50 protein-coding genes (2 of these 50 only partly in view) are annotated in these 57,671 nt (G+C 40.7%); 26 read left to right on the top strand and 24 right to left on the bottom strand.

All coding sequences use genetic code 11. The features are described 5' to 3' along the window. The 4 genes in view from AAGD16_RS13510 to AAGD16_RS13495 are tightly spaced (at most 35 nt apart) and all read left to right on the top strand, a layout consistent with a single transcriptional unit that may run on beyond the window. On the top strand, positions 1-356 hold the end of the coding sequence (locus AAGD16_RS13510) for a Fic family protein (protein ID WP_377112392.1). 724 nt of this gene lie to the left of the window's left edge; only the last 356 of its 1,080 coding nucleotides appear in the window; its start codon lies off the left edge, out of view; the stop codon is at positions 354-356. A 27-nt stretch (positions 357-383) separates the two neighbouring features. After that, positions 384-1,988: an N-6 DNA methylase gene (locus AAGD16_RS13505; protein ID WP_377112389.1), complete on the top strand. Its 1,605-nt coding sequence runs from the start codon at positions 384-386 to the stop codon at positions 1,986-1,988. After that, positions 1,985-3,427, top strand: coding sequence for a restriction endonuclease subunit S (locus AAGD16_RS13500; RefSeq protein WP_377112386.1), 1,443 nt, complete (start codon positions 1,985-1,987; stop codon positions 3,425-3,427). Before AAGD16_RS13505 ends, AAGD16_RS13500 begins: the two co-directional genes overlap by 4 nt. A 35-nt stretch (positions 3,428-3,462) precedes the next feature. Next, positions 3,463-4,152, top strand: a complete 690-nt coding sequence (locus tag AAGD16_RS13495) for a DUF6977 family protein (RefSeq protein WP_377112383.1) — start codon at positions 3,463-3,465, stop codon at positions 4,150-4,152. Here the strand turns inward: AAGD16_RS13495 and AAGD16_RS13490 are convergent. Both AAGD16_RS13490 and AAGD16_RS13485 read right to left on the bottom strand, forming a co-directional pair. Continuing rightward, the gene (locus tag AAGD16_RS13490; protein WP_377112380.1) at positions 4,145-4,804 is read right to left on the bottom strand and encodes a DarT ssDNA thymidine ADP-ribosyltransferase family protein; all 660 of its coding nucleotides are present in this window, start codon (positions 4,802-4,804) and stop codon (positions 4,145-4,147) included. The genes AAGD16_RS13495 and AAGD16_RS13490 overlap by 8 nt on opposite strands. Positions 4,805-4,807: 3 nt before the next feature. Then, entirely contained in the window at positions 4,808-6,238 is a 1,431-nt protein-coding gene (locus tag AAGD16_RS13485) for a UvrD-helicase domain-containing protein (protein WP_377112377.1), read from the bottom strand. A gap of 209 nt (positions 6,239-6,447) precedes the next feature. Here AAGD16_RS13485 and AAGD16_RS13480 point away from each other — a divergent pair, with 209 nt between their 5' ends. From AAGD16_RS13480 to AAGD16_RS13470, 3 genes are all read left to right on the top strand, one after another. Beyond that, positions 6,448-6,732 carry a type II toxin-antitoxin system HigB family toxin gene (locus AAGD16_RS13480; protein WP_182769423.1) on the top strand — a complete coding sequence of 95 codons (285 nt, stop codon included), beginning with the start codon at positions 6,448-6,450 and terminating at the stop codon, positions 6,730-6,732. Between the two features lie 9 nt (positions 6,733-6,741). Next, a complete protein-coding gene (locus AAGD16_RS13475; RefSeq protein ID WP_377112373.1) occupies positions 6,742-7,944 on the top strand; it encodes an ImmA/IrrE family metallo-endopeptidase in 1,203 nt (400 codons plus the stop codon). A gap of 389 nt (positions 7,945-8,333) precedes the next feature. Then, positions 8,334-9,083 (top strand): hypothetical protein, encoded by a 750-nt coding sequence (locus AAGD16_RS13470; RefSeq protein WP_377112370.1) that lies wholly within the window; start codon positions 8,334-8,336, stop codon positions 9,081-9,083. A gap of 108 nt (positions 9,084-9,191) precedes the next feature. Here AAGD16_RS13470 and AAGD16_RS13465 read toward each other — a convergent pair whose 3' ends face one another. After that, positions 9,192-10,358, bottom strand: a complete 1,167-nt coding sequence (locus AAGD16_RS13465) for a tyrosine-type recombinase/integrase (RefSeq protein WP_377112367.1) — start codon at positions 10,356-10,358, stop codon at positions 9,192-9,194. A 385-nt stretch (positions 10,359-10,743) separates the two neighbouring features. Here AAGD16_RS13465 and AAGD16_RS13460 point away from each other — a divergent pair, with 385 nt between their 5' ends. Beyond that, positions 10,744-12,621, top strand: coding sequence for a methyl-accepting chemotaxis protein (locus AAGD16_RS13460; protein WP_377112364.1), 1,878 nt, complete (start codon positions 10,744-10,746; stop codon positions 12,619-12,621). An 86-nt stretch (positions 12,622-12,707) separates the two neighbouring features. On the opposite strand, the gene AAGD16_RS13455 is transcribed toward AAGD16_RS13460, so the two are convergent. After that, entirely contained in the window at positions 12,708-13,037 is a 330-nt protein-coding gene (locus AAGD16_RS13455; RefSeq protein ID WP_013465979.1) for a 5-carboxymethyl-2-hydroxymuconate Delta-isomerase, read from the bottom strand. 161 nt (positions 13,038-13,198) lie between these two features. Further along, complete coding sequence (locus AAGD16_RS13450) at positions 13,199-15,319, bottom strand: winged helix-turn-helix domain-containing protein (RefSeq protein WP_368485092.1); 2,121 nt, start codon at positions 15,317-15,319, stop codon at positions 13,199-13,201. Between the two features lie 315 nt (positions 15,320-15,634). On the opposite strand from AAGD16_RS13450, the gene AAGD16_RS13445 reads away from it, so the two are divergent. From AAGD16_RS13445 to AAGD16_RS13415, 7 genes are all read left to right on the top strand, one after another. Continuing rightward, positions 15,635-18,655: a TonB-dependent receptor domain-containing protein gene (locus AAGD16_RS13445; protein WP_377112360.1), complete on the top strand. Its 3,021-nt coding sequence runs from the start codon at positions 15,635-15,637 to the stop codon at positions 18,653-18,655. A 185-nt stretch (positions 18,656-18,840) separates the two neighbouring features. Next, a complete protein-coding gene (locus AAGD16_RS13440) occupies positions 18,841-19,311 on the top strand; it encodes a CreA family protein (protein WP_013465976.1) in 471 nt (156 codons plus the stop codon). Positions 19,312-19,314: 3 nt separating this feature from the next. Beyond that, entirely contained in the window at positions 19,315-20,097 is a 783-nt protein-coding gene (locus AAGD16_RS13435; RefSeq protein WP_290172787.1) for a hypothetical protein, read from the top strand. Between the two features lie 2 nt (positions 20,098-20,099). Continuing rightward, on the top strand, positions 20,100-20,726 hold the full coding sequence (locus AAGD16_RS13430; protein ID WP_024601704.1) for a LysE family translocator: 627 nt from the start codon (positions 20,100-20,102) through the stop codon (positions 20,724-20,726). 12 nt (positions 20,727-20,738) lie between these two features. Beyond that, positions 20,739-21,233 (top strand): gamma-glutamylcyclotransferase family protein, encoded by a 495-nt coding sequence (locus tag AAGD16_RS13425; protein WP_013465973.1) that lies wholly within the window; start codon positions 20,739-20,741, stop codon positions 21,231-21,233. Positions 21,234-21,260: 27 nt separating this feature from the next. Continuing rightward, positions 21,261-22,802, top strand: coding sequence for a serine hydrolase (locus AAGD16_RS13420; protein WP_377112355.1), 1,542 nt, complete (start codon positions 21,261-21,263; stop codon positions 22,800-22,802). Between the two features lie 103 nt (positions 22,803-22,905). Beyond that, a complete protein-coding gene (locus AAGD16_RS13415; RefSeq protein WP_033103750.1) occupies positions 22,906-23,829 on the top strand; it encodes a histone deacetylase family protein in 924 nt (307 codons plus the stop codon). Here AAGD16_RS13415 and AAGD16_RS13410 read toward each other — a convergent pair. Next, positions 23,809-24,108: a DUF4144 family protein gene (locus AAGD16_RS13410; protein ID WP_028835587.1), complete on the bottom strand. Its 300-nt coding sequence runs from the start codon at positions 24,106-24,108 to the stop codon at positions 23,809-23,811. The genes AAGD16_RS13415 and AAGD16_RS13410 overlap by 21 nt on opposite strands. A gap of 77 nt (positions 24,109-24,185) precedes the next feature. Here AAGD16_RS13410 and AAGD16_RS13405 point away from each other — a divergent pair, with 77 nt between their 5' ends. After that, a complete protein-coding gene (locus tag AAGD16_RS13405; protein WP_033103749.1) occupies positions 24,186-26,714 on the top strand; it encodes an EAL domain-containing protein in 2,529 nt (842 codons plus the stop codon). Here AAGD16_RS13405 and AAGD16_RS13400 read toward each other — a convergent pair. From AAGD16_RS13400 to rsmD, 13 genes are all read right to left on the bottom strand, one after another. Then, positions 26,687-27,502 (bottom strand): DUF2797 domain-containing protein, encoded by an 816-nt coding sequence (locus tag AAGD16_RS13400; RefSeq protein ID WP_033103716.1) that lies wholly within the window; start codon positions 27,500-27,502, stop codon positions 26,687-26,689. The genes AAGD16_RS13405 and AAGD16_RS13400 overlap by 28 nt on opposite strands. Before the next feature lie 21 nt (positions 27,503-27,523). Next, positions 27,524-30,064 carry an EAL domain-containing protein gene (locus tag AAGD16_RS13395; RefSeq protein WP_377112350.1) on the bottom strand — a complete coding sequence of 847 codons (2,541 nt, stop codon included), beginning with the start codon at positions 30,062-30,064 and terminating at the stop codon, positions 27,524-27,526. Between the two features lie 97 nt (positions 30,065-30,161). After that, positions 30,162-31,448, bottom strand: a complete 1,287-nt coding sequence (gene purD / locus AAGD16_RS13390; RefSeq protein WP_024601711.1) for a phosphoribosylamine--glycine ligase — start codon at positions 31,446-31,448, stop codon at positions 30,162-30,164. Between the two features lie 14 nt (positions 31,449-31,462). Beyond that, positions 31,463-32,281 (bottom strand): class I SAM-dependent methyltransferase, encoded by an 819-nt coding sequence (locus AAGD16_RS13385; protein WP_013465965.1) that lies wholly within the window; start codon positions 32,279-32,281, stop codon positions 31,463-31,465. Between the two features lie 109 nt (positions 32,282-32,390). Beyond that, positions 32,391-33,977 carry a bifunctional phosphoribosylaminoimidazolecarboxamide formyltransferase/IMP cyclohydrolase gene (gene purH / locus AAGD16_RS13380; RefSeq protein WP_058155289.1) on the bottom strand — a complete coding sequence of 529 codons (1,587 nt, stop codon included), beginning with the start codon at positions 33,975-33,977 and terminating at the stop codon, positions 32,391-32,393. A gap of 332 nt (positions 33,978-34,309) precedes the next feature. Then, complete coding sequence (gene fis, locus AAGD16_RS13375) at positions 34,310-34,600, bottom strand: DNA-binding transcriptional regulator Fis (RefSeq protein ID WP_002957804.1); 291 nt, start codon at positions 34,598-34,600, stop codon at positions 34,310-34,312. Positions 34,601-34,619: 19 nt separating this feature from the next. Next, positions 34,620-35,591 carry a tRNA dihydrouridine synthase DusB gene (gene dusB, locus AAGD16_RS13370; protein WP_024601713.1) on the bottom strand — a complete coding sequence of 324 codons (972 nt, stop codon included), beginning with the start codon at positions 35,589-35,591 and terminating at the stop codon, positions 34,620-34,622. Positions 35,592-35,873: 282 nt separating this feature from the next. Further along, positions 35,874-36,755: a 50S ribosomal protein L11 methyltransferase gene (gene prmA, locus AAGD16_RS13365; protein WP_377112345.1), complete on the bottom strand. Its 882-nt coding sequence runs from the start codon at positions 36,753-36,755 to the stop codon at positions 35,874-35,876. Between the two features lie 71 nt (positions 36,756-36,826). After that, positions 36,827-38,671: an RNA polymerase sigma factor RpoD gene (rpoD, locus tag AAGD16_RS13360; RefSeq protein WP_028835594.1), complete on the bottom strand. Its 1,845-nt coding sequence runs from the start codon at positions 38,669-38,671 to the stop codon at positions 36,827-36,829. A gap of 124 nt (positions 38,672-38,795) precedes the next feature. Further along, entirely contained in the window at positions 38,796-40,547 is a 1,752-nt protein-coding gene (gene dnaG, locus AAGD16_RS13355) for a DNA primase (RefSeq protein ID WP_058155287.1), read from the bottom strand. Positions 40,548-40,713: 166 nt separating this feature from the next. After that, positions 40,714-41,160 (bottom strand): GatB/YqeY domain-containing protein, encoded by a 447-nt coding sequence (locus tag AAGD16_RS13350; protein ID WP_016899740.1) that lies wholly within the window; start codon positions 41,158-41,160, stop codon positions 40,714-40,716. Between the two features lie 19 nt (positions 41,161-41,179). Beyond that, entirely contained in the window at positions 41,180-41,395 is a 216-nt protein-coding gene (rpsU, locus tag AAGD16_RS13345; protein WP_002957797.1) for a 30S ribosomal protein S21, read from the bottom strand. A 145-nt stretch (positions 41,396-41,540) separates the two neighbouring features. Then, on the bottom strand, positions 41,541-42,146 hold the full coding sequence (gene rsmD / locus AAGD16_RS13340; RefSeq protein WP_013465959.1) for a 16S rRNA (guanine(966)-N(2))-methyltransferase RsmD: 606 nt from the start codon (positions 42,144-42,146) through the stop codon (positions 41,541-41,543). Positions 42,147-42,350: 204 nt separating this feature from the next. On the opposite strand from rsmD, the gene ftsY reads away from it, so the two are divergent. The 5 genes from ftsY to AAGD16_RS13315 all read left to right on the top strand — a co-directional run bounded on the left by ftsY (position 42,351) and on the right by AAGD16_RS13315 (position 49,321). Then, on the top strand, positions 42,351-44,270 hold the full coding sequence (gene ftsY / locus AAGD16_RS13335; protein ID WP_377112340.1) for a signal recognition particle-docking protein FtsY: 1,920 nt from the start codon (positions 42,351-42,353) through the stop codon (positions 44,268-44,270). An 85-nt stretch (positions 44,271-44,355) separates the two neighbouring features. After that, complete coding sequence (ftsE, locus tag AAGD16_RS13330; RefSeq protein ID WP_013465956.1) at positions 44,356-45,033, top strand: cell division ATP-binding protein FtsE; 678 nt, start codon at positions 44,356-44,358, stop codon at positions 45,031-45,033. Next, on the top strand, positions 45,030-46,016 hold the full coding sequence (gene ftsX / locus AAGD16_RS13325; RefSeq protein WP_013465955.1) for a permease-like cell division protein FtsX: 987 nt from the start codon (positions 45,030-45,032) through the stop codon (positions 46,014-46,016). The genes ftsE and ftsX overlap by 4 nt, the downstream gene beginning before the upstream one ends. A 242-nt stretch (positions 46,017-46,258) precedes the next feature. Beyond that, positions 46,259-47,122 carry an RNA polymerase sigma factor RpoH gene (gene rpoH, locus AAGD16_RS13320; protein ID WP_377112335.1) on the top strand — a complete coding sequence of 288 codons (864 nt, stop codon included), beginning with the start codon at positions 46,259-46,261 and terminating at the stop codon, positions 47,120-47,122. Between the two features lie 327 nt (positions 47,123-47,449). Beyond that, positions 47,450-49,321: a methyl-accepting chemotaxis protein gene (locus AAGD16_RS13315; RefSeq protein ID WP_377112332.1), complete on the top strand. Its 1,872-nt coding sequence runs from the start codon at positions 47,450-47,452 to the stop codon at positions 49,319-49,321. 58 nt (positions 49,322-49,379) lie between these two features. Here AAGD16_RS13315 and AAGD16_RS13310 read toward each other — a convergent pair whose 3' ends face one another. The 4 genes from AAGD16_RS13310 to gpmM form a co-directional block, all read right to left on the bottom strand. Continuing rightward, positions 49,380-50,132, bottom strand: a complete 753-nt coding sequence (locus AAGD16_RS13310; protein WP_013465952.1) for a divergent polysaccharide deacetylase family protein — start codon at positions 50,130-50,132, stop codon at positions 49,380-49,382. Between the two features lie 67 nt (positions 50,133-50,199). After that, positions 50,200-51,465, bottom strand: coding sequence for a S41 family peptidase (locus tag AAGD16_RS13305; RefSeq protein WP_013465951.1), 1,266 nt, complete (start codon positions 51,463-51,465; stop codon positions 50,200-50,202). 33 nt (positions 51,466-51,498) lie between these two features. Then, complete coding sequence (locus AAGD16_RS13300) at positions 51,499-52,638, bottom strand: murein hydrolase activator EnvC family protein (protein WP_377112329.1); 1,140 nt, start codon at positions 52,636-52,638, stop codon at positions 51,499-51,501. Positions 52,639-52,641: 3 nt separating this feature from the next. Beyond that, positions 52,642-54,186: a 2,3-bisphosphoglycerate-independent phosphoglycerate mutase gene (gene gpmM / locus AAGD16_RS13295; RefSeq protein WP_377112326.1), complete on the bottom strand. Its 1,545-nt coding sequence runs from the start codon at positions 54,184-54,186 to the stop codon at positions 52,642-52,644. Between the two features lie 447 nt (positions 54,187-54,633). Between gpmM and AAGD16_RS13290 the strand changes: the two genes are divergently transcribed. From AAGD16_RS13290 to gpsA, 4 genes are read left to right on the top strand one after another with little or no spacing between them, the layout of a single operon-like run. Continuing rightward, a complete protein-coding gene (locus AAGD16_RS13290) occupies positions 54,634-55,065 on the top strand; it encodes a rhodanese-like domain-containing protein (RefSeq protein ID WP_013465947.1) in 432 nt (143 codons plus the stop codon). Positions 55,066-55,097: 32 nt separating this feature from the next. Continuing rightward, positions 55,098-55,355, top strand: coding sequence for a glutaredoxin 3 (gene grxC / locus AAGD16_RS13285; RefSeq protein ID WP_016899746.1), 258 nt, complete (start codon positions 55,098-55,100; stop codon positions 55,353-55,355). Between the two features lie 38 nt (positions 55,356-55,393). Further along, complete coding sequence (gene secB, locus AAGD16_RS13280; protein WP_013465945.1) at positions 55,394-55,882, top strand: protein-export chaperone SecB; 489 nt, start codon at positions 55,394-55,396, stop codon at positions 55,880-55,882. A gap of 3 nt (positions 55,883-55,885) precedes the next feature. After that, the gene (gene gpsA, locus AAGD16_RS13275; protein WP_013465944.1) at positions 55,886-56,893 is read left to right on the top strand and encodes an NAD(P)H-dependent glycerol-3-phosphate dehydrogenase; all 1,008 of its coding nucleotides are present in this window, start codon (positions 55,886-55,888) and stop codon (positions 56,891-56,893) included. Between the two features lie 66 nt (positions 56,894-56,959). On the opposite strand, the gene trmL is transcribed toward gpsA, so the two are convergent. Further along, positions 56,960-57,424, bottom strand: a complete 465-nt coding sequence (trmL, locus tag AAGD16_RS13270) for a tRNA (uridine(34)/cytosine(34)/5-carboxymethylaminomethyluridine(34)-2'-O)-methyltransferase TrmL (RefSeq protein WP_013465943.1) — start codon at positions 57,422-57,424, stop codon at positions 56,960-56,962. A 175-nt stretch (positions 57,425-57,599) separates the two neighbouring features. Here trmL and AAGD16_RS13265 point away from each other — a divergent pair, with 175 nt between their 5' ends. Beyond that, positions 57,600-57,671, top strand: partial view of a cation diffusion facilitator family transporter gene (locus AAGD16_RS13265; protein WP_013465942.1) — the beginning only. The gene runs 741 nt beyond the window's last position; only the first 72 of its 813 coding nucleotides appear in the window; its start codon is at positions 57,600-57,602; its stop codon lies beyond the right edge, outside the window.

The following is a 57,671-nucleotide window of genomic DNA, read 5'->3' as shown; positions in this document are numbered from 1 at the left end:
TGCGCGACACGGGTAATTGGGTACCTTGGTTAGAGTTTATGCTTGATGGTGTTATTGATACCGCCCGAGACACCATTTCACTTATCACCGCCATGAAAACTCTTATGGCAGAAGTAAAACACGGTATACGAGAGCAGCTCCCTAAAATTTACAGCCAAGATTTACTTAACAACTTATTTAACCACCCTTACACCAAAATAGACTTTATTGTGGAAGACCTAGGTGTAACCCGGATTACAGCCACCAAGTATTTAGAACAACTGGTGGAGCACGGCTTTTTGACCAAACAAAAAGTAGGCCGTGTTAATTACTACATAAATCAACCCTTGTGCTCCTTACTCGTTGCACACGGCTAATCCCTAATTACTAATTTTGAGAACATCATGACGAATAACGACATTGTACAAAAACTTTGGAACCTGTGTGACGTACTACGTGACGACGGCATTAACTACAGCGACTACGTTACCGAACTGGTACTACTGCTGTTTATTAAAATGGTGCACGAAAACACCGAAGCCGGTACGTTAAAAAAACATCCGCTACCAATCGGCTGCCGCTGGCAGGATATCAGTGATAAATCGGGCATTAACCTACTTAACGATTACAAGGCCATTTTATTTGCCCTTTCAACCGGTAAACGTCTAGAGGTCGACCCAGAAAATCCAGGCCAAACTAAAGAAGTACAAGTACACGAAGATCCATTAATCAGCGCTATTTATGCCGATGCACAAACGCGCCTGCGTGAACCACGCCACTTAGAGCAAATGATTAAAACGCTGGATCAAATTGACTGGTTTAGTGCCGCTAAAGACGGCCTAGGCGATTTATACGAAGGCTTATTAGAAAAAAACGCCAGTGAGACTAAATCGGGGGCTGGCCAATACTTTACCCCGCGAGCGTTAATTAACTCCATGGTACGTTGCATGAAGCCGCAAGTTGGAGAAGTAATACAAGATCCTGCTGCGGGCACAGCAGGCTTTTTGGTCGCAGCCGATCAATACATGCGTGAGCAAACCGATGACTATTTTGACTTAAACAGCAAGCAATCTGAATTTCAAAAAAACGACGCATTTGTGGGTGTAGAGCTTGTACCTAACACGCGCCGTTTAGCATTAATGAACTGTTTGTTACACGGTATGGAAGGCAACGACGAGGGCGTAATACATTTAGGGAACGCACTGGGCGATGCGGGTAAAGCATTAAAAAGCGCCGATATAATTTTGGCTAACCCACCGTTTGGCACTAGCAAAGGGGGCGAGGCTAGCAATACCCGTGACGATTTAACCTATAAAACAGGCAACAAGCAACTGGCGTTTTTACAGCATATTTATCGCAACTTAAAACCCGGAGGCCGCGCCGCCGTAGTATTGCCCGACAATGTATTGTTTGAAGCCGGCGTGGGCACAGACGTACGCCGCGACTTAATGAACAAGTGTAACTTACACACCATTTTACGTTTGCCAACCGGAATTTTTTACGCCCAAGGGGTAAAAACCAATGTGTTGTTCTTTACCAAAGGCAGCACGACCGACAAGCATCAGCAAGAAAACTGCACCGAAAATGTATGGGTATACGACCTGCGTAGCAATATGCCTAACTTTGGCAAACGCACCCCGTTTGGTGATAGCCACTTAGCGCCGTTTGAAACTGCTTATGGTGATAATGCTGACGGTATCAGCCCTCGTACCCAAGGTGAATATAGCTTTGGTGCCGAACAAATCGCGGTAGACAAACAAGCCGCAGTTGAAAACGAGAACGTTGACGATAAGTTATTACATAGCCGCTGGCGCTGCTTTAGCCGCGACTGGATAGCCAACACTAAAGGCGACTCGCTAGATATTAGCTGGCTAAAAGACAAAAATAGTGTTGATGCGGCTGATTTACCCGAACCTGATATTTTGGCACGCGAAGCGAAAGACGAATTGCAAGCGGCGTTAAGTGAAATTGATGAGCTGCTAGCAGCGCTGCAAGGGGCGAATAGATGAGCGAGGTTAATTTGCCTGAAGGTTGGTGTCAGACTAAGCTGGCGGAAATTGCAGAATGGGGCTCTGGTGGCACTCCATCGCGTAAAGAAGCATCCTATTATGAAGGGGATATCCCTTGGGTCAAAACTGGTGATTTAGGGCCTAGAGTGCTTCATAACTCAAATGAGTTTATTTCTGAGATAGCAGTAAAAAATTCTAGTGCAAAGTATTTCCCTAAAGGCTCTGTCGCTATAGCCATGTATGGCGCGACTATCGGTAAAACTTCTATTTTAGGTATTGATGCTACAACTAACCAAGCATGTGGCGTAGGTAACCCAATAGAGGGATTAACTTTTAGTGAATTTTTGTATTATTTTCTTCTAAATGAAAAAATGAATTTTATCGCAAAGGGGAAAGGTGGTGCTCAGCCAAACATTTCTCAAACTTTGATTAAAGAGCATGGAATAGCACTCCCCTCTTTAGCCGAACAAAAAGTCATTGCCGATAAACTCGACCACCTGTTGGCACAGGTGGAAACCACTAAAGCCCGCCTCGACCGCATCCCCCAAATCCTAAAAACCTTCCGCCAATCCGTCCTCGCCGCCGCCATGAGTGGCAAATTGACGGAAGCGTGGCGAGAGAAAAATATTTATTCAGCTGAAGAACAATATGATGCCTTGACTAGAAATGAGGAAGAATACCTTGCGCTGAAGCTGAAAGATGATAAATCTAAAATATTTAAGGAAAAGGTAAAATTTCGAATTCAAAAAACTGATAATTCAAATATAGAATTACCGCAAAATTGGATTCAAAAGCCGTTCTTTGAGTTGTGCTTATTAAATCGAGGATTCGATTTACCAAATGCAAAGAGAGTTGCTGGCGATTATCCTATTTTATCAGCAGGGGGAGAAATAGGCACTCACAATGAATTCAAAGTAGATGGACCATGTTTAACAGTTGGGAGATCGGGTTCTGTTGGGCAAGTATTTTACACTGAAAGCAATGCTTGGCCTTTGAATACTGCGCTTTATGCTAAGGATATGGGATTCTCATATCCAAGATTTGTTTACTACAAATTGTTAACTATGAATCTTGCTAAATTTGCATCTAGTACATCAGTACCTACTTTAAATAGAAATGAGTTTACACACGAAGTGGTTGAAATTCCTCCGTTAGAAGAACAAATCCAAATCGTCCGCTGTGTTGAAGAGCTGTTCGCCTTTGCCGATCGCATCGAACAAAAAGCCAATGCCGCCCTTGAGCGCGTAAATAACCTGACGCAATCCATTTTAGCCAAAGCCTTTCGTGGTGAACTCACTGCTGATTGGCGCGCGCAAAACCCTGATTTAATCAGTGGCGACAATAGCGCCGAAGCGTTATTAGAAAAGATTAAAGCCGAGCGTGAGGCGCTTTCAAGTAAAAAGAAACCCAAGAAGAAAGCAGTGAAAAAGGCAAAATAAAAACAATATGAGAATATTAAAGGGAACAACACACAATGGCCAGTAGACCTGTTTTTATCCCGTCAAAGGACTTCCCATTTGTTAAAGAAGTTATGGTTGAATTTAAGTGGCATGCTGGCTTTGCCGTTTCGCAGAAACAAAAGTCAATTGTGGAGTTTCATGACGCTATTGATGCACTAGGGCTAGGGAAGTCGTCATTAGAGATTTCTTCGAAAAGTAGTTTGGAAATAGGTACTGCCCTTAGTGCATTTAATTTAAAAGTTGAATTAGGCAATGGCCAAAACGTGGCTGTAGAAAACATTTTTCAAGCAGCAAAGATATTTGAACAGGGCGGTCCATTTAAAGATTTGTTAAAAACAACACCACTAGAGGCGAAACGTGATATTCGATTAAAAGAATCAGGTGATATGGTTGGTTTTAGAGGGAAAGAAGGTGTGTGGCCTTTAGAGCCTAAAACCTTATTTTATGATTGGATATACATAAACGCATTATATCGTCAAAGTGAATTAGCCTCAGCCGTTTTAGCGTTTGATAGTTTTACCGATATAGAATTCAATCCGGCTAAAAGCTTTAACTGTCAGGCTCGCTCTGTTGCGCTGTATATTGCTCTATTTAACTCAGGTCAACTACAATCCGTTCTAGAGGACTCGAATAAATATAAGCAACTAATGATGCAAGATGCAGAGGGAACTATACAGAAGCCTGTACAAAAGAATCTTATCTAAGAATAGGCGCAGTAAATAATGGTTCGTTTACTGCGAATAAGTCAGACCTTAAAGAAAGTAAATTAAATGCTGCTTGGTACTGCTTTAATTTTTTTTCGCTTGGGAGATGAGCAGTTTTAATGTTTTGAATCGAAATTTGATCTTTGACTAACACTTCAGCTTGAATATCAGTGGTGAAATGCGACGGTAGGTTTTGTCTACTATATGTTTTTGATGGCGTTTTAACTTGCTCTTTGAACATGTTGTCGAACGCATTTAACCCCGGATTAATACCATAATTTTTTGCTGCATTTGAAGCGGCATTACAGACTGAAAACAAAGTGTCTGGCCGCAATAAAGGCTCAGTATTTAATTGCAAAATACACCAATCAAAATGTTTTAATTCTGGGCGTTTAGAATACTTATTTAACAAATACCAATGAGGGCGAGATAAGCTTAAGTTAATGTAGTTTCTTAAGCCATCAAGCCGTTCAGGGTCCATATGATCAACGTAGTCCCCAGTGTAAAACCCATCATTTGTTAGTTTAAGTTGATCGATTAAAGTTCGGGAATAAATAAATTCCCGCTCTAAAATACTAAATAGATTTTCAATAGTAGTGAAATGGTAGAGACTATCGATTTTTCTTTCGTTAATACGTTGTGCGATTGTCATTGACTATTGCAACTCAATCAAACTAGGGTCTATCTCAGCGATATATCGAGAGGGTTTGCCGGAATAGGTAATGAGTAATGATTTCATTGCTCGTGTCATACAAGTATATAGTAAGCGCCTTTCAGTCGTTAAGTGAAGGTCGTCGTCAGGCTCGCTAAAGCCTGACAGAATAGGCAAATTGTCGTCATTTAAATCTAAAATAATGACATGGTCAAATTGTAGCCCTTTGACTCCCTGCATAGTTAACGCTTTAACTACGGAACTATTGTTATCATTAGTTTTTACTTTTACTGCATTAATGTTAAACCCAGCTAATTGTCTAACTGCATTATCTACACCTCTATTGGTGCGATGTAATATACAAACTGTTTCATTCGGTGAGTTACGTGTTATTTTTTGGATGCTTGCAGCAATAAATGCGTACTCTTCAAATAAGCTATTACATTTTTTAATAACCGGTTTATCACCCTCGGTCGTATTAACTTCTACACTCGTAAACTCTTCAGAGTCATTGTCTTTGGCTAATAATGATAATGCCGCTTTGGCTATTGGTTGGGGATTACGGTAATTTATTTTAAATTCGACTGTTCTACCACCTGCCACGTTTAAACCGACTTCTTTCCAACTAAAACCACTTTTATAAATACGCTGGGCTGCATCAGCAATTATTGTGATGCTATTAGTAGTTTTAGATACAATTTTAACTAATACTGCCATTTGAGCTTTATTTAAATCTTGCGCTTCGTCTATCACTAAATGAGTGAAAGGAGGATCAAAGGCATTGCCTTTTTCCTTGATAATATTAAGAGTTAGCAAGGCATAATCATCAAAATCAACCTTACCTTGCGCTAGCAACGCTTGATTATATTTTGTAAAAACTTCCCATATAGTTTCTCTATCTTTAGCTGTTACCCTATCCTTTGTGCCTCTTCCAGAGCGAACTGTTGATATATATTCATCTTTAGAATTAATAAGCTTACCTTTCAACCATGAAATTTCATCCGTGAAAAAATCTAGGGATTTACTCAGAATTCGTGAATTTTCGGTAGTTTTAGGAATCGAACGGATTATTTGAGCCAATATTGACTGTATTTGATTATCGAAAAGTGTTTTCCCAAACAAATTTTTACCATTTTGGAGGATAAAAGCAAAAGCCCATTTATGAAAGTTTATTATTTTCATACTAGAGTAATCATTTTCGTTAAGGCTATGGGTTAGCGTAGATAGATAATTTGATAGAGTTGTACCGAAAGTGAAAATAGCGACTTTACTAGGTTCAAACATATCAGCATGGGTATCCATTAAATGGCATGCACGGTAAACAGCCACGGTAGTCTTTCCACTACCGGCAGCCCCCTTAATTTGTATTGGGCCTTCATGATTTAATGTGAGAACTTTTCTTTGTTCACCAACCAACGTAATACGCTTTAACAATTGAAATTCCTTTTTCTTAACTTACTGATTATTAGTAAATATACCCTTTTGATAATTAATAGTACTCTTAATTAACTTAGTGATAAACTAATTTTGAAGCAAGCATACTCTAAATGTTATAGCTGTTAAGTATTTGAAGTAAGAAAAAACTTAACTTCCCTTTTTGGTAATAATAACTATAATTCCCTTGTTGGGAACTTTGAGGCAAGATGAAGGTCTTAGGAAGAGACAAACTTACAGAGTTTAGTCAAAAGCATGCTAACGCAAAAAAAGCACTTGAAGTTTGGTTTTCAGAAGCCAATGAAGCTGAGTGGAAAACACCCCAAGATATAAAGAGCCGATATCGAAGCGCAGATTTTTTAGCTGATAATAGGGTGATCTTTAATGTAAAAGGTAACCATTACAGGTTAGTTGTGAAAGTGAGATATCAAAATGGCATTGCTGTGATTGAATGGGTTGGAACCCATTCGGAGTATGACAAACAACGCTTTTAAGGAGGTATTATGGGCCACATTAAGTTAATTAAATCGTCTCAAGATCATGAGCAAGCTTTAGCGCGTGTCATGATATTAATGGATTTTGATCCCGCTCCAGATTCAGCAGAAAGTGATGAGCTGGACTTACTGGCATTTTTAATTGAAAAGTACGAGGAAGAAGCGTTTCCTATTGACTCCCCTGATCCAATTGAAGCAATAAAATTTCGTATGGAGCAACAGGGCTTGATTAAAAAAGATTTAGTGCCTTATTTTGGATCTGCTTCAAAAGTAACAGAGGTACTAAATGGCACGCGAAGTTTAAGCCTGAATATGATTCGTAAGCTAAGCGCGGGCTTAGGAATATCTGCTGATGTGTTGATTAAAGAACCTTGCGCTAAAAGCGCTATCTCAAAAGATATTAATTGGGATGCCTTTCCTATAACTGAAATGCGATCTCGAGGATATTTTGAAGGATTCAAAGGCTCAATAAATGAATTGAAAGAGTATTCAATTGAGAAGCTTAATCAGTTTTTAACGTCTGTACCTAATGGGCTTTGTTTAAAACCAGCATTATTAAGAACCACAGCTCATTTACGCTCTAATGACAAAGAGACTGATAGCTATGCTTTATGGGCTTGGCAAGTTAGGGTTTTACAAAAAGCGCAATTGGAGCAGCTCCCAGTAAAATATGTAAAAGGGACTGTTGATGCTAATTGGATGAAAAAATTAGCGCAATTGTCGTGGTCTGATCAGGGTCCTAAATTAGCTAAAGAGTTTTTAAACCGCCATGGTCTTCATTTAATTATTGAAGGTCACTTACCAAAAACGTATTTGGACGGTGCTGTATGTATTTGTGCAAGCGGGAACCCTGTTGTTGCACTTACATTACGCCACGATAAGTTAGATAACTTTTGGTTTTCTTTAATGCATGAATTAGCGCATATCGCGTTGCATTTAGATGGAACCGAGACTTGGTACTTGGATAATTTAGATGCAGAAGGTGGCGATAAAGTTGAACAAGAAGCCGATGCATTGGCCCAAGAAAGCTTAATACCATCAGGTGATTTGAACCCTTTAGAAATGCAAGATACTAGTTCAGTCCGTAAATTTGCGAGTAGCCTTAGTATCTCCCCTTGTATTGTTGCCGGCAGAGTTCGCCATGAGCTCAATGATCATTCTAAATTTGGTAAAGCATTTAGAGATAAAGTAAGAAGCCATTTTAAAAAATAAACTTCTTATCTTTACGGTTAACTTTAAAGTAAGTGCTAGAAATTTATGGTCAATAATATACAGGCAATGTTGAAGACTCTAGTCGATTAAGTGTATATCGAAGCTAGTAGGTAAAACATGGTTATCAGGCATACTCAGTCCTTTTTGATTTTAAGTATTGGGTAGAGAAACACAGTGCTAAATTGCGGACTGTTCAGCGCAGTATGTAAAAGGTGAACTTTTCAAATTAAGGAAATTAAAAGTTCAGTTTAATATTAGCTTGGTTATATATGAGTATATTTTTTAACAAGCACATGAGCGAGATAAATATTTTAAACGCAATCCGTCGATATGCTTTTAATGTGATAGCATATTAATTCACATAAAAGGATTTCCTAAAAGAGGTTAGCATGGAAGCAATTGATATAATAAAGCTATCGACAAGTCAGTCGGATGAAGCAGCTTTAAATGAAAGCGTATACTTGGATAACAACCTAGGGCTGATGTCATTCACTGATGTAGATGCATGGACATCTAAGACAGCAGACGTGAGTGCTGGAAACGTCATGGTTCTGAATCGAGGTGATTTTTGGAGACGTGGTGAAAATTGGCGCCAAGTACTTCAAAAAATACATGGAAAAGACTGGTCTGATGATATCTTCAACTATTACTTATCTGATTTAGCAGGTAAAGAGTTTCCTGCTCCAAAGGCTTTAGGGGAGCTAAAGTTTAGCCAGTATGGAAGCTCAATTTACGAATGTACAAACGGGAACCACAGAGTAGTTGCTGGTAAATGCTGGCTACTGAGCAAGTACCCGGATAATGCTACTTTCAAGAACGTAAATATAATTTGTTACCCGGTTTACGACGAGTTAAAGCCTCTGATATCTGAATTAGTTTCAAGTAATACAGATTGTTTTGTGGCGCACATACCTGCTAATTACCGAAACTCACGCAATAGCAAAGGAGAAATAATACAATGTTATTTCATGCCTAATGATAGTAGTTTTAAAGTGTACTCTTGGTCTGGAAAAACATTAACTTTGACTAGGCACTCCAAGTTAACTATTGATAAATGGTTTCTCAATAGAGGTATAAGGCCTTTCTTTCAATCATGGGTACTATGCCCAGCCTCTGTACTTAGTCGTTTAATAGCCTGACGTAGTTTTCCGATATTTACTACTAAGTTTGGCAACGCCTCGATAGACGAGTCTTAACAGTAAAGGAGGGCAATTCCCCCCTCCTTACTAATAATTATTAAATTTAAATTACTTGAACATTCTAAATGCCTCTTCTATTGAATTACGTACCTGTTCAACGTTAGTGTGTGCGTAAATCATTGTATGCTTAAGTGATGTATGACAGAGCGCTTTTGACACCACACTAATGTCAGCTCCAGATTGAATTTGCCACGTTGCAAACGTCCTTCGCAAGTCATGTGGCCTCGGCCTGATGTTTGGATTTTCGTGATATAAGCCAGCTCTCTTAATCGCTGACTTCCACACCTTGTCTCCACCTGTGATGTAGCCATATTTAGAACGCTCAGATGCAAATACAAAAGGGGAGTCGGATGCTTGCTCTCTACGTTGTTTTAGTAAATTTATTACAAAGCTATGTAATGGTATTTGATAAACTTTACTCGTTTTAGTATTGGTTGCAGGTATTAACCATTGACAGCTAGAGAAGTCTATTTCATGCCACTTCATCATTTTAACATTCGATAGCCTTGCACCTGTAAAAAGTGCGACTCTGTAGATATCAGCCATATCCTGATTACTCTCATGATCCAAAGATTTTAAAAGTCGTTTGGCTTCGTCTTCGGTTAGGTAGCGATTTCGTTGGACTTCGCGCATCTTCTTAATACCAATAAAAGGGTTAAGTCCGATGTTTAGATCATCTTCAAAGTCAATAACATAAGTAAATGCAGACTTAATTGAAGTTAAACACCTATTGTGTACTGAGTAACCTAGTTTCTCCATCTCACAAAATAAGTTTCTTGCTTCTTTTCTGGTAATTTCTTCAATGGGTGTCTTGCCAATTTTCGGCTTCAAGTGAGTTCGATATGATACCTCTAGTGCATGCGTTCTTCCTGCCAAAGTCTTTCTTGCTGAAAGCTCATTTTCTTTATAAATTTTAAAGATGTCATTGATTATTAATCCTGAATTATGTTCGAGCTTTTGTGCTGACTTTAAGTTCATAAAGCTTATTGCTCTACTCTTAGCATCATCTACAGTAATTTTTTCTGCATTACCCAACTTATGATTAATATCTTGTGCACTCACTTTAAAGCGCACATAAAATGTTTTTGTACCTGATGGTGTTAACGTTAACTTTAGATTAACTAGAGATAAGTCCGAGTATGTTCTCGTTTTACTTTCTGGTAATAACACCTTTATACGTCGGTCAGTAAATTTGAATTTTGTTGGTTGAGTCATTTTTTTACACCTTTTTTTACATTGAGAAAAGGTGTAAAAAAAGATGCTTTTTCTTTAAAAAACAGTGCTAAAACCAACCTGAAAACGCTGAAAAACAGCTGTATTTATACTGGGAGGGGCCACCACTTTTAAATGCTTTCCAAGTAAATAGAAATTCACCTTCCTAGTTTATAAAACTTCATTTCTATTACTTCTATTGTATTTTTATCAGCGCACTGATTTTTTTATTAATTTTATTGAATACATTGCAATAAACACAGTTGAATCTACTATTAAAGTGTTATGAGATTTTATTATAAAAATCTTTATTTTATGACCTTTAATGTCGCTACTGTTAATTGTGTGCAGTATATAAAATACCGCTTTGTTACCCCTTAGGTGCTCTATGTTATTAAAACGAAAAGTATACCTCAGTCTTATTTTGGCTGTTGTTGCTCCTTTAGCAATATCTACTCTAATATTTTCAAATAGTATTCGCTCAAATACAGAAGACAAACTAGCCAAAGTAGATTTACCAACAGCGCTTAGTGAGGTGAAAAGCCAAATAGAGCTGGAACTTTCTACACCTATTGTTGTAGGCAAAGAAATAGCGCAAAACTTATTTGTGCAGCAATGGATGAATAATAATGAAGATGCGCAAAGCCGAGGTAAATTCATTGATTACCTCAAACATATAAAAAATAAAAACCAAGCCAGTAACGCATACATTATTTCTAAAAACTCCCGCAATTATTACACCGATGAAGGTATTTCTAGGCAAATAGACAGTAGTGATACTTGGTTTGATGCTTTTTTAGCATCGGATAGACCATTTGAAGTAGCACTCGACATAGATAAAGGTAGCTCTGAGGTGATGGTATTTATTAATTATGCCATTGAGCTTGATGGGCAACGACAAGGAATTGCCGGAATAGGCCGTTCGCTCGATTCTATGGTGGATCTCATAAGTGAATATAGAATAGGAGAGGGCGGCATTGTTTATTTGGTCTCTGGTAGTGGCGAGATTATGTTGCATGGTAATAAAACTAAAATTGGGCAATCTGTTGACTTGGCGCCGATTAAAAATGGGGCAATTCAAAGTAAAGTAATTGATGGTGATGACTATGTTGTCTCAAGTACGCCAGTAAATTCATTAGGTTGGCATCTAGTCGCTGAAATTCCCCAAGAGCAATTATATGGCGCAATTAATACTGCTATTAATACTAATATCATTTTTGGTGTAATTATTGCGCTTGTAGGTTTAGCGTTAGCACGCGTGTTAGTAGGGCAAATATTTAGGCCAATCGAAAACATTACTGCAGCGGTGAATGCGTTAACAGAAAAAGATGGTGATTTAACGGCACGACTCCCTACTGATGATAATAATGAAATTTCAGACTTAGCGGTTAAGTTTAATCTGTTTTTAGAGCAGTTACATTATATGTTCAAACAGGTTTCTGAGTCGGCAATTCATGTTAAAGGTATTTCCCAAGATGTGCTTGAGCAAGTGCAAGGTGCGGCAAATTTAGCTGAAGTGCAATCATCGAGTACGCAAACGGTGGCGGCAGCCGTTAATGAGATGGAGGTTACGGTTCAGGATATTTCTGGTAGTGCCAGTAATGCAGCAGATATTGCTACTAAAACCGAAGAAACGACGCACAAAGGGGTTGAGTTTGTGCAAAGCACGATTAAACAAATGGAACAACTAGAAGCGTCAATGGCCAACTCTGTGGCCTCGGTGTTAGAGCTTTCGACAGAGATTAAATCAATTTCTCATGTATTAGATGTAATTAAAGGGATTTCTGAGCAAACTAATTTATTGGCGTTAAATGCGGCTATTGAGGCTGCTAGAGCGGGTGAGCAGGGCCGTGGCTTTGCGGTAGTTGCTGACGAAGTAAGAACGCTTGCGCAACGTACCGCGGAGTCTACGGAGCAAATTAATGAGATGATTGATTCGTTAAATGCTAAAGCGTCAAGCACGGTAACAGCGATTGAATTGGGCAGCAAAAACACCCTAGAAAATGCCGAGCGCTTAAAAGAAACCGGCCATACATTAAATGGTATTTCACAGGAAATTGTACTACTAAGCGAGTTAAACAACTCAGTGGCTACTGCAACGCGAGAGCAAACACTAGCAACCTCAGAAATTAGCCAAAATATTGTAATGATTTCCGATTCGGCAGAGCAAACCAAAGAAAATATGAAAAAGTCAGAGCAGCTTTGTAACGGTTTAAATAAAGAATCGAATATTTTAAGGGATTTACTAGGTAAGTTTACGCTTTAAACACGATTTAATTAAAAAATCAGTTGAGCGAGGAAACCATCATAGTTATAGAGCTCTCGCCTATAACTATGATGCTGTAATGGCGGTTAGTTTTTACGGTAAATCTCGTGATCCATTTCGTAAATATTTACGCTTAAACTGTCAGAGGCTCTGCAATACGTTTGCAAGCAGGCTAGTAATTGCTCACTTAGTAGTTGCTTTTGCTCAATGGAACGCCCAGCCATAATATGCACCGCAATATGAATAAACCCTTCTTTACCCACACCTAACTGATAATGCTGATAAGCAATAGCGCGAGTTTTTATTGTTTCTAAATCAAATAAGCCACTTTCAAACGTTGTTGTATGGATTTTTTCCACAAGAACTTGAGGTAGTAAAGGCAGATCTTCTGAGTGTTCAATAATAATGTGTGGCATTTAACGTATCCTCTTTAGATTGGTTTATTTAATTATACCAAACGGGTTTGTACACGCTAACCCCATAACGCTTAATTTTTAAAAATGTGGCTTGAACATATTTTTAGCAATAAACTATTTAAGCAATTACAAGACCTGTAGCGTGTTTAATTTTAGATTTATTATGGCAAATATTTTTGGTTGATACGTTTTATGTCAATTTGTGGTGACTTATACGAAGAGTACACAAGCCAGTTGGTATTTGTAATAAAGGTTAAGCCAGAGGTGCGACTAAATGCGCGTTCGGGAAGGCGTATTACGTCATGATGGCTGTTGGTTGAGAAGTCGTAATAACTCAAACGGTAATCACCTTGTTTTACATTAAAATAGTAAATACGCGATTGCGCTAAGGTGTCGCCTTCAAAAAAATACCACGAATTATGATTCGATAAATTAATTTCGCTAATAAGTGGTTGCTCAGTTTGGCTATCTGGGTCTTTTATCCATAGTTGATTAGTTGCTTGGTTGGCAAAAATTAAAGCGCCTTGCTTGTTTTCATAAGCGTATAGTGTTGGTGAATCTATGGCCTTTGCGAGTTTATTACCCTTTAAGTCGAAGCGATAAACGTGTTGATCATTCGCTACCAATAGGCTTTTACTATCTGCAGCCCAACTCGGTTTTCCATGGTAACTAAAGCCTGTGGGTAATGACTGACTTGATTGGGTGTTAAAGTCATAAAGGTATAGCGCATGCTCACCAAGATGAGAAGCGACAAAGGCAATGTAATTACCATCAGGTGACCACACCGGGTTGTAAATATTTGCACTGAGATTAGTAAGCTGTTTTCGTGAGGTACCGTCTTGATTTGCAGTCCATAATTCCATTGAGCCCGATTCGTTAGATACAAAAACTAATTTTTTTCTGGCTTTACTGTAATCAGGAAAGCGCGTATTAAAGTCGCTTGATAATACCGGAAAAGGCGAACTTGCAACCGCATTACTGGTTTCTACACGCATTAATGTAGAGTCGATATTCCATTGATGAAAATACAAACTGCCATCATGTGCATATTCTGGGTAACTTAAGCCATCAATGTGCGCATTGATCATTTGTTGTGTTTTGAGGTTATAAAAATAACCTTGGCGCTTGCCTTTTTTAACACCCGAAAAGACGAGTTGTGGCTTATTGGGATGCCAATCAACGCCTCTCATATCAACAAAACCTGAAGTTAATTGCTTAGCATGAGCTGTTTTTATGTCGATTAAAAATAGTTCTTCAAAACCCGTTGGTAAATTACGCGATACCACCAGCTGTGTCGCATCTGGTGAAAACACAACCGACTCATCGGTATATTGGCATGCTGACGTACAAGGGACTTGAGTAACTGTGTATGGTGATGAGGTTAAATCGACAAGGTTAAGCTGAGTAAAATTATTATTTTTTTCATCTTCACTTATATAAACCAGCTTAGTGCCTGTGGCATTAATGTCTATATCGGTACTGGTTTTACTTCCGCACAGCCCTATAACAGTGATATTGCCCGAGGCGATATTTTGCTGAATGACTTCACAACCTTGAGCTGCTATACGGCGGTAATAATAAATAAACGTTAAATCAGGACTAAATACCGCTCTGCCCTCAATGAATGGGGTGTCGGTAAGTGCTATTGCAGCTTGCTCTGGTAAATGAAGATCACGTAAGTATAAATTGGCTTTATGACCAGGGCGGCGCCACGAATACGCTAAAAAATGACTGTCATTAGAAATAGCCGGAAACAACTCTCTTCCTGGGCTGGTGGTAATTGTTTCAATGTAATCGTACAAACGTGCTGCATGTTGCGATTGAGCAAGTGGCTGCTTTGCGTTTTCAAAAAGGGCGCTATAACCCCAATAGCTACCTAATAATATAACAATAGCAAGTACGGTAGCGTAAATATACCCAGAGCGAAGCGGCGTATTGTTAATGCTATTAACAGGCTCTGGCGTTGTTGGTTTTTGTACTAAGCGGTAACCCGTTTTACGCAGTGTTTCTATATAGGTATTGTCGGGGTCGAGTTCTTTAAAGCTTTTACGAAGATGCCATATGGCATTAGTCAGTGCTTTTTCGCCCACATATTGATTACCACTCCACACATTCTCTATTAGTTGCTCACGCGTTACTGCGTTTGGATAACACTCTACCAAGTAAACAAGTAGTTCTATAAATTTAGGTTGTAATACACAGGTTTTATCGGCACAAAACAGCTTATTTTCAAACACCGATATTTGGCATTTTCCAATTGAAAATGTCTGTTGAGTATTCATAGTTTGTGTATTTAAACCTCTTGATTAATTACGTTACTAGGCAGTGTTTAATGCAAAATAAAGCGATAGTTGGTTAACATTCGATTTTACATCATTCTAACACGAAAACCTTAAGTGTATGATTATAAATAAATAGATATTAAATAGATATAAAATAGGGATATAAACGAGACACCTCTCATTGTGCTTTTATTCACGATTACTTACAACATGTTATTAGTAAAATAAACCAATTGGTACAAAACAAATTTAATAACTAAAAAGTTAATCAAAAACGATTTGTACTAATGGAATAATAAATAATAAGGGAAGTTTGTGAGTAATATATCAACAAAAAAATGCGCTTTAGCATTGGCTATAACAGCCAGTTTATCTGGGCATGCAATAGCAAATGACGAGGCTATTGCTCGTCAATCAACGGCTAAAGCAAGCGAAGAAGTGGTACAAGAAGCACCAGAAAAAATAACCGTAACGGGTTCGCGTTTAAAGCGTGATAGTTTTTCGGTAACAACCCCGCTGGTAACCATGGACAGAGCGTCAATTCAGGATACAGGTTTAGGCAATCTTTCAGATGTATTAATCGATAACATGCCTGCACTGAGCGAAAGTATTGGTAACACAACCAGCCAATCAAGTATTTCGGGTACGGGTTTATCAACGGTGCAGCTTCGCGACTTAGGCGCTAATAGAACGCTTACATTGATTGATGGTCGTCGTGTAGTATCAAATAGTTACGGTGGTAATTATGTGAGTTTAAATACCATTCCTAGTGGCATGGTGGAGCGCGTTGAAATTATTAGTGGTGGTGCGTCGGCCACTTATGGAGCTGATGCGGTAGCCGGTGTAGTGAATATTATTACCCAGTCAAAAAAAGAAGGCTTTGAATTTCAAGCCCGTGGCGGTGAAACAACAGATGGTGGCGGTCGTGAGTTTACGCTTGATTTAAACTACGGAACGTCATTTGCTGATGATCGCGGTTATGTATTTGTCAGCTCAAACTGGGATCGTGATTTTGGCATGACCTTTTACGACCGTGACCGCGCCAAAATAGAAGCCGCGCATAGTTACGATGATGAGTTGATGTGTAATCAAATGTACACTGCCGATGGTTATCAGTGTATGAGTGGTATTACACAAGCTGATTGGGCAAGCAAAAGCGATGGTACCTTAGGCGGTGTATTTTTAGAAAGCAGCCGAAACGACACTCAGTTTTGGTACGACGGGCAAACGCTGCGTGATGACTGGAAAGGTAATGAAGAAATTTATGGTATAAATTCGTCACAATACGTCATGCTTGATGTACCTAGCGATAACTTTTCGACCGCGATAAAAGTAGATTATGATGTAACAGACGACATTATGAGTTACTTCCAAATTCAATATAGTAAGAGTGGCTCGTTCAACGATAAGTCACCAGAAGATGAATACGAAGGGGCTTACGTACCTCGCTACGACCCAGTGACTGGCGACCCTATCGATGATATTGCGCCAGGTTACATTCCTATTGATAACCCATACGTGCCACAAGAAATTATTGACAGCAACCCATACAAAGACCGCATTTATTGGGATCGTCGTTTTGGTGAAGTAGGTAATATCAGCACTGATAACGACCGTACGACCATCCGAACTTGGGCAGGCCTGCAAGGTATGATGTTTGATGATACATGGGATTGGGATATCTCTGCTGGATACGGGCAATTCAAACAACATCAAATCCGTAGTAACGAGTTAAACACGGTACGTGTCAATCAAGCACTGCAAGCTGAAAAGCTAGCCGATGGCACTATTCAATGTAAAGACGCCGAAGCGCGAGCGCAAGGATGTGTCCCGCTTAATCTATTTGGTGAAGGTTCTATTACCTCTGAAATGGCTGACTGGATCCGTACAAACCCAATTATTGATACTGAGATTCAACAGTACACGGTAATGGGTTATATCACCGGCGACCTATACGAATTACCAGCAGGTAATGTGTCTGCAGTATTTGGTGCAGAGTATCGTAAAGATTCACAAAGCCTAGATACCAGTGATGATATGAAAGCGGGCGGTATTACGTTTAACGTTGTGCCTTCTTTTTACGGTGAAGTAGAAGTGTATGAGGCATTTGCTGAACTTGCGGTGCCACTACTTAAAGATGCGCCATTTGCTAAAAGTTTGTCGGCAGAAACGTCGCTGCGTTTAGCAAATTACAGCATTGATAATATCAGCACTGTTGCCAGCTATAAGCTAGGCCTTTTATGGCAACCAATTGATGGATACATGCTACGTGCCAATTATGCACGAGCACAGCGTGCGCCGACTATCACGGAATTATTATCACCCCCTCGCGGCGATTTTGATTCATTTGATGATATTTGTGATGGTCTAACAGCAACATCAACAAACCCAGGACACGATAACTGTCGTTTAGAGCCAACCTTGGCACAAAAGCTAGCTGATGATCCTAACTTTGAATTTGAAAGTGAAGACAATAACTACTCGCCAAATACAGGTAATCCAAACTTAAAAGAAGAAACAGCCGATACCTATACCTTTGGTATTACTGTATCTCCTGAGTTTTTAGATGGCTTTAACTTAGCGGTGGATTACTACGATATTGCTATTGTTGATGCAATTGATGAAATAAGTAACGAAAACATCATGCGCGAATGTTATGACTCAGAGGCTGCGTGGGGCAGTGATAACGAATACTGTAACGATATTACCCGTAACGACGAAGGTAACATTGTAAAAATTCTACAGCGTGAATATAACTTGGATGAGTTAACTGCGCGCGGTTACGATGTCGTTGCAACTTACAAATATGACATCGGCAGCTATGGCAACTTGTCATTTAAGCTTGATTACAATCACATTATTGAAAACTCGCAAACCTATGAAGGCTTAGATGGTAACAGTGTTACTTCACAGTATGCAGGTTATGGGCGCTCAAAAGATAAAGCCGCTATGTCGATTGTATGGAAAATGGATGATTTACGTATCCGCTGGCGTACAAATTACGTAGGCGCGTTTAAAGCAAGCCAAGAAGATGAGAAAGACTACCTTGAGTATGTTGCTGCAAACGATGAGCGCTGTGCTGCGGGCGATGCCGGTTGTATTACAAACCCAGAGCCACTTGCGTATCAAGATTATGGCTCATTTTTAAAGCACAGTTTATCAGCGTCTTACACTCTGGCACTGACTGATAAGAGTGACTTACGTGTATTTGGCGGTATTAACAATGTATTTGACGACAAAGGGGCATTTTACCCAAGTGGTCGTGGTAACTTTTATAGTGGTTACGGCGGCGGTGCTGGTCGTTATGTTTATCTAGGTGCACAATATAGCTTTTAATAACCTTTAGCTGTATTTGTTTGCAAAGGCACTCCCTCGGGCGTGCCTTTTTTATTGTGTATCTTGCTGCGAAATACCCTTTAAACCATTACAGTATTGAGTTGGTGGATAAAATTTGTTTTATCGCGGTGAAAGCGTTTAGTATAAGGCGTAACTTAATTTTTAATATGAACGAAGGACTTGCTATGAAGTATCTCAAAATGGGTGGTTTAATTGTATGCTTAGCAGGGCTTGCAGGGTGTTCTGATGATGTTGCCTCAGTGAGTCTTGGGCTATTTACCACTAAAGATGTGGTGGTTAATTCACAGCAAGACCCGCTAGTGACCGGTGTAACCTGTCATATTAGCCATATTGAGGCGAATTTAGATTTTTCAGACCCCTCAGATATGTCGATTGCCTGTCGTCAAACCGGGCCAATAACGCCAGACCAATTACAGTCTATCGACCGCAGTAAATCCGGTGAAGTCGTGTTTAAATCATCTAAGAGTATTTTGTTTAAGTCATTAAAAGTGCGCCGTATTTATGATGCTAAAACCCATACATTATTATATTTATCATACTCAACGAAAGAGTCTACGGGCAGTCATCATCATGCGCTCTCTACGGTGCCTTTATACAATACACAAGCATGGCAATGGGCGAAGGGGCAAGAGTAGTTTATGTTAACTCTATTTAAATCAAAGCCCTTATTGGCAGAACAAGAACAACAATGGCTGGTTGATACCTTTATATGGGCAGCAGAAAACTTTGATTTGGATTTTTTTACCAAACACAGCCAAGTTATTTTGCCAACGGTTGAGTTTTTTCCTGACTCGGTTTCAAGTATTGAGGAAATGGCCAGCAAAGTGTTTGCACGTGTTAAGCAATACGCTGGTATGAATGAATGGCCAGTAACCTTGGTTGCACCGCAACAATTACAACCACAGGTGTTTCCACACTTTGAATTTAGTCAGCATTTACGTGGCGAAGAGTGTCATTTAATAGTGCCAGCCAGTCATACTATTAATGTGTCGTTTAACCCTAATCAAATTAATCAACCGCAAGATTTAGTGGCGAGTTTTGCCGGTACGCTTGCCACCATATTAATTCATCACGTAGGGGTATTACCCCCAGGTGGTAAAGAGTATTTACCGCAAGCCACTGATGCTTTAGCGTGTTTTTTAGGCTTTGGGGTAATGATGAGCAATACCGTGTACCAGTTTAAAGGTGGCTGTGGCTCATGTTATAACCCGTATGCAAATCGCGAAGCGACGCTCAGTGAAACGCATACCGTATTTATGCATGCGTTAGTGAGCTACTTTAAGCAAGATAAACACTCCAAAAAACATTTAAAACCGCATTTACGAGGCCAATTTAAAAAAGCGCAAAAAGAAATAAAAGCCTTGGTTAATCAATCGGCTAACCCATTATTATTGGCTTTTTCGCCAGAGCAAGCCAGTTAAGTATGAACTATATCGATGAATTTTTATTAATTGCGGTGGCTCATTTTTTTGCGGTAGCAAGCCCTGGGCCCGACTTTGCGGTAGTCCTTAAACAAAGTGTACAACACGGCAGGCGCAATGCCTTATGGACAAGTGCAGGTGTTGGTGCGGCTATTTTATTACACATAGCCTATTGTGTATTGGGAGTTGCGCTGGTGTTAACTCAATCACCTGCGTTGTTTATGGCGCTTAAATATATAGCGGGCGCGTATTTAGCGTATTTAGGCGTGCAGGCACTGCGCGCTGCTAAACCTACAAATACCTCATCAGAACCGACTGCAAAACCCAGCCTTGCAGCTGAGTCATCATGGCGTGCGTTTCGACGTGGCTTTTTTACCAATGCACTTAACCCTAAGGCAACACTGTTTTTTATGTCGTTGTTTACCTTGGTGATTAGCCCAACTACACCGGTAATAATACAAATGGGATACGGCGTTTATATGGCGCTTGCTACCTGGGCTTGGTTTTCTATTTTATCGCTATTGTTATCAAAAGCGCGTGTACGTGATTTTTTTCAGCAAAGTGGTTATTGGTTCGACCGCGGCATTGGCATTATTTTAATCGCACTGGCTGTGCGAGTTGTTATTTAAAGAAGGAATAGTATGGCGTTATATAATTTTTCGTTTGGCTCTAATATGTCATCTAATCGTTTATTGGCACGTTTACCTAATGCAAAACGTGTGGGTACGGCACTTTTAAAGGGCTATAAGTTAACCTTTAATATGGCCTTTTCAGATGGTTCAGGTAAATGCACTATTGTGCCCACCAATGAACCCGATGCTGTGGTATATGGGGTGGTGTATCAGCTTAATGAAGCCGAAAAAGAGATCTTAGATAAAATTGAAGGCCCTAATTACGACTGTGTTGATTTAACCGTGAGCCTTCTAGATGACGATGACATTAATGTACACTGCTACATAGCAAACACACATGACGACACACTGCTACCTTATGATTGGTACGTGCAGCATGTATACCGCGGCGCACTTGAGGCGGGCGTACCCGAACACTACAGTCAACGCATTTTAGCTTACCCGAGTAAGCAAGATACTAATAAAGCGCGCGCCGAAATAGAATTTGCGGTTCATCAAGACTAAACAAAAATAATAACCTAAGGTAACACTATGAAACTAAAAAAATTAGCCACAGCCGCATTATTGGCTGGCTGGGCGTTTACGAGCTCTGCAGCGGTTGATACCGATAAAATTTCAGAGGTGATCAACGCCTCAATGACACGTTTTGATGTACCCGGAATGGCCGTTGCCATTGTTGAAAATGACAAAGTTGTATTCGCTAAAGGCTTTGGTGTTGCCAACCTTGATACGAATAGCAAGGTGAATAAAGACACTTTATTTGGTATTGCTTCAAATACCAAGGCATTTACCAGTGCAGCATTGGCTAAGCTGGTGGATGAAGGCAAGTTAAGCTGGGATGACCGCGTAATTGACCATCTTCCTGAGTTTAGATTGTACGACCCTTACGTTACTCGTGAAATGCGCATACGCGATCTACTTAGTCATCGTAGCGGTTTAGGGCTTGGTCAAGGCGATTTAATGATTTGGCCAAGTACAGATAAATCGGTAGCCGATATTTTATCTGGGCTGAAATATTTAAAACCTGCGAGCAGTTTTCGTAGTCAATATGCTTACAACAACCTAATGTTTGTTACCGCTGGTGAAGTTGTTGCGCGTATATCGGGGATGAGCTGGAACGACTACATTGAAAAAAATATTCTACAGCCACTAAATATGACCAACTCGCGCGCTGGCTTTTCGCGTATCGCAAAAAACAACAAAAACTGGGCGATCGGACACATCCCAATGGATGGCAAATTGCATCCTTTTTTTGTTAATTACCTTGAAGACTTTCGAGGGGCAGGCGCCATTGCATCAAGCGTAAATGATATGAGCCAATGGCTCCGTACTCAACTTGCTGGTGGCAAAATGCCTAATGGCGAGCAGCTATTTAGTGAAAAGCAGCAAGCACAAATGTGGCATCCACATATTACATCAATGGCATCTAAAAGTGCCTATGAAGCGTATCATCAACAATTTAGAGGCTACGGATTAGGTTGGAGTATAGAAGATTACCACGGCGTTAAAAAGCTGGCACATGGTGGCGGCATTTTAGGTATGGTCTCGCAGGTGACTTTATTACCAGAAAAAAACGTGGGGATTGTGATATTAAGCAACCAACAAGCATTTTCTGCATTATCGGCAGTGACTCATGAAGTACTTGAAGATGTACTCGAGCTTGAAGATAAAGATTGGGTTGAAGAGTTAGCTAAAAAGCATTTTGCAGGTAAAGAAAAAGCCTATGCTAACGCCGCTCCAAAAGCGCCAACAGATATTCAACCGCAATTGCCTAATATAAACTACACCGGTACATTACATGATGATTGGTATGGCGATGTAATCGTTGAAGAACTAGATGGTAAATTACGCATTGATTTTACCCATACAAAACGCCTTAAAGGTGAGCTAAAGCATTACACAGGTAATACTTTTATTGTGAAGTGGGATGAAAAGTTATTAGAGGCAGATGCCTTTATTCGCTTTTCTATGAGCGCCGATAACCGCGTAGAATCAGCGAAAATGAATGCAGTTTCAACGCAGGTAACCGACTTTAGCTTTGATTTTAGAAACCTCGACTTAAAAGCTAAATAACCATAACTTTGGTTAAAGAGTCGTTTAGTATCAACCAAAGTCGCAAAGCCACCACAAGGTGGCTTTGTTATACTTGATGAGCAACTTATTTTTGGAGTTAGCTATGCGCACTGCGATTATTTCTCATCCTCACTGTCGTAAACATAAAATGATTGAAGATCATCCAGAATGCCCTGAGCGTTTAGATGCGATTAATGACCGTTTACTTGCTAGTGGACTGGATGTGGCTATAGAGCAAAAACAAGCCCCTAAAGCACTGCGCGAACATTATTTATTGGCGCACAGTGAGCAGCATATTAAGCATGTAGAAGACATGATCCCCTCTGAGGGGCTCAGCGATCTAGATGGAGATACGTGGTTATGCCCCGACTCTTTAAAGGCCATTGAGCGTGCAGTCGGAGCAGGCTTACTCGCTGTTGATGAGATTTTAGAGGGTAAGTTAGACGCTGCGTTTTGTTCAGTACGCCCGCCAGGGCATCACGCTAACCGAGATAGCTCTTCTGGTTTTTGTGTGTTTAATAACCTTGCGATTGCGGTTAAATATGCACAAAGCAAAGGGGTAAAGCGCATTGCCATTGTTGATTTTGACGTACACCATGGCAATGGGACTCAAGATATTTTTATGGATGATGAAAATGTGTTGCTGTGCTCGTTATTTCAATATCCATTTTATCCTAATACCGCCATTAAAAATAACGCCACACTGGTAAATTCACCTTTACCGATAGCTAGTGATGGTGCTGATTTAAAAGCACTTTATGAGCAGCAATGGCTACCAAAATTAACAGAATTTAAGCCTGAGCTACTTTTTATAAGCGCGGGATTTGACGCACATTTAGAAGATGACATGGCCAGTCTTAAGTTTGTTGAAAGTGATTATATATGGCTTACTGAGCAGTTAGCGCAATTTAGCCAACAGCATCATTGTTTAGGTATTATTTCTTATTTAGAGGGAGGATACTCACTGTCGGCCCTCGGGCGCAGCGCGATTGCACACGTTAAAGCGCTAGTTGATTTCGGCGAGTAACCTGAATGCCTGATCTGGAGTTAGCTGCTCTATTTTACTTAAGCAGCATTGCCCTTCTTTTGCTAAATATTCTTTTACTAGCTCTGCTAATTGGCTTGCACTGAGCGCCGTGAGCGAATGGCCGCTTAAGCTTTGATAGCCACTAACCTTATCTAAAATAATGACTTTTTGCTGTTCACTTGCTTCCATAGTGTAAATAAAGTCGTGTAAATCATTGGCGTGCTCTATTAGCTCAATTTCATTATTATAAATAATAATTTGTGGGTAACTGATGCTCATCTATTGTCCTAAATCAAATTGTTTTTTTACTGAATAATTTATAATCATTAATTGGTTTAATTTTGGAAGTAGAAGCAATGCCTCACACTAGCCGCTATCAAAAAGTATGCGATGTTTTTACCAATAAGGTGATCGCCTGCGCTAAGGATACCCCTTTAATTGAAGCGGTGAAACTAATGCGAGCGCACAATGTTAGCGCTATTTTTGTAAAACAACAGCAACAAATAATAGGCGTATGGACTGAAACCGATTGTTTAACACTTAACTTTTCTAATCGCTCACTTAGGCAGTTAGCGATTGAAAGCGTTATGTCGAGCCCTGTATTGAGTGTGCCCAGCCAACAATTATTAACCGAGACGGCCATGGTGTTTAATAAGCAGGGTGTAAGGCATTTGTTAGTAACCGATACAAATGACATTCCCAGCGGCGTGATCAGCATTACGGATATTGTAAACAATCAAGGGCTAGAGCATTACTTACAATTTAGACCTATTAATGATCAATATAATAAAAACATACGGATAGTACCGAGTTCATTGGCAATCAATGACGCGGTGAGCATGATGCGTGAATATGCAGAGAAAGTGATTTTGGTGTTTAATGAGGATGAAAATGCCCATGGCATTATTACCCAGCGCGACTTACTTAAGCTCATCACCGAGCAGCACAATCATCTTGTTTGTTGGGATTTAGCCAGTCGCCCCCTTTATCAGATAAGCCCCCAAGACAGCCTTTTTGATGCTTACAGGTTGATGTCTGAAAGTAACATTCGACATTTAGTAGTAAGCGAAAATAATCAAATTAACGGTGTATTATCGCTTGAAAACTTAATTAATGAAATTGAAACGGCTTATTGTTGTGAGCTTGAAAAAGTACTTCAGCAGCGTGATATTGCATTGCAGCATTCGCAGCGTAACTTATTTTTAGCCAATAAAATTATCGACTCCTCTTTGGATGGCATCATGATCACTGATGCTAACGGCGTCATTATGCAAGTAAACCCCGCATTTACCCATTTAACCGGTTACAAAGAATATGAGGTGATAGGTAAGCGACCCAATATGTTGAGTTCAGGGCGTCATGATAAAAACTTTTATATAAAAATGTGGGATTCGCTTGCCAAAACAGGGGTATGGCAGGGGGAAATTCATAATCGTAAAAAATCTGGCGATATTTATATTGAGTGGCTCAGTATTATAGAAATAAAAGAGCCAAGTCATAGTGATGTGATTTACGCCGCTATTTTTAGTGACATAACTGAGCGAAAAAGCGCAGAAGAAAAAGTGGTGCAGTTAGCGTATTTTGATGAGCTAACTGGCTTACCTAACCGGCGTTTATTTAACGATAGACTCTCTATGGCACTGGCCTCAGCGCACAGAGATAAACAGATGCTAGCGGTAATGTTTATTGACCTTGACCGTTTTAAAGAGGTGAATGACAGCTTAGGCCATAATGCCGGTGATACCTTATTAAAATTAGTCTCTGAGCGCATTATTAACACCCTCAATGAGGGAGATACACTGGCGCGATTAGGGGGGGACGAGTTTATTGTATTGTGCGAAATAAACAATGTCGAAGGCGCTATCACCCTTGCTGAGAGTATTTTAAATCACTTAAATACACCGTTTAAGCTTGAAGGCTTTGAGGTTGGTGTTACCGCGTCTATAGGGGCGGCTGTTTACCCTGATGATGGCTTGGACAGTGAAACATTATTAAAGCATGCTGATATTGCCATGTACCGCTCAAAAGATGTCGGTCGCAATTCGTTTCAGTTGTTTCAACCCTCAATGAATGCACGATCTTTAGAGCGTTTAGCGATGATGAGTCGCTTTCAACATGCGCTAGAAAATAATGAGTTTGAGCTTTATTTTCAGCCTAAGCAATGTTTAAAAACAGGGTTGATTATGGGAGCTGAAGCACTACTGCGTTGGCATGACCCTGATTTAGGCACTATTTCACCAGCGCAGTTTATTCCGCTTGCTGAAGAGCTAGGTTTAGTGGTGCGTTTAGATTTATGGGTTATAAACCAAGCAGGTAAAGAGTTAACCCTTTGGCAAGCGCAGGGGATTGATGCCGGACGTTTAGCGATTAATGTCTCTGCGTGTCATTTAAGCCAAGGTAAGTTGGCTGATAATATTAAAGCGATGCTTACTCGTTACCAATTACCTGGCAGCTTACTTGAAATTGAGCTGACCGAAAGCAGCTTTATTAGCTCGTTTTCACAGGCAAAAGAGCAACTACAACAGCTCAAAGCGCTGGGCGTGCATATTGCGCTGGATGATTTTGGTACGGGGTATTCTGCACTCAGTTATTTAACCAAATTACCGTTTAACACATTAAAAATTGATGCGAGCTTTATTGCTAAGATTCCTGATGAGTATGGCAATAGCCAAATTGTGGCGGCCATTATAGCCATGGCGACAAGTTTAGGATTGGATGTGGTTGCTGAGGGCGTTGAGCATGCCTCGCAAGAGGCACACTTAGTCGAAATAGGCTGCAATGTTATTCAGGGCTATTATTATTGCCATCCATTAACGCAGCAGCAATGGATAGCATTTTATAACCAAGCTACTAACGGTTACTCTGTACCTACACTCACTTCATAAGAGGTGAACTTACGAATATTAATAACGCCGCTATCAAAAATTAAATATTGGCCTTTAATGCCTTGTAAAATACCGCTAACAACGGGGTTTTTATCAAAGTTAAATGAGCTAATTTTACTTGGGTATTCGCTTACAGGAAAATCAAGATTCACAACGTCTTGGTCAAGCTGTTCAATAGCGGTTGCGCCAAATAATTCACTCAGCTCTGTTAGTTTTTCGCTAATTTGTGGAATAAGCTCAGCAGCCGCTGCTTTTAAATCAAGAACGTCGTTTTGTCCTTTGAGCATATTGCGCCAATTGGTTTTATCAGCAATAAACTGAGCGAGCGCCACTTCCACTAAGCCCGACTGTAAACGAGTTTGTACTTTAAAAATAGGTAATGCTTGGGTTGCCCCTTGGTCAATCCAACGGGTAGGTATTTGGGTGTGGCGAGTAATGCCTACTTTTAAACCTGATGTATTAGCTAGATACACATAATGCGGGATCATGCAGTTTTCTTCGCCCCACTGTGGCTCGCGGCAGGTGCCTTGATCGTAATGGCAGGTTTCAGGTTTCATGATACACATGTCGCAACTTGCAAGCTTGCGCATACATACAAAGCAATGCCCTTGAGAATAGCTTTTTTTAGTTTTTTTACCACAGTTAGAACACAAAATTGTGCCACTAAAAGTGAGAGTCAATTGTTTACCTATTAAAGCATTTAAATCAACCAGTTCATCACCTACAGGTAAATGATATTGAACGGGTTCTGTTAAGCTCGACTTTAATTTACGCAGTGTACCTTGCATCTTTACTTGGCCCCAAAGATGTTAAAAAGGGGAGCTTAACATTTTTAGACGGTATTGGCTGTTCAAGAAGTCTAAATAATTATCATAAGAGAGTGCTTTTGCGTACAAGTAGCCTTGGGTACGGTCGGCTTTCATGGTGTTGAGCAGCTGGTGAACTTCTTGAGTTTCTACGCCCTCAATCGTGATAGTAAGGCCCAAGTTATGCGCCATATCTATAGCTGTTTGCACAATGACCTGATGAGCCCGGTTATCGGTTAAATCATACACAAACGACTTATCTACTTTAAGTTCACTAAAGTGATAGTTAACTAAGTAGCTAAGCGATGAATAACCAGTACCAAAATCGTCTAACACCACCTTAACGCCCAGTGTGGCAAGTTCACCAACTAAGGTGACTAACGCATCTTGATTTTCGACAAACGCTGATTCAGTCAGCTCAAACTTCAATAAATGAGGGGCAACCTGATACTTTATTAAAAGGTTTTCTACTTTTTCGGTTAAATTGGCAATGGCTAGGTTTTTTGCACTTAAATTAACGCTAATACTATGTTCAGTTATGCCCTCATTTGCCAGTTTTGCAATGTCTTTGCAGGCTTGCTCTATCACCCAAAGTGTTAATTCATTAATAATACCGGTGTGTTCGGCAAGTAGAATTAGTTTTTCTATGGAAATGTTTTTAAACTCAGTATTAGGCCAGCGTAGTAGAGCTTCGGCACCATTGACACTGTTATCTTTTAAACTAATTTGTGGTTGATAAAACAGAGCGAGCTGATCCGTTCTTATCGCTTGTTGAAGCTTAGCAGCAAGCGCAACGTCCATAGCTAAACTGCTGTCCGCAGATGATGAGCTTACCTTACTTAGACTATGTTTAGCGTTATGTAATGCCAAGTAGCCTCGTTTCAACCAAAATTCAAAGTCATCACGTTTACCAAAGGCACTAATCCCCACGCTGTAATTGAGTTGTAAGTCTAGCCCTTTGATTTGATAGGTTTTTGGTAACTTATTTACTACCCTTTTTAATAACTCTTCGAGCGTGTGTGGGCTTTGGTTTTTAGTTGAGATACAGGCAAAAACACCGCTACCTAAATCAGCAATTTTAGCGGGTTGATTAATGCCATTACTTAAGTTAAAAAATTCTCTCTCAAAGCTCAATTGGCATTCTAATTCGTGCGCAACATGCTTAATTAATTCATATCCTTGGGAGGGCGTAATAATGGTATTTAGCGAGTTAAAATGACGTATTTTAACCAAACATAAAGTGGTGGAACGTTGCTGGGCTTTGAGTGCCATAAAGGCATACTTTAACTTTGCGCTATTGAGCAGTTTTGTTTGCTGGGTATGCGTGGCATGATATAAAGCGCGCTCACGCTGATAACGAACCCGATCGGCAAGTGCCATGGCCATTAAGACAATTTCACACAAAATGGCCATTAAAAAAGCATGACGTATTGAAAAGCTATAAGTAATAACGCCTGTAAGCTCTAAAGGCTGAATGGCTGCACCAATAATCAATGGCACCCATGAAAATACGTAAAACTTAGCCCATCTAAAGCCACTTTTTAATTTGTTATAAATTAAAATAAAGCAGACGATATAAAGTAATCCCAAAATTACAAAAAATATGGGGGCAGCTATATTTTCGGGAATAAAAAAGCTTAATGTACCGAGCACTAGCATTAGCCAGAGTAAACCAACACTTAATTTATAATGCCAGCAACGGTCTTTATGATATCGCAAAAACATGGTGCAAAAAGCGAGAGTGAAAAACGCAATAGTGTAATTAACGACAATTATTTTTTCGTGAATAAACAACTGCCATTCTAGCGGCCATAAATAAAAACCAAACCCCAGAACGGTGCCCATTAATGCTATAGCACTAATAATGTAGCCAATATAAACTAAGTACACGCGGTCTTTAATGCCAAAATAGAGTAATAGGTTATATAGTGAGGCCATTAATAAGACACCCGCGAAAATTCCCCAAATGCCTGTTTGTGAGCGAACTAAGTCAACAAATACATTATGGCGATACAAGTGAATTGGGGTTTTACTGATCCCCACGGTATCTATTTTTATAATTAGTCGTTGTGTAGATTGGCCATCGAGGTTAAAGCGAATGTGGGGCACGCTGTACTTAAATAAAGTAAGACGTGGCTCTTTATCGCCAAGCTTATAAGTGTCGAGTAGTTGGTTGTTACTATTGAGCCTATATATGGTGAGATGATCTACCATCGGGTTATCAAAGTGGGCAACCACATCTTCTTGTTGGCTGCTTTTGTTTTCTAAATCGAGGCGTAACCAATAATTTTGCTGTTCAAAGCTCCAAGGTATATCGTTAAATTCTTGCTGTGTAAATAGCGCCTGCTTGGTCATTACTTCTGCAAAACTTTGTGTTTTGCTTTTGTCTATATAATAAGCATGATCGAGGTAAACAGGGGTTATTTTATCTATGGTATAGCGTGATGGCATCACAAAGTTTGTTGCCAATGTGCTGATAATAAAAAAGATAAAAATAAGTATTACAACTGCCACCGCATGGTAGCGCAAGGTTTTAAATTCCAATATTAATCTATGTCCAGATTACTTTTTTTTATAGTGTAGCAGTAAAAAGCGCAGATAATCTGCGCTTTTATAAAATTTACTCGTTAGTTATCAATCGTTATGATTGTTCACGAGCAATTGCGCGATAAGCAATGTCAGTACGGTATTCCATGCCATCCCAGTTGATTTCATCAACCAGTTTATAGGCACGCTGCTGCGCTTGTGTAACTGTATTACCCAGTGCAGTAGCACACAGTACACGACCACCGGCAGTCACTATGCTATCGCCGTCTTGCTTAGTCCCTGCATGGAAGACTTTTTCGCCTTCAGGGTAAGTTACTTTCAAGCCACTAATAGCATCGCCTTTCGGGTAACTATCAGGGTAGCCTTTAGCGGCTAAAACAACACCTACTGCAGCGCGTGAATCAAACTCAATGGTGGTTTTATCAAGCTCTACACGGTTAGCAGCTTCAATCAATTCAACTAAGTCTGATTGTAAGCGTAGCATCATAGGTTGTGTTTCAGGGTCGCCAAAACGACAGTTATATTCAATAACCTTTGGTGTGCCTGTCTCATCTATCATCAAGCCTGCATACAAAAAGCCAGTGTACGGATGGCCTTCGCTAGCCATACCTTCTACCGTTGGGTAGATCACTTCGTTCATAATGCGCTGATGAATTTCATCGGTTACTACAGGCGCTGGTGAGTATGCACCCATACCGCCAGTGTTAGGACCTTGATCGCCATTGTAAGCGCGTTTATGGTCTTGGCTGGTTGCAAACGGCAGTACGTTTTTACCATCAACCATGACAATAAACGACGCTTCTTCACCTTCTAAAAACTCTTCAATGACCACACGGCTACCGGCGTCACCAAAGGCATTACCCGCAAGCATATCGCGAATAGCCTCTTCAGCCTCGCGTTCGTCCATAGCAACAATCACGCCTTTACCAGCCGCTAAACCATCGGCTTTAATAACAATCGGTGCGCCTTTTTCTTTTAAATAGGCAAGCGCAGGGTCGATTTGTTCAAACGTTTGGTAATCAGCGGTTGGAATAGCATGACGTGCTAAAAAGTCTTTAGTGAACGATTTAGAACCTTCAAGCTGTGCCGCTCCCGCGGTTGGGCCAAAAATAGCTAAGCCGTGTTCACGGAACTTATCAACAACCCCTAATACTAGCGGTACTTCAGGGCCAACAATGGTTAGCTCAACATTATTTTGTTGTGCAAAGCTTAGCAGTCCATCAAGGTCTTCAACGTTAATTGCTACGTTCTCAAGTTTTGGCTCAAGAGCTGTGCCCGCATTACCTGGAGCAACATAAACAGTGTTAACTTTTGTATTTTGAGCGGCCTTAAACGCAAGTGCGTGTTCGCGGCCGCCGCTGCCAATGACTAATACATTCATGGCGAATATCCTATTTAAAGCGGTTTTTTAAATTTCAGCGTCATACGGTCGCTTTCACCTATGGCTTTATATTTAGCGGCATCTTGCTCGCCAAGTCTAAGGCTCGGTGGAAGGGTCCATACCCCTTTAGGGTGATCGGCTGTATCAAGAGGGTTTGCATTAATATCGCTTTTTGCTTCAAGTTCAAAACCAGCTTGTTCAGCAAGTGCAATAACCACACTTTGCTTCATATAACCTGATGATTTTTGCATCTCATCATCTTGCTCTTCTGGTAGGCGGTGTTCAACCACACCTAAAGTGCCGCCTGGTTTAAGTGCTTTGTAAAAAGACTTAAACGCATTGCTTGCAGCTTCTTTATCTTTGCTCATGTACCAGTTATGGACATTACGAAAAGTCAGTACCATATCGGCGCTAGCCGCAGGAGCAATATCTAAATGTGTAGATGGGGCAAACTCAGTGAGTTTAACGTGACTAAAGCGGGCATCTTCAGCGATTTTAGCCTTAAAGCCAGCAAGAGAACGTTGGTAATAACCAACCGATGAATCAGCAGGGAAGTGCGCAGCATAATAGGTGCCTTGCTCTTTCAGCGCTGGCGCTAAAATTTCACTGTACCAACCACCACCTGGGGCAATTTCTACCACGGTCATAGATGGTTTAAAGCCAAAAAATTCGAGTGTTTCTACAGGGTTGCGGTATTGATCGCGCTCACTGCTACGCTCGCTTGCTTTAACTGCATTTGTTAATGCTGAGTCGTGGCCATGGTTATGTGCCAACGCCATTGTTGAGCTTAATGACAGTGTGGCAACCAGTAGAGATTTTAGTGCAAATTTCATCGTCTAATCCTTCACATTATAATTGTTAGTCATGGTTATAGAATAAGCAGAATACGTGAATTTGGTGCAAACAAAAAGAGCTAACTGAACCCGTTAGCTCTTTATGCGATTAATGACGGAAGTGGCGCATACCGGTAAACACCATTGCCATTCCAGCTTCGTCAGCGGCCGCAATCACTTCTTCATCGCGCATTGAACCACCTGGTTGGATAACAGCAGTAATGCCAGCCTCTGCAGCTGCATCAATACCATCGCGGAATGGGAAGAATGCATCTGATGCCATCACTGAGCCTTTTACTTCAAGGCTTTCATCAGCGGCTTTAATACCGGCAATTTTAGCTGAGTAAACGCGACTCATTTGGCCCGCACCTACACCTATAGTCATACCGTCGCGGGCATAAACAATGGCGTTTGATTTAACAAATTTAGCCACTTTCCAGCAGAATAATAAATCTTTAAGCTCTTGCTCAGAAGGTTGGCGCTTAGAGACAACCGTTAAGTCGCCTTGCGTTACCATGCCTAAATCACGGTCTTGAATAAGTACACCGCCATTTACACGCTTAATGTCGTGACCTGTGCCTTTAGCAGAGAATTCACCACACTCTAATAAGCGAACGTTTTGCTTAGCCGAGACTATTTGAGCCGCTTCAGGGCTTACGCTTGGTGCAATAATAACTTCAACAAATTGGCGTTCAACAATCGCTTGTGCAGTCTTAGCATCAAGCTCTTGGTTAAAAGCAATAATGCCGCCAAATGCTGACGTTGGGTCTGTTTTAAAGGCGCGCTCGTACGCTTCTAAGATATTATCACCAATTGAAACACCACATGGGTTAGCGTGTTTTACAATTACGCACGCAGGTACATCAAATTCTTTTACACACTCAAGTGCAGCATCGGTGTCGGCAATATTGTTAAACGATAATGCTTTACCTTGCAGTTGAGTGGCTGTTGCCACTGACGCTTCAGTGATGTCGTTTTCAACATAAAACGCGGCATCTTGATGCGAATTTTCACCGTAGCGCATATCTTGCTTTTTAGTGAATTGCATATTAATAGTACGCGGGAACTTAGTATCGATAGCGGCTTCTTCTGTGTAATCAGGAACCATTTTACCGAAGTAGTTAGCAATCATGCCATCGTACTGCGCTGTATGCTCATACGCTGCAATAGCTAAGTCAAAGCGTGTTTTGTAGGTTGTTGAGCCGTTGTTATTTTGCATTTCGCTAATAACACGGTCGTAGTCGCTTGCGTTAACAACGATCGTCACATCTTTGTGATTTTTAGCTGCCGCACGTACCATCGTTGGGCCACCAATATCGATGTTTTCAATAGCATCTTCAAGGCTGCAGTTTTCTTGAGCGACAGTATTCGCAAAGGGGTATAAGTTAACTACAACGATGTCGATAGCAGAGATATTGTTATCTGCCATTACGTCTTCATCTTGGCCACGACGAGCAAGAATGCCGCCATGAATTTTTGGATGTAGGGTTTTTACGCGACCATCCATGATCTCAGGGTGACCGGTGTGATCTGATACTTCAGTTACTTTAATTGCATTGTCAGCAAGTAGTTTACACGTGCCGCCAGTTGAAAGTATTTCAACACCTTGTGCTTCTAGTGCACGGGCAAATTCAACAATACCGGTTTTGTCTGACACACTCAAAAGTGCGCGACGTATAGGACGATGTGTATCCATTGTAGTTTGATTTCCTCAGTTAATGAGCTAGCTTAGAAGCGCGTATTTTAACTGATTACGACTCAAAAAACGACTTATAACGACCCATAAAGCGTGAGCATTTTGCAATTTCGTTAATAAATTTTACAAATAAAAAAAGCACCCTAAGGTGCTTTTTACTCAAAATACTTTATACCAGCTGTATTGGATTAGTAAGCAATTATAACGACAGAGAAATAAGTCAATAACAAGGCAAAAATTTTGCTGTGTAGTTATTCTACATAAAAAATTTTTAACGCAGTTAGGGGCTTATTTAGCTCGTTAGAATGATTACGGTTTCAATATAGCTGGTATTAGTTCATACCGTATTTTTTAAGCTTTTTACGTAAAGTACCACGGTTGATACCTAGTAAAATTGCCGCACGAGTTTGATTGCCACGTGTGTAAGTCATTACTTCTTCAAGCAATGGCGCTTCTAGCTCAGAAAGAACAAGGTCGTAAACGTCTTGCACATCTTGACCGTTAAGCTGCTTTAAGTAGTGGTGAACAGCTTTTTTCACTGCATCACGCAATGGCTGCGGTTTCTCGTGTGACTGAACATGAGGGTTAGTGATAAATGGAGAAGTCACGTTTTGTTCGAACATTATAAAGTCTCTTTCTTTCTTAGTTAGCTGCTAGTGTTTTAAAGTATTGCTCTAATGCGACGACCTGTGCCTCTGAATTGTCGAGCGCATTAAATACTCGCCTAAACTGACCGTCACTGTCATGGGTTTGCAAATACCAAGATACATGTTTGCGAGCGATTCGTGCTCCCATTGGCTCACCGTAAAACACATGGAGGTTGGTTAAATGCTCCATTAAAATACTGCGCACCTCTGCTATAGCAGGTGGCTGCATATGTTCACCAGTTCGCAAATAGTGGTCTATCTCCCTAAATATCCAAGGGCGACCTTGGGCGGCTCGACCAATCATAATGGCATCTGCACCCGTATAGTCCAAAACCTGCTTTGCTTTTTCAGGTGATGTAATATCACCATTAGCAACGACAGGTATCGACACTGAACGTTTTATATCCCTAATTGTGGCGTACTCAGCATCACCTTTATACATACATGCGCGCGTGCGCCCATGTACAGCCAGTGATGCAATGCCATAACGTTCAGCTATTCTTGCAATCTCTACACCATTACGGTTGTCCTGATCCCATCCGGTACGGATTTTAAGTGTCACAGGTATATCAACCGCATTTACTACGGCATCAATAATCTCTTCCACGAGTTCTGGAAACTGTAATAAGGCTGAGCCTGCAAGTTTCTTGTTCACTTTTTTTGCTGGGCACCCCATATTGATATCTATGATCTGTGCACCGTTTGCAACATTGAATTGTGCGGCCTGTGCCATAAGCTCAGGGTCTGCTCCTGCAATTTGCACCGCACGTATACCCGACTCACCAGAATGATCCATTCGGTTCATCGACTTTTCGGTTTTCCAAACCTTCGGATTAGACGACAGCATTTCAGACACAGCAAGGCCAGCGCCTAAACGACGACATAACTGTCTAAATGGTCTGTCCGTTATGCCCGCCATAGGCGCGACAATGACATTATTCTCAAGTTGGTATGAACCGATACGCACGATATTCAATAGGCCTCTTTTCAAGGGGCGCTAAGTTTACGGCTTTTTACGCAAAAATCAAAGGCTATAAATTGAACAAAAGTGACTTTTTTTTGCTCTTTTCGTATTGACATTTGATAACCGTATGACGAAGCGGTTTATTTGTGTGAATTTTGAACGGCTGTTACTTTTATAATAAAAAATCTTTATTTTTTATTATGTAAAAAAATAGTAAAGCCTGTTAAATACAGGCTTTAGATACGACTTTTGAGTTAATACTCTAAATTTTTTAATAACGCACTATTACGCTCTTTTAGTGCCACTTACTCGGGTCCAATCGCCTTCAATGGCAATTTCATCGAGCTCAACAAAGGGCGCGTATATGTCAGCAACCGATTGTGCTTGTTCTTCTAAAATGCCAGACATCGCAATTTTACCGCCTGGCTTTAATAAGCCTAAAATAACACTATGAAGCTCACGCAATGGTTGCGCTAAAATATTTGCCACTACAATGTCAGCAGTAAACTCAGGTTGATTTTCTGGCAGGTACACTTCAAGCTTGTCAGCAACACCATTGCGATTAGCGTTATCTAGGCTTGCTTCAAGCGCTTGTGGGTCAATGTCTATCCCTATCATGCGCTCAGCACCCAATTTTATTGCTGCAATGCCTAATATGCCTGAGCCACAGCCAAAATCGACCACGGTTTTACCAGTTAAGTCTTGGCTTTCTAACCATTTTAAACACAGTGCTGTAGTGGCGTGTGTGCCAGTACCAAAAGCAAGACCTGGATCAAGTAGTACATTGACTGCGTCTGGGTCTGGAATGTCGCGCCAGCTAGGGCAAATCCAGAGTTTTTCGCCAAATTGAATAGGGTGAAAATTATCCATCCACTCACGTTCCCAGTCTTTATCTTCGAGTTGCTCAATTTTGTAAACTAAATTGTCTTTTAGCTCATCATGGCGTTTTAATAACGCAACCACTGCGTTCATATCGTGATTAGCTTCGAACAAGCCAATTACTGTGGTGTCAGCCCAAAATACAACAGTGCCAATTTTAGGCTCATAGATAGGCGTGTCTTTAGCATCAATAAAAGTAACAGAAGCACTGCCTGCTTCCATTAATAGGTCACTTACTGCATCAGCGGTTGCAGCATTGGCATTGATACGGATTTGGATCCAAGCCATGTTTATTTCCTTGAAATAGAAAAAAGGCCGCTACAGCGGCCTTTTAAATTAACTTATAATGTAACGCTAGATTATTTAGCGTCTAAAAAGCTTTTCAGTAAATCAGAGCGAGAAGGGTGACGTAATTTACGCAGTGCCTTCGCCTCAATTTGACGAATACGTTCACGTGTTACGTCAAACTGTTTACCTACTTCTTCTAACGTGTGGTCGGTATTCATATCAATACCAAAACGCATACGTAGTACTTTCGCTTCACGGGCTGTTAAGCCAGCGAGCACGTCGTTAGTTGCGCCACGAAGAGACTCCATTGTTGCCGAATCGATTGGCGAATCAATAGTGGTATCTTCGATGAAGTCGCCTAAGTGCGAATCTTCATCATCACCAATAGGTGTTTCCATTGAAATTGGCTCTTTTGCAATCTTAAGTACCTTACGGATTTTATCCTCAGGCATCATCATGCGTTCAGCTAATTCTTCTGGATTTGGCTCACGACCCATTTCTTGTAACATTTGACGTGAAATACGGTTCAATTTATTGATCGTTTCAATCATATGTACTGGAATACGGATGGTTCTTGCTTGGTCAGCAATAGAGCGCGTAATTGCTTGACGGATCCACCACGTAGCATAAGTTGAAAACTTATAACCACGACGGTATTCAAACTTATCAACCGCTTTCATCAGACCAATGTTACCTTCTTGGATTAAATCTAAGAACTGTAAACCACGGTTGGTGTATTTTTTAGCGATTGAAATTACAAGACGTAAGTTTGCTTCTACCATCTCTTTTTTAGCACGGCGCGCTTTCGCTTCACCAATACTCATGCGACGGTTTATATCTTTAATACGTTCAATGCTTAAGCCTGTGCTTTCTTCCATTGAAGTAAGTTTGCTAATACAGCGAAGTATTTCAGGCTTCACTTCTTCAAGTTTAGCTGAATGCTTTTCGTTTGCTGCAATTTCAATATCAAGCCATGCTGTGTCAGTTTCGTTGTTTGCAAAATGCTTAACAAAGGTTTTCTTTGGCAGCTTTGAAACTTGAACTGCATGCTTCATGATAAGACGTTCTTGAACGCGAACTCTGTCCATCATTTCACGCATGTTATTAACCATGCGATCAAACTGTTTAGGCACGAGTTTAAAGGTTCTGAACAGCTCACCGATTTCTAAAATAGCGGCTTGAGACTCTGGATGAGAGCGACCTTTCTTATCGAATGTTTCACGTGCTTTGGTGTATAAATCACGTAAATTTTCGAAATGGATGCGCGCTTCTTCAGGATCTGGACCTGTATCTACTTCTTCTTCGTCTTCATCATCGCTGTCATCGTCATCATCGTCGCTGTCATCAAGTTGTTTTTCACTTAATTCAGAACCAATGTTGGTGGCAGCAATAGGTGGTGCTTCTTCTGCATCAGGATCGAAAAAGCCAGAGATAATATCGCTAAGACGCATCTCTTCTGCTTCAAACTTATCCCACTGTTCAAGTAGGTAAGTGATCGCTTCTGGGTATTCAGCAACCGAAATTTGAACTTGGTTAATGCCTTCTTCAATACGCTTAGCGATAACAATTTCGCCTTCACGGGTAAGAAGTTCAACAGTACCCATTTCACGCATATACATGCGAACAGGGTCAGTTGTACGGCCAATTTCTTTTTCTACAGTAGCAAGGGCTGCAGCGGCAGCTTCCGCTGCGTCTTCGTCTGTCGTGGTTTCTTGCATCATTAATTCATCGGCATCAGGCGCGTTTTCGCTAACCTTGATACCCATGTCATTAATCATGCTAATGATATCTTCTACTTGATCTGAGTCGATAATATCTTGTGGAAGGTGATCATTAACTTCTGCAAAAGTTAAGTAACCTTGCTCTTTACCTTTTTGAATCAGAAGTTTTAATTGTGACTGAGGAGTTGGATCCATAGAGATTGTTTCTTCCACTCTGATAAGTTGATACAACAGGCGCCATCATGGAGTTTGCTCAAAGGCTAACCAGAATAATGTGACGCAGTGAATAGCACAGTATAACAGCCTAAATCAAATCTGACTAGCTGTTCGTTGCTTTTAACGCTGTCATTAGTAAATGACATTCTAGTCGTTCGTCGCTATTTAGGCCCTGTGTCTTGTCTTTTATTAATAGGGTCTCTAGTCGATAATTTAAACACTGATCTTCAATAAATTTGAAAGTATTTTGGAAAACAGTCTCTAAACGCTCTTCATTTATTTGATGTTGCCATGTCGCTAACTTAGTTAATGGCTCGTAGTCATCGGTGTCCCGAAATGATTCAAGAATTTGTGCGGTGGTAATGCCATCTTTTTGTAATGCTTGATGTTGTAGTCGCAATAATAAGCCAATACCCGCAATATTCATTTGAGCTAAATCGGGTAAATAGGGCACACTTTTAGCCAAGTTAGGGTGCTGAATTAAAATCCCTATTGCTTGGCGCATGGGTGTAATTTTAAATTTTCGTTCAATTGCTTGCTGCTGTTTTGGCGTTTTTAAGTGATTATTGAGTTGCTCACGGGTGCGGCCAATCAATCGCCCAAGTTGCTCTAGGATATTTTCTTGGTAAAACTCACTTGGGATCTTTTCAATCAGGGGCAGTGCCGCACTGAGTAACTTAGCCTTACCGGAATCTAGTGTTAAATCAATCTCTTTACTTAGTTTATTAAACAGCACTTTAGTGAAGTCATCTGCGTTTTCAAGGCGTTGCTCAAAAGCTGCTTTACCTTCTTGTTGTACGAGTGAATCAGGGTCTTCACCATCGGGTAAAAATACAAAATGCAGTGCTTTGCCATCGTTTAAGTAAGGCAACGCATTTTCGAGTGCGCGCCACGCAGCATCTTTACCTGCACGGTCACCATCGTAACAACAAATAACTTTATCTGTGGTTCTAAATAAAGTGTGCATGTGCTCGCTGGTTGTCGCTGTACCAAGGGCTGCTACGGCATATTCAATACCTTGTTCTGCCAGCGCTACTACGTCCATGTAGCCTTCAACAATCAGTACATGGTCAAGCTTCTTGTGTGCTTGTTTAGCTTCATAAAGCCCATAGAGTTCAAAGCCCTTATGAAATATGCGCGTCTCCGGAGAGTTTAAATATTTAGGCCCTTGATCGGCTTGCATTACTCGCCCACCAAAAGCAATAACGCGGCCGCGTTTATCACGAATTGGAAACATTAAGCGATCACGGAAAAAGTCGAACTGTTTGCCTGGGGTTTTCTCAGATGCGAGTTTAAGCTCAACTAATTGTTCTTTTTGTTCTTGGTTTCGCCCAAGTTGTTGGCAGAGCCCTTCCCATTCGCTGGGCGCATAACCTATCATAAACTTTTTAACGGTTGCACCGCTTAAGCCGCGACCTTTAACGTAATCGATTACCGCTTCAGAGTTACTGTGATGTTTTAACTGATGTTGATAAAAGCGTGCTGCATGCAGCATTAGATCATAGTCTGAACGTTTTTGTGCCGCTGTGCGCTCTGGTCCATTACTGCTACCTTGTTCGCGAGGAACATCAAGGTTAAGTAAACTGGCTAGTTCCTCAATTGCATCAACAAACTCGAGTTTGTCATACTCCATTACAAAAGAAATAGCATTGCCGTTAGCGCCACAGCCAAAGCAATGATAAAACTGTTTATCTTGCGATACGGTAAATGAAGGCGACTTCTCATTATGAAAAGGACAGCAAGCTTGATAGTCTTTGCCCGCTTTTTTCAACCCTACCTTTGAGTCAATCAGGTCGACAATATCGGTTCGTGCCAATAAATCATCGATAAAGTTGCGTGGGATCTTTCCAGCCATTGTTTAAAGTACAGCCCTAAGATAAATAGAAAAGTGATGAAAACGAATTATAATACGCAAAGATTTGAACACAAATGCATAATTTTTTGAAGTACTAAATATCTAAACGAAGAAACCGAGCTCAAGGCTCGGTTTACTTCAATCATACTAAATGTATGTGGGGGTATTAGGCAGTTAATCGTTGCTTAATTAAACCTGAGATTTTGCCCATATCGGCACGACCTTCGGCTTTGCTTTTGATTATACCCATTACTTTACCCATGTCTTGCATACCTGCTGCGTTAGTATCAGCAATAGCCGCGTCAATGAGAGCAATAATTTCTTCTTCACTCAATTGTTGAGGTAAAAAAGCTTCAAGTGCTGTAATTTCATTGGCTTCAATATCAGCTAAATCATCACGCCCAGCATCTTTGTACTGAGTGTAAGAGTCGCGACGTTGTTTAACAAGCTTCACTATAACGGAGGTAATACCTGCGTCGTCTAGTGTTATTTGCTCGTCAATTTCACGTTGCTTGATTGCAGCAAGTACCATACGAATAGGGTTAAGACGTTGTTTGTCTTTGGCTCTCATCGCATCTTTTTGCGCATCTTTTAGCGTTATTAAAAGGCTCATTTATACAAGACCTAATATATTAGTATAATTTAACGCGACGAGCGTTATCACGAGAAAGTTTTTTCATGTGACGTTTAACAGCAGCTGCTTTTTTACGCTTACGCTCAGCTGTTGGTTTTTCATAGTGCTCGCGACGACGAACTTCTGAAAGGATACCTGCTTTTTCACATGAACGCTTGAAGCGACGAAGTGCTACGTCAAACGGTTCGTTCTCTCTTACTTTAATTACTGGCATTAAAAATTCACCTACCTAAATTATGAGCGTTGCTCAAGTTGATCAAACATTGATCAAGTGGTTCAAAAATGGTGCGGTATTGTAATCCGAAGCAACACCACATGTAAAGGATAATATTAACAGAAACACAGCAGCTAAAACAGTGTTAATTTATATGGCGTTGGTACAGTCTACAAAAAACCTGACCTGCCTTTTTCTCTTTAATTAACAACCAGTTATTTGGTGCTTTAAACGAGGTTAGCTCAGTTTCTACCTCAACATATATCAATGCTTCGGGGTCGAGCCATTGATTATTTTCCAATAAATCACAGCATGATTGAGCTAAATTTTTGCGAAATGGCGGGTCAATAAAAACCAAATTAAATGTGTCACTGGTGTTTTTTCTCTCTAAAAACGTCAGTGTATTGGTATTAACGACTTGCGCGTTTTGTGCATCAAGCGTCGCAATGTTTTGCTCTAATTGTTTTGCTGCTTGTGAATCAAGCTCTATGAATGTGGTGTGTTTTGCAAAACGCGACAATGCTTCAAATCCCAATCCACCGGAACCGGCAAAGCAATCGAGAGTGTGCGCATCGCGGGTATCGTGCATCAACCAATTAAACACCGTTTCTTTAATTCGGTCGGTTGTAGGACGCAGACCTTGAACATCTTTTACTGGCAGTTTTCGACCGCGAAATTGGCCGCTAATGATTCTAATAACCCCATCAGCTGATTTATGAGTGGTGTTATTTTGTGTGGTTTTTTTTCTCATTTAACTCACTAAAAATTGGTATCTATGATCTAGCTCAGATAATATTGCAATCATATCACGGCGTGTCATTTTTCAACTGCGCTAAAAGTGTTACTATTATGCACCCTCGAGGATAACGTGTTGCTAAAAGCAATTATTTAGACTTAAAAGCACGCTATCATTATCGTTAGTTTATCAGATTTTTATAAGTGGTTATTAGCAAGTATGGCAAAAAAAAGTAAATTCATGTCGTGGCTCGGTTTTGGCAAGTCAGATAAAAAACAAGCAGAAGCTGATAAACAACAAGCATTCGCAAAAGAGCAGGCAGAAAAAGCCGAACAAGAGCGTTTAGCCGCAGAGCAAGCTGAGGCAGAGCGCTTACAAGCTGAAGCAGAAGCCGAGCGTATAGAACAAGCACGAATTGCAGCTGAACAAGATCGTTTAGCACAAGAGCAAGCTGAAAAAGCTGAGCAAGAACGTTTAGCTGCAGAGCAAGCTGCGGTAGAGCGTTTACAAGTTGAAGCAGAGGCCGAGCGTTTAGAGCAAGAGAAACAGGCGCAAGCACAGCGCGCAGCGGCAGAAGAAAAACAAGCGATTGAACACGCTAATGCAGAGCTATTAGCTAAACAGCTGGCAGATGCAGAGCAACAAAGACAAGAGCAAGCCAAGCGTTTAGTAGAACAAGAAGCGCAAATGCAGTTAGAGCAAGAGCGCATTGCAGCAGAAAAAGCTGAGAACGAGCGTTTAGAACAACAGCGTATTGCAGCAGAACAAGCTGAGAACGAGCGTTTAGAACAACAGCGTATTGCAGCAGAGCAAGCTGAGAACGAGCGTTTAGAACAACAGCGCATTGCAGCAGAGAAAGCTGAGAACGAGCGTTTAGAACAACAGCGCATTGCAGCAGAGCAAGCTGAAAATGAGCGTTTAGAACAACAGCGCATTGCAGCAGAACAAGCTGAGAACGAGCGTTTAGAACAACAGCGCATTGCAGCAGAGCAAGCTGAAAATGAGCGTTTAGAACAACAGCGCATTGCAGCAGAACAAGCTGAGAACGAACGTTTAGAACAACAGCGTATTGCAGCAGAGCAAGCTGAGAACGAGCGTTTAGAACAAGAGCGTCTGGCTGCTGAAGAGGAGTCTGAACGCCTAGAGCAAGAGCGACTGACCGCAGAGCTTGCAAAGGAAGAAGCTATAAAAGCGGAAAAACCTAAAAAAGAAGGTTTTTTCTCTCGCCTCAAAAAAGGCTTACTGAAAACACGCGTTAATATTGGTTCTGGCTTTGCCTCAATTTTCAGCGGTAAAAAAATTGACGATGAGTTATTTGAAGAATTAGAGACTCAGTTACTCACTGCCGATCTTGGTGTTGATACCACCATGAAGCTAATCGATAGCCTGACCGACGCCGCTGATCGCAAGCAGCTTAAAGATGGTGATGCGCTTTATGAATTAATGAAGCAAGAAATGGCAACTATGCTGAAAACAGCAGAGCAGCCTTTAGAAATACCAGCAGACAAAAAACCTTTCGTTATCCTTATGGTAGGTGTAAACGGCGTAGGTAAAACCACCACCATTGGTAAAATGGCGAAACAATTTCAAAACCAAGGTAAATCGGTAATGCTTGCTGCCGGTGATACATTTAGAGCCGCAGCAGTAGAGCAGCTTCAAGTTTGGGGTGAGCGTAATAGTATTCCTGTTATAGCTCAGCACACTGGTGCTGATAGCGCCTCAGTGGTATTTGATGCCTTTCAAGCCGCTAAAGCGCGTAATGTTGATGTGTTAATTGCCGATACAGCAGGGCGCTTGCAAAATAAAGATAACTTAATGCAAGAGCTTGAAAAAATAGCCCGTGTGATGAAAAAAGTAGACCCAGATGCACCGCATGAAGTGATGCTGACAATTGATGCTGGCACAGGCCAAAATGCTATTAGCCAAGTAAACTTATTTAACCAATGTGTATGTTTAACGGGTATCACACTATCAAAGCTTGATGGCACCGCTAAAGGCGGGGTTATTTTTGCCGTTGCTGATAAGTTTAATATTCCTATTCGTTACATTGGTGTAGGTGAAAGTATTGATGATTTACGCACCTTCAAGAGCGATGACTTTATTGACGCGCTATTTAGCCAAGATGAGGACGACGTTTAATTTACCAAAAGGGAGCCTGCTCCCTTTTTAATTGCAAGGAATACCAATTGCGTTAGGACGTTTAATGAGGTTGGCATAATAAAAAATGATAAATTTTCAGCAAGTAAGTAAAACCTATGCCGGTGGGCATCGCGCGCTTGAAAAAGTGAGTTTTCATATAAAACCAGGCGAACTGGCTTTTTTAACGGGCCACAGTGGTGCCGGTAAAAGTACACTTTTAAAGCTTATTAGCTTGATGGAACGCCCCTCTGCGGGTAATGTGTTTATCAATGGCGTGGATTTGAATAAGTTAAATTCACGACAAATTCCGTATGCACGCCGCGACATTGGTATTATTTTTCAAAATCATCGTCTATTAGAACGATATACGGTGTTCGATAACGTTGCTTTGCCCTTAATTATTGAAGGGACTCACCACAAGCAAATTGCCAAGCGTGTGCATGGCGCGCTCGATAAAGTGGGCTTGTTAGATAAAGTACGCTGTCATCCCTCCACACTCTCTGGCGGTGAGCAGCAACGTGTAGGGATTGCACGAGCCATTGTTAATTCTCCTCCTATACTATTAGCTGATGAACCTACCGGTAACCTTGATCCTGAGTTATCGATGGAAATATTACGCCTGTTCGAAGATTTTAATAAGCATGGCACCACGGTTTTAATTGCCACCCATGACTTGGGGTTAGTATCACGAATGAAGTATCGTAGCTTAACGCTTCATGATGGGCGGATGAGCCAAGATCCACTGGCTGAGGGTGTATTATGAGTTTACTGTTCAAAAGCCGTCAAAATAGTAATGATAAACAAAAAAAATCCGTATTCTCTGGCGGTTACTTTTTCATTATTAATATTTTTCGCCAAGGTGTGTACAGCCTAGGAGAAATGTGGCGCACGCCATTAGCCTCTATGATGACTATTGCTGTTCTGGGTTTGAGTTTAACCTTGCCCGCAACGTTATACTTAGTGGTTAAAAATGTGCAACAAGTGAGCAGTGGTTTTGAGCAAGCCAGCGAAATATCCTTGTTTGTAAAAGAGGATATGAGTGAGCAAGAAACGCAAACTTTAGTTAAACGCTTAGCGCTATATCCTGAAATACAAAGTGTGACTTTTATTTCTCGCACTGAGGCTTTGGATGAATTCAAAGAAATGTCTGGGTTTGGTCAGGCTTTAGAATACCTAGATAGTAACCCATTACCGAATGTGGTTTTAGTTACACCAACCCAGCGACATAGCCAACCTAATGCGGCTAAGCAATTACTAAAAAAACTTGAAAGCGAGCGAGAGGTCGACTTTGGTAAGCTTGATATTGCTTGGCTTGAACGTCTAAATGCATTGCTGAGCTTATTAAAGGAAAGTGTGATCACCATAGCGCTACTATTACTTACCTCAGTGACACTGATAATTGGCAATACAATTCGTTTATCCATTATGGATAAAAAAGAAGAAATACAAGTAATGAAGCTCGTAGGGGCAACTAATACCTTTATTCATGCCCCCTTTTTATGGACTGGCATTTGGTATGGCGTGATTGGCGGATTGTTTGCTTTTATTTGCGTAGCATTAATGATGTGGTGGCTATCTGCTGCGGTAAGCAGTGTTGCAGGGGTATATCAAACCAGCTTTACGCTAATAGGGCTTAGCCTTAACGAATTTGGCGCGTTGGTATTGTTGGCCACTAGCTTAGGCTTTATTGGTTCTTACTTATCGGTTAACCGTTACATCTCAGAAATAGAACCCGATAAGGTTTAGGGCCCTAATATAATTCTTAAAACTGTCATGTTTTAAGTTTAAAATTATAAAAAAGCCAAAGCAAAAAGATTAATCTTTGCTTTGGCTAAACCAATTCATAGGTTATTCAGTCGCCTAGTGTAGACTGACTTAACACTAAAAAAACCACTTGATTTATGATTCAAAAAAGTTTTAAATTCAAGTTAGCACTCTTACTAAAAGAGTGCTAAGATGGTTTCAAATGTTTATCACCGAGGTGAAAAATGAGTAAAGATTTATACGCAATGGCACTTACAGTTGGGCAACAAAGCGCAAGTATGGATGGCTATCTTCAAGCTGTTGGTACTATTCCTATGCTTAAAGTTGAGCAAGAGCAGGAACTTGCAAAAAAACTTCAGGAAGAAGGCGATCTTAGTGCTGCAAAGCAACTCATTATGTCGCATTTGCGCTTTGTAGCGCACATAGCTAAAAGCTACTCGGGTTACGGGTTACCCCAAGCTGATTTAATTCAAGAGGGTAACATTGGACTGATGAAGGCAGTAAAACGTTTTGACCCATCAGTGGGTGTACGTTTGGTTTCATTTGCGGTTCATTGGATCAAAGCCGAAATTCATGAGTTTGTGCTTAAAAACTGGCGTATCGTAAAAGTTGCGACAACCAAAGCGCAACGTAAACTGTTTTTTAATCTTCGTAAAAACAAAAAACGTTTAGGCTGGTTTAATCAAGCTGAAGTTAGCACAGTAGCGAGCGAGCTAGGTGTGAGTGAAAAAGAAGTGCGTGAAATGGAATCGCGTATGAGCGGCCAAGACATGGGCTTTGACTTAACTGGCGACGATAATGACGACGCGCCAACTAGCACTTACTCACCGGTACAATACTTAACCGATGGTTCTGCTGATTTAGCTGACGACATTGAACAACAGCAATGGCAAGAGCAGTCACATACGCGTTTATTTAGCGCCTTGAAAACTCTCGATGAGCGTTCTCAAGATATCGTTAGTGCTCGTTGGTTGTCAGACGATAAAGCAACACTGCAAGAGTTGGCTGAAAAATACAGCGTATCAGCAGAGCGTGTTCGCCAGCTGGAAAAAACAGCAATGAAAAAATTACAAAGCGCGATGAGTTAATCGCACTAAAAAGCTGATAAAGCCCTGCATGAAAATGCGGGGCTTTTTTTTAGTTAAAAAAAGAGGTTAACAAAAAGTATCTTTTTTCTTATTTTGCTTACCTCTAGTCACATCTGTATATCTTTTAATTAAATATACCCTAGTTAAAGTTAATGAATAAGTTTGGTTTTAATTTAAATACATGATTTTAGTTTGTTTTTAATTTGGGTATATGAAAATATTCGCGCACCTGAGCGACTTGTCGTTCAAATCGTAGCCTAAATTAAATTATTAATTGCTGTGCTTATTGCCTTTCAATTTCATTTAACGCGAGTATTTACACTCAATATGAACTCATATTCACTAAAGAAAAAGATCTTGCTATCGGTGGTTCTTGCCCTAGCCGTTATTATTGTATTGCTATCGTGGAATAGCTACACCTCTCAAAAAGCGTTACTGTTAAAAAGCAGTATTGATAATGTAAGTCAGTCTGGTAAGCAACAAGCTGCGAGTATTGAAGATTGGCTAGCTAGTCGTCAGCAGATCATAGAGTCAGTTGCGAGTAAGGTTGAGGGCAATACGCTCAGCGCATTACAGCAAGCCAAAGTGTCGGGTGGTTTTCAATTAACTTACTTTGGAGATAGTATCGGGAAAATGACTGACTCTGATCCAAGTATTGATCGAACCGGCTACGACCCGCGCACTCGTCCATGGTATAAACAAGCACAGCTGAAAAATGGCGCCGTAATTACCAAACCTTATTTAGATACTGCGTTTAATCAGTTGGTTGTTTCTATTGCTAAAACCACACAAAGTGGCGTGGTAGCGGGTGATTTATCGATTGAGTCTTTAGTTAATGATGTTAATACTATGTCTTTACCGGCAAATGGGTATGCCATCATGATGCATCAAGATGGCACTGTGATTGCCTATAAAGACACTAAAAAAGTAATGGCAGATATTACGCATATTGACTCGAAAATAAATCACCAATTCATTTTATCTAATAGTCAAAACGGTGAATTTACTCCCCTTTATTTTAAAGATGAAGGCCGAGAGAAGCTTGTTTGGGGTGAAAATATAAATAATACCGATTGGCAGTTGCTATTTGTATTGGATAAAGAAACCTTAGAGGCACCGTTAATTAGTTTATTAGTAACTCAACTCGTATTAGTCAGTGTGGCACTTTTATTGAGCGTGTTGGCTATTTCATGGTTATTAAGTGTGTTGCTTGCGCCGTTAAGCCGAGTATCTCAAGCGTTATCAACAATTGCTGATGGTAACGGTGATTTGACCCAGCGTATTAGTGTTGATACACAAGATGAAGTTGGGGTACTGGCTGATAGTTTTAATCGCTTTGTAAGTAGCCAGCATGAGCTTATAAGCCATATTCGCCAGTTAGCTACTGATTTAGATTTTGATGCAGAGAAAAGCTTAATCACTAATCAAAACAGTGTCAGTGAGTTGCAGCGTCAGCAACAAGAAGTGGCGATGGTTGCCACTGCGGTCACAGAGATGGCAAGTGCAACCCATGAGATTGCTGCTAATGCCGAAAATACCGCGACGGCATCACAACAGTCAGCGCAAAGTAGTCGTGAAGGTAAACTGTTAGTTGATAAAACCAGAAATACGATTAATTCACTTGCGGGTGAAATAGACCAAACAACCACCGTCATTGGCGAACTAAGCTTACATGCTCAGGCTATATCGAGTATTTTGACTACCATTCAAGAAATTGCTGAGCAAACAAATCTATTAGCACTCAATGCCGCAATAGAGGCTGCCCGTGCTGGTGAACAAGGGCGTGGCTTTGCAGTGGTTGCCGACGAGGTGCGTGTACTATCAAGAAGAACGCAAAACTCCACAGCAGAAATTTACACCACCATAGAAACCTTACAAAATACGACCAAAAAAGCAGTGAGCTTGATGGACAGCAGTAAGGGATATGCTAACAATAGTGTGGATGATGTTAATGCAGCAGCTCATGCACTAGAGGAAATCACCTTAGCAGTGAATGAAATTTCTGATATGGCGGGTCAAATAGCGGTTGCAGCAGAAGAGCAAACGCAAGTGACTAATGAAATTACTAGAAATACGGTCGCCATTAAAGATGTAACCGATGAAATTACTACCTCAGCAACTGCACATTTAAGCCAAGCTGAAGTATTAAAAGACAGAGCTACAGATTTAAATGCTAAAGTAGCAACATTTATTTTATAAATATAATGCGCATAAGTGAGTTAAATTAACTGATGGGTTAGGGGGTTTACTTACCCCATCAGTTTAATGAAATAGCTTCTTGCTGAGCTATTTGTACATATTTACGTTCGACCAGTTGCGATACTGGCACCAGTTCAAATCCTTGCTCACTTAATTGCGGCAAAGCGTGGCGTAAAAAATCGATGGTTTCGGGATAGGGATGCGCTATTGCAATGGCAAATTGATACTTAGTTGCTTTTGATTTTAGCTCTTCTAATCTTAATTGTAGTTGCTCTGTGGTCGTTATATTGTCTAAAAATACATGTCGGCTAATGTTTTCCACTCCCAAAAAGTTGGCTGCATTCTGAGCTTGGCTTAATTCAGTTGTACGGCTATCAAGAAAATACAGCTGGCGTTTTTTGAGTACTTCCATGGTCCATTTCATTGCTTGGCTTTGTTGAGTCAGCGCAGAGCCCATATGGTTATTAACTCCTTTAACTTGCGGTAAACTGGCCAGCGCATTCCCGAGCGTTTGTTGAAGTTGTGCTTTATCCATATTTAAAGTGAGCGCACCAGGCCCGAGTTTTTTACCATTTAAAGCCTGCATAGGAACATGCAACAGGAGCTCTTTATTTGACTGACTAGCAAGGGTTGCAAATATTTGAGAATAGGGGGTGTGGGGCAATATTGAATAGGACAACTGCCCAGGTAAACTCAGGAATTCTAAATCACGTTGATGATAACCTATGTCATCGATCACTATGGCTATTTGCTTGGCTTTAACAGCACTCGATGTTGCAAATAAGGCTAAAAACAGCCCAGCTAACACCATTAAATTTATAGTTTTCACGTTTTATAATTTTTATTATCTTTGTCGTGTTTAAAATAATTTACCGAATTTAGTGCATGTTGAGTAGCTGTTTTGCCTTGGTTAACTGGATATCGGCTAAATCTTCAGTGCTAAAAACGGTGTTTTGTTCTAATTGTTCATTTTTTATTATAACGGCTTTATTTGTTTGTGGAAGCGTTGTTTGATTAATCGCCACATTCGGAGTCACGCCAATACCTTCAATCGATTCACCTGATGGCGTAAAGTAGCGTGCGGTAGTTAGTTTTAAGGCGGTATCACCATCGCCTAATGGAATGAGTGATTGCACCGACCCTTTGCCAAATGACTGACTCCCCACTATTTTTGCACGCATATTTTCTTTTAGTGCTGCAGCCAGTATTTCTGCTGCAGAGGCTGAGTTTTCGTTAATCAGTACAACAATAGGTGCGCCTTTTAAAATATCGCCGCGTTTAGCGTAAAACGACTGATTAGAATCATAAAAACGTCCTTTGGTTGTTACTATTAGACCATCTTGTAAAAAGAGGTCTGCCACAGCAACCGCGCTTTTTAAAGTCCCGCCAGGGTTGTCTCGTAAATCAATAATTAAGCCTTTTAATGCGTGGCCGTAATGGTTTTGCATAGCGGCTATTTGTAAGGCAACTTCATGCAAGGTGTGGTTTGAAAAGGTATTTATAGCAATATAACCGCTACCCGCATCAAGTAGTTGCTTAGTTACACTGGCCAGTTTTATTTGTTTTCTGCTGAGGTTAAATATGAGCGGTTTTAGATTGTTATTTCGGATAATACTTAGTTGTACTTTATTGTTGGGGCTGTCTTTAATTTGCTGCGCGACTATATCAATAGGACTATTTTTAATCTGCTGATTATTAACTGCTGTAATAATATCGCCAGCTCGCAGGCCGACTTGTTTAGCAGGCGAATTATTAATTACTTTAACAATCGTGGTGCGCTGCTCAATATTTTTGACCTCAATGCCTAAGCCAGTATAGCGACCATTGGTATTATCAAATAACGCATTTAGCTCATTTTTATCTAAATATTTAGAGTAGGGATCGAGTTTAGAGTATAAGCGTTCAAATTGAGAGGTGTTGTATTCAATGTATTCGCTGTTATGCAGTGCTAAATCATCAACGTAGTAGGTATGAATATTAAACAGTATTTCATTTATTTTTTGGCTTTCTAAATCTTTGACCGAACTGGCATGAGCATTATTTATAAAGCCAAAAAGTGCCAATAAAAAAAATACCTGCAAACAAAACCAAAACATTGGTTTTGTTTGCGATACTTTTTTTTGGCAAATGTGTGTGTTTATCATAACTGCCTCTACTAGGATGCAGTTATTTTAAGATTAAATACGTCTGCACCATTTTATGGGATTAACAGCACGCCCTTTGTGGCGTATTTCAAAGTATAGACCAGAATCGGCTTGTCCACCGCTTTGCCCAACTAAAGCAACGCTTTCACCCTCTCTGACCATATCACCCACATCTTTGAGTAAGGTTTGTGCATGCCCGTATAAGCTCATAAATCCTTCACCGTGGTCCACAACAATCACCCAGCCGTAACCTTTTAACCAATCTGCAAATACCACCTGACCGTTATGAATGCTATTTACTGAAGTGCCCTCTGCAGCAGAAATTAACACGCCTTTCCAGTTAATTCCGCCGTGCTTACGTTGGCCAAACTTGTGCGTTAGTTTGCCTTTACTCGGCCAGCTTAATCTTCCTTTATTTTTATTTAGGCCCAATAGCTCAATTTTTGTGGCTTTTTCTTCTTCAAGTTCTTTAATAGTTGCGATCAGCGTTTGTTCGTTCTCTTCTAAGTAACTAATTGAATTTTTTGTTTTATTTAACTGCTTTTTTAGATTTTTTAGGCTGGCTTGGCGCTCATTTTTAGCGTCAAGAAGCGCTGCTTGTCGCCTTTTTTGTTCATCAAATAAAGCAACTAACTTTTCTTTTGTTTTTTCAAGCTCAGCTTGGTTTTTCGCAATTTCTATTTGCAGCGCTTTAAGTTCATCAAGCTGCTTTATGCGGGCTTTATTTAAGTAGTTGTAATAGCTAAGCGTACGTTCAAATTTAGCGGTATCTTCTTGGTTAAGCAGCATTTTTGAATAGTCATCACTACCTGCCATATAAGCACTTTTTAACTGTGCTGCTAACACACGCTGAAATTGGGCTTGTTGTTTTTCAAGCTTTACCGCGCGTTGTTGTTGCTCTGCTTGCTGTTGTTGTGTTTTTTTAACGGATTGCTCAGCCATATTGAGTGCTTTAGCGTTTTTCGCTATAGCGAGTTCATGTGCTTTTAGCTTTTGCTGCTGTTTAGCTATTTCTTTTTGCTGTTGTTGATATTCAGCTTGGCTTTGCTCTAAAGCCACTTGAACTTGGGATAGGTCTTTTTTAGTACGATCTTCATTAGCCACGGCAACGCCAGTGACTAATGAATGCAGTACACAGATACACGCAATGACGCGGTATGCGCTTTTTTTCATAGGTTATTTCAACACCATAATTGGCGACCCTGTCATTTCTGCAGGTTGCTCTAACCCCATTAAATGCAGCATGGTTGGGGCAACATCGCTCAAGGCTTTGCCTGAATAAGCTTGTGCATCGCGACCTACATAAATAAACGGCACGGGCTCACTGGTATGTGCTGTGTGCGCTTGGCCTGTTTTAAGGTTTGCCATTTGCTCTGCATTGCCATGATCGGCGGTAATAAGTGCTTCGCCGCCATATTCTTTCAATGCATCCACTACACGGCCAATACAGTTATCTACTGCCTCACAGGCTTTAACTGCAGCCTCAAATACACCTGAGTGACCGACCATGTCGCCATTAGGGTAGTTACAAATAATGGCATCGTATTTTCCACTTTTTATTGCTTCTACTAGCTTATCGGTAAGCATTTTTGAGTTCATTTCTGGCTGCAAATCATATGTTGCAACCTGAGGTGATGGAATAAGTTCACGGGTTTCGCCGTCAAACTCATCTTCTCGTCCACCACTGAAGAAAAAGGTAACATGAGCATATTTTTCAGTTTCAGAAATACGCAGTTGAGTTTTACCTTGTTTTTCAAACCATTCGCCAAGTACGTTATTAAGCGGCGTGGGGCCAAAAGCAACAGGCGCATCTATATCGGCTGCGTATTCAGTCATCATCACAAAGCCGCTAAGCTCAGGCGATTTTTTCTTATTAAAGCCGTCAAAGTCAGACTCTACAAAGGCGCGAGTGATTTCGCGTGCGCGGTCTGCTCTAAAGTTTGCAAATATGATGGTGTCGCCATCATTTACTTTTACAGATTCGCTGCCTTTAGGAGTGATCGTGCTGGCTGCTACAAATTCGTCATTTTCATCGCGCTCATAAGCGGCATTTAGTGCACTTACGCCTTCTTCATAATCAAAATCGCCTTCACCTAAGGTGATTAAATTATAGGCTTTTTCAACACGATTCCAGCGGTTGTCTCTGTCCATGGCATAGTAACGGCCAATTAGTGAGGCTAAACGGCCACATTTAAGTTCGCTAAATAAGGCTTCAATACGCTCAATAGACGCTTTAGCACTACGCGGTGGTGTATCGCGTCCATCTAAAAAGGCATGAAAGTACACCTCTTTAGCGCCGCGTTTTGCAGCCAGTTGTATACTGGCAACAATATGATCTTCGTGGCTATGCACGCCACCTGGACTTAACAGTCCCATAATGTGTACAGCTTTGTTGGCATGAACGGCTTTATCAATGTTTTCAACAAGTGCAGGGGTTGTATCAAATTCGCCATCATCAATGGCTTTGGTGATACGGGTAAAATCTTGATACACAATACGGCCTGCGCCTAAATTAACATGGCCCACCTCAGAATTACCCATTTGGCCATCAGGAAGACCGACATCTAAACCCGATGCTGAAATTAATGTATGAGGACGTGTGGCCCAAAGCTCATCTAATACAGGGGTGTTAGCAGCTAAAATAGCATTGCTTTGCTCATCTTCTCTGTACCCCCAGCCATCTAAAATCATTAATACCAGTGGTTTTTTATGCTCTGTCATAGTCACTCCTGAAAAATTAGCGTTGCTAAAATACACGCTAACATTAATGCCAACATGCCAAGTCTTAGCATACCGCGTTTTATAGCTAGGATCAGCAATGAAAAGAAGATATTAAAAATTTTCAATTAGGATTGGCTAAATTGAAAACTTTAAAGGGCTAGATTATTTTTCAGTTAAAAAGAGCTGGGCATTGTGGCTTTCAAGCGTGCTTAAACTCGCATTTTTAGCTGATTTGGGTATACTTGCGCGGCTAATCTCTATTTTATTCAAGTATTGAATAGGGTTGTGGGGTAAGTTAAGCCTATCTTGTAGGTGAAAATTCAGAGTAGCCTAACAGCGCTCTATTGATTTGCTGATGAGTGACTGCTCATTGTGCAAGTGCAATTGGTAAGAATTTAAAATATCTAAAACATCCGTTTTAGTATGTAACTTTATAGTGGAAGTCGAATGGATCAATATATTGAATTTGTCTCAAACCATCCAATTCTAAGCCTAGCTTGGGTTGCGATTGCGTTTCTTATTATTAGTGGCGCAATAAAAAGTAAATTTTCAGCAATTCGTCAAATCAATCCTCAGCAGTTAACGTTACTTATTAACCGCGAAGACGGCCAGGTTGTTGATATGCGTGGGCAAAAAGAGTTTAAAACCGGCCATATTGCCGGTGCTGTGCACTTAAACCCAGAAAAAGCTAAAGAATCTGATTTCTCGACCCTTGAAAAGTATAAGAGCAAACCCATTATAGTGGTATGTGCTGCAGGCATGACTGCTTCAGGTGTTGCAACCGCAATGCATAAAGCAGGCTATGAACAGGTTTATGTTTTATCTGGCGGTATGGGTGCGTGGCAATCAGCAAGTCTGCCAACAACAAGCGGTCGCTAGTATCTCTTAGCTAAACCGATTAAGGATTAATTATGAGTAACGTTGTTTTATACACCAAAGGATATTGTCCTTTTTGTCATCGCGCATTAGCGCTGTTAGACAGCAAAGGTGTAAAATACACAAATATTGATATTGGCGTTCAGCCAGAGCTTCGCGATGAAATGATCGCCAAAGCCGGTGGCGCAAGCACGGTTCCACAAATTTTTATCAACGATGAACACATCGGTGGCTGTGACGACATGATGGCACTAGAAGCGCAAGGTCACCTTGATGCTAAGCTCAGTGCTTAATTTAATTAATTATAATAAATAACAGGTTAGGAATAACAATGAACGAACAAAATCAAAACGCAGCAGCAGAAGCTGATGCAGGTGCACAGTTTACTATTCAACGTATTTATACTAAAGATGTATCGTTTGAAACGCCAAATTCGCCAGCTATTTTTCAAAAAGAGTGGGCTCCAGAAGTAAAATTAGATTTAGATACGCGCTCTAACAAGCTTGATGAAGGTGTTTACGAAGTTGTGCTTGCACTAACTGTAACGGCATCTATCGGTGAAGAAACTGCGTTTTTATGTGAAATTCAACAAGCAGGTATCTTTACTATTGCTGACGTTGAAGAAATGCAATTAGCGCACATGCTAGGTGCATTTTGCCCTAACGTGTTATTCCCATATGCACGTGAAGCGGTATCTAACTTAGTAAATCGTGGTACGTTCCCACAACTTAATCTTGCGCCAGTTAACTTTGACGCATTATTTGCACAGTACATGCAGCAACGCACAGCGCAAGCTGAGCAGGCTACAGCAGACGCTTAATTTATGAATACAGCCACATCAGCTGTTACTGTTTTAGGGGCGGGGTCGTATGGCACCGCCCTTGCTATTTGTTTAGCCCGAAATGGTCACAAGGTGACTTTATGGGGACGCAATAGCCAAGACGTTGCGACGCTTGCAGCTGAGCGAAAAAATCAACGTTACTTACCTGATATTCCTTTTCCTGACACCTTAATCCTTGAAGCAGATTTACAGCGTGCAACGCAAAGTAGCGATATTGTTTTGGTTGTTGTGCCAAGCCACGCATTTGCTGACACATTAAAGCAAATCAAACCTGCTTTGCGCCCAAATGCAAAAATAGCATGGGCCACCAAAGGGCTAGAGCCAAATACTGGGCGTTTGTTACAAGAAGTGGCAGTGCAAGAGCTAGGTGAAGAGGTGCCATTAGCGGTGCTTTCAGGGCCAACCTTTGCCAAAGAAATGGCGATGGGATCACCAACTGCAATTTCGGTGTCATCAACATCATCGGCATTTGCTAAACAAATAGCCGATTTATTGCATTGCGGGCGCTCGTTTAGGGTGTATAACAATGATGATTTTATTGGTATACAGCTCGGTGGTGCGGTTAAAAACGTGATTGCCATTGGTGCGGGAATTTCTGATGGAGTGGGGTTTGGTGCAAATGCTCGTACCGCGCTTATTACTCGTGGTTTAGCAGAGTTGTCGCGTTTAGGGTGTGCACTGGGTGCAAAACCTGAAACTTTTATGGGTATGGCCGGGTTAGGTGATCTAATTCTGACCTGTACCGATAACCAATCGCGCAACCGCCGTTTTGGTTTAGCCTTAGGCAAAGGTGAGAGTGTTGATGATGCCATTGCATCAATCGGCCAAGTGGTTGAAGGCTTTAGAAATACCAAAGAAGTGTACTTACTAGCTCAACGCGCTGGTGTGGAAATGCCAATTACCGAGCAAATATACAAAGTACTCTATGAAAATAAAGACATGAAAGCAGCTGCTATGGCGTTATTAGGTCGTGAACAAAAGTCAGAATAAATGCTTCACTATTCTTTAAAAATTAAAAAACCGACATAATGTCGGTTTTTTATTATTGGTAAATAATTACTGCGCGTTTACAAAGCCAAGCTGGCGCCAAGATTCATACACAAACACAGCTACTGCATTAGACAGATTCATACTGCGACTATCGGCTTGCATAGGTATACGCACGCGTTGCTCGTTTGGCAGTGCTTGAATCATGTCATCAGGTAAGCCTCGGGTTTCTGGTCCGAATACTAAGCAATCACCCGCTTCATACTGTGCTTGGTGATGAAATTGGCTACCTTTAGTGGTGCAAGCATACACTTTTTTAGGTTGGCACTTTTCTAAGTAAGCATCAAATGAGGCATGGCGTTGTACATGGCTAAATTCGTGATAGTCAAGTCCAGCGCGTTTTACACGTTTGTCATCCCACTCAAACCCTAACGGTTCAATTAAATGCAATGAATAGCCAGTATTGGCACATAAACGAATGATATTCCCGGTGTTAGGCGGAATTTCAGGTTGGTATAAAACAATATCCAGCACAATAAGCCCTATAAAATCTTTAATTTGACTGGCTCAGTATACACGAACAATGAATAAAAAATGATATACTACAAACATTAAATACATCTTACACTTGGACAGATACGTGCATAATCGCAGTTATGAATTTTGGGTCAAAGCTTCAAGCATAGTGACCATGGTCATGGTGAGCCTAATGATTGCGACCAAAGCATGGGCTTGGCTGGCGTCGGGTTCGGCGTCGATGCTTGGCTCACTCACTGATTCA

Source organism: Pseudoalteromonas sp. M58 (assembly GCF_042604605.1).
Classification (GTDB): Bacteria; Pseudomonadota; Gammaproteobacteria; order Enterobacterales; family Alteromonadaceae; genus Pseudoalteromonas; species Pseudoalteromonas tetraodonis.
The sequence above is the reverse complement of the archived record's forward strand: the minus strand, read 5'-3'. Positions and strand labels throughout refer to the sequence as shown.

Excerpts from the sequence above, each read along its gene's own strand:
- AAGD16_RS13505 (WP_377112389.1), top strand. The coding sequence starts at position 384 with ATGACGAATAACGACATTGTACAAAAACTTTGGAACCTGTGTGACGTA.
- AAGD16_RS13500 (WP_377112386.1), top strand. The coding sequence starts at position 1,985 with ATGAGCGAGGTTAATTTGCCTGAAGGTTGGTGTCAGACTAAGCTGGCG.
- AAGD16_RS13495 (WP_377112383.1), top strand. The coding sequence starts at position 3,463 with ATGGCCAGTAGACCTGTTTTTATCCCGTCAAAGGACTTCCCATTTGTT.
- AAGD16_RS13490 (WP_377112380.1), bottom strand. The coding sequence starts at position 4,804 with ATGACAATCGCACAACGTATTAACGAAAGAAAAATCGATAGTCTCTAC.
- AAGD16_RS13480 (WP_182769423.1), top strand. The coding sequence starts at position 6,448 with ATGAAGGTCTTAGGAAGAGACAAACTTACAGAGTTTAGTCAAAAGCAT.
- AAGD16_RS13475 (WP_377112373.1), top strand. The coding sequence starts at position 6,742 with ATGGGCCACATTAAGTTAATTAAATCGTCTCAAGATCATGAGCAAGCT.
- AAGD16_RS13470 (WP_377112370.1), top strand. The coding sequence starts at position 8,334 with ATGGAAGCAATTGATATAATAAAGCTATCGACAAGTCAGTCGGATGAA.
- AAGD16_RS13465 (WP_377112367.1), bottom strand. The coding sequence starts at position 10,358 with ATGACTCAACCAACAAAATTCAAATTTACTGACCGACGTATAAAGGTG.
- AAGD16_RS13460 (WP_377112364.1), top strand. The coding sequence starts at position 10,744 with ATGTTATTAAAACGAAAAGTATACCTCAGTCTTATTTTGGCTGTTGTT.
- AAGD16_RS13455 (WP_013465979.1), bottom strand. The coding sequence starts at position 13,037 with ATGCCACACATTATTATTGAACACTCAGAAGATCTGCCTTTACTACCT.
- AAGD16_RS13450 (WP_368485092.1), bottom strand. The coding sequence starts at position 15,319 with ATGAATACTCAACAGACATTTTCAATTGGAAAATGCCAAATATCGGTG.
- AAGD16_RS13440 (WP_013465976.1), top strand. The coding sequence starts at position 18,841 with ATGAAGTATCTCAAAATGGGTGGTTTAATTGTATGCTTAGCAGGGCTT.
- AAGD16_RS13435 (WP_290172787.1), top strand. The coding sequence starts at position 19,315 with ATGTTAACTCTATTTAAATCAAAGCCCTTATTGGCAGAACAAGAACAA.
- AAGD16_RS13430 (WP_024601704.1), top strand. The coding sequence starts at position 20,100 with ATGAACTATATCGATGAATTTTTATTAATTGCGGTGGCTCATTTTTTT.
- AAGD16_RS13425 (WP_013465973.1), top strand. The coding sequence starts at position 20,739 with ATGGCGTTATATAATTTTTCGTTTGGCTCTAATATGTCATCTAATCGT.
- AAGD16_RS13420 (WP_377112355.1), top strand. The coding sequence starts at position 21,261 with ATGAAACTAAAAAAATTAGCCACAGCCGCATTATTGGCTGGCTGGGCG.
- AAGD16_RS13415 (WP_033103750.1), top strand. The coding sequence starts at position 22,906 with ATGCGCACTGCGATTATTTCTCATCCTCACTGTCGTAAACATAAAATG.
- AAGD16_RS13410 (WP_028835587.1), bottom strand. The coding sequence starts at position 24,108 with ATGAGCATCAGTTACCCACAAATTATTATTTATAATAATGAAATTGAG.
- AAGD16_RS13405 (WP_033103749.1), top strand. The coding sequence starts at position 24,186 with ATGCCTCACACTAGCCGCTATCAAAAAGTATGCGATGTTTTTACCAAT.
- AAGD16_RS13400 (WP_033103716.1), bottom strand. The coding sequence starts at position 27,502 with ATGCAAGGTACACTGCGTAAATTAAAGTCGAGCTTAACAGAACCCGTT.
- purD (WP_024601711.1), bottom strand. The coding sequence starts at position 31,448 with ATGAATGTATTAGTCATTGGCAGCGGCGGCCGCGAACACGCACTTGCG.
- AAGD16_RS13385 (WP_013465965.1), bottom strand. The coding sequence starts at position 32,281 with ATGAAATTTGCACTAAAATCTCTACTGGTTGCCACACTGTCATTAAGC.
- purH (WP_058155289.1), bottom strand. The coding sequence starts at position 33,977 with ATGGATACACATCGTCCTATACGTCGCGCACTTTTGAGTGTGTCAGAC.
- fis (WP_002957804.1), bottom strand. The coding sequence starts at position 34,600 with ATGTTCGAACAAAACGTGACTTCTCCATTTATCACTAACCCTCATGTT.
- prmA (WP_377112345.1), bottom strand. The coding sequence starts at position 36,755 with ATGGCTTGGATCCAAATCCGTATCAATGCCAATGCTGCAACCGCTGAT.
- rpoD (WP_028835594.1), bottom strand. The coding sequence starts at position 38,671 with ATGGATCCAACTCCTCAGTCACAATTAAAACTTCTGATTCAAAAAGGT.
- dnaG (WP_058155287.1), bottom strand. The coding sequence starts at position 40,547 with ATGGCTGGAAAGATCCCACGCAACTTTATCGATGATTTATTGGCACGA.
- AAGD16_RS13350 (WP_016899740.1), bottom strand. The coding sequence starts at position 41,160 with ATGAGCCTTTTAATAACGCTAAAAGATGCGCAAAAAGATGCGATGAGA.
- rpsU (WP_002957797.1), bottom strand. The coding sequence starts at position 41,395 with ATGCCAGTAATTAAAGTAAGAGAGAACGAACCGTTTGACGTAGCACTT.
- rsmD (WP_013465959.1), bottom strand. The coding sequence starts at position 42,146 with ATGAGAAAAAAAACCACACAAAATAACACCACTCATAAATCAGCTGAT.
- ftsY (WP_377112340.1), top strand. The coding sequence starts at position 42,351 with ATGGCAAAAAAAAGTAAATTCATGTCGTGGCTCGGTTTTGGCAAGTCA.
- ftsE (WP_013465956.1), top strand. The coding sequence starts at position 44,356 with ATGATAAATTTTCAGCAAGTAAGTAAAACCTATGCCGGTGGGCATCGC.
- ftsX (WP_013465955.1), top strand. The coding sequence starts at position 45,030 with ATGAGTTTACTGTTCAAAAGCCGTCAAAATAGTAATGATAAACAAAAA.
- rpoH (WP_377112335.1), top strand. The coding sequence starts at position 46,259 with ATGAGTAAAGATTTATACGCAATGGCACTTACAGTTGGGCAACAAAGC.
- AAGD16_RS13315 (WP_377112332.1), top strand. The coding sequence starts at position 47,450 with ATGAACTCATATTCACTAAAGAAAAAGATCTTGCTATCGGTGGTTCTT.
- AAGD16_RS13310 (WP_013465952.1), bottom strand. The coding sequence starts at position 50,132 with ATGGTGTTAGCTGGGCTGTTTTTAGCCTTATTTGCAACATCGAGTGCT.
- AAGD16_RS13305 (WP_013465951.1), bottom strand. The coding sequence starts at position 51,465 with ATGATAAACACACACATTTGCCAAAAAAAAGTATCGCAAACAAAACCA.
- AAGD16_RS13300 (WP_377112329.1), bottom strand. The coding sequence starts at position 52,638 with ATGAAAAAAAGCGCATACCGCGTCATTGCGTGTATCTGTGTACTGCAT.
- gpmM (WP_377112326.1), bottom strand. The coding sequence starts at position 54,186 with ATGACAGAGCATAAAAAACCACTGGTATTAATGATTTTAGATGGCTGG.
- AAGD16_RS13290 (WP_013465947.1), top strand. The coding sequence starts at position 54,634 with ATGGATCAATATATTGAATTTGTCTCAAACCATCCAATTCTAAGCCTA.
- grxC (WP_016899746.1), top strand. The coding sequence starts at position 55,098 with ATGAGTAACGTTGTTTTATACACCAAAGGATATTGTCCTTTTTGTCAT.
- secB (WP_013465945.1), top strand. The coding sequence starts at position 55,394 with ATGAACGAACAAAATCAAAACGCAGCAGCAGAAGCTGATGCAGGTGCA.
- gpsA (WP_013465944.1), top strand. The coding sequence starts at position 55,886 with ATGAATACAGCCACATCAGCTGTTACTGTTTTAGGGGCGGGGTCGTAT.